Source organism: Bacillus cereus group sp. N14 (assembly GCF_016483555.1).
Lineage (GTDB): Bacteria > Bacillota > Bacilli > Bacillales > Bacillaceae_G > Bacillus_A > Bacillus_A wiedmannii.
Window position 1 is genome coordinate 57,672 of the sequence record NZ_JAEHBQ010000001.1, and the last position, 57,671, is coordinate 115,342.

Sequence of the window (57,671 nt, forward strand, 5' to 3'; positions counted from 1 at the left end):
CGAGATCATTCGACCGAGTCATGCTTGTTAAAAATTTAGGACTATACACTCATCAAGTATATGATTTAACACTACAAGTAAAAGCAGGATCACAAAAAGCACTTGCTGATAGTAGTAAATTACAAGAAACTGAAAACTACGTAAAGGCAAACCAAAGTGAGCCAAACCCTAACATGTTTGGTGCAGCGAAAGGAAAAAACGTAATTGTCGTTACTCTTGAATCCCTGCAAACCTTTTTAATAGGCGCATCAGTTAACGGTCAAGAAGTTACACCATTCTTGAATGAATTCATAAATGAAAGCTATTACTTTGATAACTTTTTCCACCAAACTGGGCAAGGAAAAACGTCCGATTCTGAATTTCTAATCGATACGTCGTTGTATCCATTAAATCGAGGAGCTGTATTTTTCACGCACGGTAACAATGATTATACTGCGACTCCAGAAATTTTACGTCAGCAAGGTTATTTCACTTCTGTATTCCATGCGAATAACGCAACATTTTGGAATCGTAACATTATGTACTCTGCTCTCGGTTATGATCGTTACTATAATGAACTTGATTACAAAATTACGCCCGAAACAAATTTAAATTGGGGATTAAAAGATATCGAATACTTTGATCAATCAGTAGATATATTAAAAACTGTTGACCAACCCTTTTATGCTCGTTTCCTTACTTTAACGAATCATTATCCATTTACGTATGATGAAGATACAAAATTTATTGAACCATACAACTCTGGTAATGGCGTATTTGATCGTTATATCGTAACAGCACGTTACTTAGACGAATCAATTAAAAAATTTATTGAGCGTTTAAAGGCCGAGGGAATGTATGATGATTCTATTATTGTGTTGTATGGTGATCATTATGGCATTTCTGAAAAACATAATCGCGCAATGGCACAGTTTTTAGAAAAAGATCAAATAACAGAATTTGATACTTTAAATTTACAACGCACACCTTTATATATTCATATGCCTGGACAAACAGAAGGTCAAACGATTTCAAAGCCTACGGGACAAATCGATATGAAACCTACTATTCTAAACTTACTTGGGATTGATACTACGAACGATATCCGTTTTGGTCATGATATGTTTTCAGATGAATATACCGGTTTTGTTGTTTTACGTGATGGTAGCTTTATTACAGACAAGTATGCATACACAAACAACACTTTCTATGACCGCATAACGGGTGAAATTGTAGATTTACCAAAAAAAGAAGCACAAGCACTCATTAATCGTGCACAAAATGAATTACGAATGTCTGACAAAATCATCGAAGGCGATTTATTACGTTTCTCAGAAAGTAATAAAATGAAAACTGGCGAAGTACAAACTAAAATTAAAGAGACTGAAAAATAATCTAAATAGTAAAAGGGAGCAACTGTAATAAGTTGCTCCCTTTTACTATCGTATAACATATGATGCAATGTCATATAAAAACCTCGTATATTTTACTTTTATTCTACGCTTGTTTCTAAAGTTACATCTGTATAGGTATGATCATCACCTATATTTAAAATTACTTCACATTGACGTAATCTCAATTCAAAGAGCATGATAGAATCATGATAAACTTCAGGTTGTGATTTCATCTTATGTAACATCTCTTGTTTTTCTTGTATTTCTAAATGAGTGTTTTCTACAGCTTGTTTCAAGGAGTTAAATGGATTTCTAAAGAATATGTTAATATCCCGCTCTTGCGTGTTTTCAAATAGCTCAAATTGCAAGAAAAATTTCTTCATAATAGAAGCCGTTACCTCGGTATAATCTTCATTTTCTACATACTGTTTGTATTTGTTATATAGCATAGCTTTGTTTTTAGGAAGAACTCCAAATAATTTACCGGCACTTTTCAGTAAAAATTGTGCTGGCGTAAAGCGACGTAAAATATTTACTTCATCCATTTGTATTCTAGTCGTCATTCTGTCAGTATCTCTGCGCCAGTCATCAAGCACTTTAAAATCACATTCTAACTGTATTCGATTTTCTCCAAATAAAGAATTAAGCCCTTCACTAAGTTCTTCTAGATACGATTGACTTTGAAGGAGCTCATTATTAGAAGTTGCAATCCAATTTTGCATAGAAAGAGCAAGATTAGGTAATACAGTTTGTTCTAAATATTTATGCACTCTTTCATTCATTGCTTTATTTAGTTCCGTATCAATGTTCCCGAAATCACTTTCTTCACTAATTAAATCCGAACAACTCTGTAATATCTTCGGAATATTTTCAGTAAGATCATTCGTAATTTCAGTTTTCATTGTACGATATGATTTTGTAATGAAATGAATTTTTTCCTTCTCAAAAGCAGTAAGATTATTAATGCTACCATTTAGTTTCACTAGCATATCTTCATTCCAATGAATAGAATCCACTAATTTATTTTCTTTCTCAACGCGTTTATCCAATAGATATTTAATTGTCTTTCGAATGAAAAACAATAGCTTTTCCGTACGTTCTGCATCGACATTTTTATGATTAAAGTTAAAATGAATAAACTCAGTTAAATCATTTAATTGTTGACTACTTGTATATAACGAAGAGTAAGGGAAAATTCTCGCCTGCGGGAAATATGTGTTTATTCTCGCTTGCGTATCATGTAATACTCTTTTCACTTCTGCATCACTGTAAATGTTATCGATTTTATTTAATAAGAAATGAATTTGTAAATTTGGTGTATGTTCTTGAATGCTTAATAGAATATCACGTTCTTTGTCAGTAAAAGGTGAATCCGCATTCAATACGAATAGTAATTCGTCTACAGAATTCAAATATTCGAATACTTCATCTCTAGTATCGTTATTCCTATTAAATCCAGGTGTAACTACAAATGTAAGTTTATTTTCACTTAAAAATCGGCATGGTAATTTAAATTCAACACATGCTCTATCTCTATATGTTTGATGGTGCTGAGACATCATATTATGGTAATCCGAGACATCTTCCGTTGTTGTAATTGCTAAGTCTGTTATGGCGTTAATTTCTGTATGCGCATCATTTTTTAAAACTACTACATTTGAAATTGATTTTTCTAATATATTTTCTCCTATTATAGAGTTAATAAATGTAGTTTTTCCGTTTCCTGAAGTTCCCGTTACTAAAATGCGATTTGTGCTTAAATCTGCGAGCTCGCCAACTAACCATCTAAATCGGTGACCCATTTCTATATTATGCTTTTGTGCCCACTCTGTAATAGATTCAAAAAGATGCAAACTATACTCTAAGCCGTTCACATGATTAATAGAATATAACAACAGGTTTTCAGCATGTTTTATATTTGCTGAATCTATTTCGGAAGGGAAAATCTCATCCCATGCCAATACAGCTGCTGATGGAAATACAGCATAAGATGGATTGACTACCTTTAACCAATTTGTTAACAAGCTTGGAATGATATCGTGCAATTTTTTAAGCATATATTGACCTTGAATTAATTCAAAGTACGTTCCTTCGTAAAGAGAAGAAATTTTGTCCCATATATCGGACGAATGTATTTCAATATGTAAGAAAAATTCATTTATTGTGTTAAGCCATAATAAGTAATTTTGTTCATTTTTATAACTATTCCAAAGTGATGAAACCATTTGCGTAAATTGTACTTGATCCACATTATTTAACGTAACTAATACTTCATAAAAATAATCTGGTGAAATATGTTTAGTAAATCCTTTATCAATATACCCTTTTAAAACTTCAAACCACGGATAAGATTCTGTTCGAATTAACTCATTCACAGCAAGCTCTACTGCACTATCAAAATCTTGCTGCTCCTCATAAAAGGAACGGGCAATTTTTGTGACATTTGGATAATCCGGATTTAAAGAAACTGCTTCTTTAATAACAGCGAAAGCAGAGTCAAAATTATTTTGCTCTATGTAAAGAGAAAGTAATTGTAATCTAATCTCCGTCATCAATATTATATTATCAGTAGTAATGGACGTATAAACATTTTCAGCAACTGGTAATTGATTAAGCTCGAAATAAGCATCGGCAATATTTTTTTGTGCCCATGGTGCTAATTCATTATTAACTTTTTCCCATTTAAAAATAGCTGCTTCAAAATCTTGATGGCGATAATAAAATTCACCTTGTGCAAAACGAATGTAAGATCCATCAGAAATCTCATTTCTTTCTTCGTTTACATAAGCTTCTCCAAGTACATCAATAGGTGGTTTTGTTTCATTCTCCATTAGGAATGTTTCATAATACATCTTTTTTATTAATTGTTTTTCTACTCTCATCTTTTCCCCCACTATATCTTGAAAATACATTTTTAAGATATGTCAATACTTTTTGTATGTATGCTTTTTATCTTAACAAAGAATATCTTTTGGAAAATTTCATTTTCCTTTCATTTTTCAAGTTAGATTGAATTTTTATGAGAAAAGTTTCAGTTTTTTTTCATTTTCCTTTCAGTTGTGAAACAGCATTAAATGTTTCTAATAACCTAATAACACTATAATCTCCCGCATTATATTATCAGGAAAAGTCTATATAAACCATATTATAAAAACAATTTATAACGAATATATATGCAATATTTCCTTCCCTAATAAATAAAAGAAGCATTATCATATATTTCTCACATTGTTTTCCTTTGAAATATTTCAGTAGTTACGTAATTTAATTCCATTAACCTATATAAATAACTAGTCCAAAAAAAATCTATATGCATATCATGTTATAGTAAAGAATTCAGGAAATCCTAAAAGGAGGCATTTTCATGTTTGAAGATAAATCTAAAATAAACTACCCATATGAATTTACTGAAACTACAACAATCCCGCTAAAAAACCCCATCAATAAAACTTTCAAAAACGGCTCTGGTACACATACTTTCCCAATTAAAAAACACTATAAAGAACAGGTGTTATATACGGAAAAAATTAATAATAATAAAAATAAATAAGCGTATAGATCCTTGTGACAATTAGCCAAATAAGGATCTATGTTAGACCTTGTATAGTTATATTTTTAGTAATATATAAATCTTTCTTATACAACCCACGTATTTTTTAAAAAGTGCTGATATACGGCGCTTTTTTATACATAGATAATGGAAGAACAAAAAAGGTATGGATATTTTCCATACCTTTTTGTTCTTTACTATTTATAAATAAAGTACTTCCATGTTTATTTTACTTAATGGTACTTTAATAGGCCTTCTAGAAGTTATTGGATTGAATTTATATCCCTTCCAATCCCTACTTTTTATAGGCCGTTATTGCTCTATTATATATATTTTTAAATTTACCAAACGCAGTTTCAAAGCAACTTAGTTTTCATAAAATATTTTTTGTTTCCGTTGGAACGGATAGACTTTAATCTCATCTGCATCTAAATTTTCATGAAATAAATGAATGGCTATAATTTGTCTACAATCGTAAGTATGATAATAATATGTTCCGGACTCCATACACATTACGCTTGTATAAATGGTATTATCTAATGCACCTTCTTCTGTTATTACTCCGCCTTTAGGAACCTCGCAATTTGATAAGATATGAAATAGGGCCGATACTCCCTCTTCTTCACTATCTATACCTTGAATGTTTTGTTTACCATATGCTGCTCGCACAAACCTTGATGGCGGAGTGAAGTCCCCTGGAAGTCCCATTGAACCTGAGCCCTGACCAAAAGCACTTAATGGTACATTACTCCACTCAGTTGGTGCGAATGGCTGCGATTTAAGGCCTATATATTGCCTTAAATTTTGCAAATGCCAATTAAACTCCGGACTATTCGTCATCACTCCTAGTGGGTTATCATACATTTTTAATCCTTCATTTGTTGGCTCCAGTACAATGCAATCTCCCCATTTATCCGCTAAAATCCAATGTAGTGGTGGCGTAAGCCCTAAATCCGGTAATTGTATATCCAAAAAGGTAAGGCTATCTACAGATTTCTTTAACTCTTTGACAGAATTGAATTGTGTCAAACTCCAAGTCACAAAATCAAATGGAGCCAAATTCGTATTGTTGTCATCTATGCTTTGACTATAAGTAGCGAATCCTGGAAAATAGAGTGTTGCACATGTCATACCTGCTTCATTTACTCCGTCCGCCATAATGATCCTTCCTTGATGATTAATTCCCATTCCGACCGTAGCATGTTTCGTATTAATGATTTCACCAGTTATATTATTCCACTGGTAATGTCGAGGAATGACTATTACTTCTTGATTCAAATCTAATGTGAAGTCCATCGTTCTTGCAAAAAGATGCTGACCGTTTTTTGTCTGTAATGTCAAACTAGTACACATAAAGAACACCCCGTTTTATGGTTTTATCTACACTTTACATAATTCTGATAAATCTGTAAATTAAAAACCTCTTTCCTTACAAAAATCGGTAAAGCACATATACATTACAAATAGGTTGAGGTTATCTCTAGTTTATAAATGAATTATATTAAAAAGGAGCGACTTGTTATAATCTGTACCCTCTCTACTACACTGATATTTCCAAAACAACTTTTGCACCGCGCAGCTTTTCCGAATTACTTAAGTAAAGGTTTCCACCGTGCTGCTTTGCAAAGTTTTTAGCAATGTATAAACCCATTCCATGATGATTTTTAGAGTTTCTACTTTTATCTCCTCTATAAAACTGCTCTGTAGCTGAATTTATTTCCTCTTCTGTAAATCCTCTTCCCGAGTCCTCTACAATAAATTGCAGTTTTTCACTAATCATTTCCACTGAAAACATCAAGTCACCATTTGTTGGAGAATATTCAATTGCATTCATCATTATATTCATAATAGCCCTTTTCAAAGCAGTCTCGTCAACATGAATCAAATTTGGTATATCCTGAACATTTTTAATTAGATTTAACTGTTTGTCCAAAACACAAATTGCACTTTCTTCTATAATATTACTAATAAATTTATGTAGATCTATTTGCTTAAATTGAAGTGAAGTGCCTTCCTCACATTTCGTAATGTCGAGTAAAGTTTTCATATACAGTTCCATCTCATCAACACTTTTCAAAATATGCTCATTACATTTCTTCTGATTTGAATCTAGCGTTGATTCATTTAGTAGCTCGGCATTCCCTCTCAGTATCGTTAATGGTGTCTTAATATCATGTGCCAAAGCAGCAATTTGCTCTCTTCTATTCGTTTCCATATCCCACTGTGTACGTAAGGAACTATTCAATTCATCTTTCATTTTTACTAAAGAATTTAATACTTCATTCACTTCTATTATTTTAGATTGTTCTACTCGAAAATCTAAATCTTCCTTTTGAATTTTATCCGTTACATTTCTCAAAATCAGCATTTCCTTTGACAATGATTTACCAAAATAGCGAGATAGAAATATCACTTCAGCAACAAATAATAGAATAAAAAGGACAATTTCACAAACTTCCGGACTCGGTAAATACTTCTGCAAAAAAGGGTTTTTAAAATTTGCATGTAAAGTATATAGAATGACACAAACATCTTTATCGCGTTCTATAATTGCATAGTAGTACTTACTATCGCCTTTTTCATCATTCTGCATGTTATTCCATATTTGCTCCGCATAATCTTTATTTATACTCCCTTGAATAGCGTTTCCTGAAAAATCATACACTGCATATTTATATTGTTTTAAAATTTGATCATCTTCCTGTTCAGCTTTAACTATGGCGTCTCTTTGCGACTCAATCTGTTTCTCATAATAATTTGCTGGAAGGATTATCTCTGTGTTAACTCCAATTTGGAATAGAATCATAAAAAAAGTAACTAATGCAATCGTCCCTATTGAAAATGCAAAGATATACCGGATTAATATTTTGCTAAGGTTGACTTGTTTTTTTACTTTCTCCATTTATAACCAATTCCCCATACTGTTTCTATTGGATTCATGTCATGCTTACATAATTTTTGACGAATATTTTTAATATGTTCTACAATTACTTGGTTATCACTTTCTCCCTCATATCCGAAAACATTTTCGTAAATCTTTTCTCTTGAAAATACTTGTCCATGATTCAAAGCTAAATATTCACAAATTCCGTACTCACTTTTCGTAAATGCGATAGATGTATCTTCATGCCATATTTCTTTACATGATAGATGAAATGTAAGACCTGATAGAAAAAATGCATTTTGCTTTTCTCTATGCTCACGCCTTACATGTGCAGACACCCTCGCACGCAGTTCTCCAATTCCAAAAGGTTTTGTAATATAGTCATCTCCGCCAAGGCTAAGCCCTGTAATCAGATCCTTCTCCATTGTTTTGGCAGTTAGAAACACAATTGGACTATCGACCAAATCTCGTATTTCCTTACACAGTGCAAATCCATCTATTTCTGGCATCATGACATCTAATAGAATTAAATCATAATGACAAAATTTATCCTTTGATATTGTAAGAGGATTACTAACGGCCGTTACCTCATGACCTTCTTTCTCTAAAGCACTTTTAATAATATAAAGGATACCGTCCTCATCATCAATTGCTAATATTCTTGCCATATAGAATCTCCCCCTCGTTTCCATTATAATACAAATGCATTTACATTTCTTTGCGTCCTTCATAAAAGGAAAACCACATAAGGGAAATAACAAATGCAATGATCGTGAAACAAACGCAAATCACCGCTCCCATTTTTGCCTCTACTTGTAAGACATGAATAGAATCGGGACTCAATTTGTGTTCCAAAAAATAATTGCATAATCTCACACTCCACGCACATGGCGTGTATTTCCAAATCACATCTCCCATCCCTGTAAGCATTAAAGCTGCCAGCAAGATTTCTATAATTCCAATCCCAATGGAAGTACCTTTACTAAAACGAAAATTTAAGAACAGATGCCATATATACATAAAGATTTGACAACCAAAAAGAATGAAGGAAATTTCAACATACAAAGCAAATGGAAAGTCATTTTGTCCTAACAGAAAATGACACCCTACCGCAAACCCAACGACTGCCAACATAGTTGAACAAAACCCACATATTAAAAGTAAACATACTTTACTAATAAATGCTTTACGCCTTCCGTATTCCGTTGATAAAAGTTCTTTAAAATTCGCTGCCACAGCCTCTTGTTCCACAACAGAAGAACACACAATGCTAATTAGCAACGGAAAAGATATCGATAATACTTGAATATATCCTGAAACCTTGTTTATAGAATCAACTTTTGAAATGGAAGAATAACTTAAAAAAAGAGCAATACCGATGATTGGCATCGCTATATGTATCCAGAAAAAAAACGTATGTTTCATTTTTATAAAATCGGCTCTTAATATTCTCGACCAGACTGTCATTTTATTTTGCCTCCTGCTTTTCAAACCATTTTGCCGTCATATAAGTGAACAAAATGAACAACACGACAGAAATTGCCACGCCTGGCAGAATTGCATCGTAGGAAAGGAGTTCTGGTTTGAACGTTACACTTCCGGTTTCTGCATATAAACCATTTGGTAGTATTTTTAAAATAGGAACCATAAGTCTACTTGGATATGTGTATGGACTAATCATCCAAATATTTTCTGTTGCTAATACAACCCCAAAAAGTCCATTTGCCCCTATATTCAATAAAAGTGTCGGAAATAGACCTAATTTATTACCTAAAAACAAACATATCGGAATTTGCCACATAAAAGTAACGATTAAAAGAACACTTCCTACTAGCGCATTTACTGTAGGAATGATTCGGAAATTCTCCTTATTTAATAGTAAACTAGATAACTGGATTCCACAGAAAAAAAGTATGCATGAAAAGCTCAAAATCCCTAAAATTAGTAATACTTTAGAAATCCATACTCGTTTTAATGAAACTGGTAACGATAAGATAGAACGATTATTCATTTTATTATCTTTCTCCGCAAGAAGTACACAACTTAAAGAAATCATTCCTGGAAGCATCGTAATGTACCACCAGTTGTAACTAGATAATTGAAAATAATCCGCCGATAATAAAAAAGCAATTAGTATTGTAGCAAATGGAACTAGCCATATAAGTTTGTTCAAAAAAGTATGTTTAATTTTAATTTTTTCAGATGCAATATATAGATTCATTTCTTATGCCTCCCTTCTGTACTTTCCAGCCACTTGTACAAATAAATCTTCTAGGTCATCATCCTTATTCAGTTTCCCCTGATACCCCAATACACCGCCTGAGATAATCCCAACATGATCTGCAATTTGACTTACTTCGCTTAAAATATGACTGGATAAAATGACAGTAATTCCTTTTGCGGGAAAGGAAAGGATTAGTTTTCTTAATTCCTGAATCCCAAAAGGATCTAGTCCATTCATCGGTTCATCTAATATTAAAAACTTCGGATGATTCAGCAATGCAATTGCAATTCCCAATCTTTGCTTCATCCCCATAGAAAATTCCCTCGCTTTTTTCCTATCTGTATTCTCTAGCTCCACAACATGCAATACTTCATCAATCCTTGATTTAGGCAAACCTAAAACAGTCGTACGAACCTGCAGATTTTCTCTTGCTGTTAAATTTTCATAAAGTGGCGGAGACTCAATTAAAGCACCAATAGAATGTAAATCTTGCCGCGTCCATTTATGACCATCAAAATAAATCTCACCAGAAGTAGGTATAAGCATACCTGTTATCATTTTTAAAGTTGTCGATTTCCCTGCCCCATTAGGACCTAACAATCCATAAATTGCATATTTCGGTACAGAAAGCGAAATATTTTGTACTACACTTTGCTTTCTAAATGTTTTACAAAGATTTTTTGTTTCTAACATAATCTCATTCATCCTAAACTTCCTCCTCGTATATTGTAATTCTAGAGTAAACGACAATTATAAGGATTCTATAAGGAAAAGAAAAAACATAGAGAGAAAAAGAAGTTTTTACATGCAACCTGCATAAAACTATGAATTCATATGATTTTTCTATACTTGGTTACGGATGAATAATTTATTAAACAAAAAATAGATTTTAAAATAAATACAAATAAAAAAAGAAGCGATTTATTTCATCGCTTCTTTTTTATTAAATCATATCCAAAATCACAGTATCCCTACATAACCCTCTTAAACATCTTCTCCAACTCATAAGTAGAATGATGCACAAGAATTGGTCTTCCGTGCGGGCATGTGTATGGGTTTGTTGTTGTACGTAGTTCTTCCAGTAAAGCAAATATTTGATCGTTCGTTAAATATTGATTTGCTTTAATGGATGCTTTACAGCTCATCATGATGGCTGCTTCTTCACGTAGTTTTTTAATGTCAACTTTTTTTAGTTTAACGACTTGTTCCATCATTTCGTCGATAATTTCTGTTTCTTGTCCTTTTGGGAACCACGTTGGATGCGAGCGGACGATAAAGGATTGATGACCGAATTGCTCCAAGAATAATCCAACTTTTTTCAGTTCTTCTAGTTGCTCTTCGACACGTAAAAATTCAGTAAGAGATAGGTCAATACGGTATGGTACAAGTAGTTCTTGTACTTCTTGCGCTACTCTTCCTACTTTATCACGGAAGTATTCATAATTAATACGTTCCTGCGCGGCATGTTGGTCAATCATATATAAGCCTTTATCATTTTGAGCGAAAATATATGTTCCGTGCATTTGTCCAATTGGATAAAGCGGTGGTAAATCATTACCGTTCATTTCAATCTCTTCTATTTCCTGAACTTCTTCTTCCAATTCCTCTAATTCAAAGTCTTCATCGTTACTGTTCCACGATTTCTCTTCTCGAATTGGTTCTTCCATTATCGGTTTAATAGATGGCTGCCAACTTTGTTCTTCTCTTACAAGCGACTGTGGTGGCTGCCATTCTTGCTTCGGTGGTTGCCACAGTTGTGCTGGCTGTTTCACAGCCAGTGGTTCTTCTCGTTTTTCATCCATGCCAGTCGGTAAAACGATGTCCGGCATAGATGGTTCTTTCGGCTTCGCATGCTCAAACTGAAACTGTTCTTGCACACTTTCATCTTTTTCTTTTTTCTTCGTTGTTACACCTGCATCTGGAATGAGCTGTATTTTTTTGAATGCCGATTGCAATGTTTCTTCGATAAGCTTTAGTAATTCTTGTTCTTTACTAAAACGAACTTCTAATTTCGCTGGATGTACGTTAACGTCAACAAGCATCGGATCCATTTCAATCGATAAGAAGCCGATTGGATATCGTCCGACTGGCAGTAACGTATGGTATCCTTGCTGAATGGCTTTCATTAATACGAAATTTCGAACGTAACGGCCATTTACGATCGTTGACATATAATTTCGAGATGCTCTCGTTACTTCTGGTAATGTTACATAGCCTTTAATTGTAAAATCTAAAGATTCAGCTTCAATTGGAACAAGCTTCTTCGCAACTTGAATGCTATAAATCGATGCAAGTACTTGTCTTACATCACCATTTCCTGATGTATGAAGCAATTTCTTTTCATTATGAAACAGCTTTAATGATACTTCTGGATGTGACATTGCAATACGATACACAATATCTGTAATATTCCCAAGCTCTGTATGAATGGTTTTCATATATTTAAGACGCGCTGGTGTATTAAAAAATAAGTTTTGTACTGTAATATCTGTTCCTTTTCGGCTCGCTGTTTTCTCCTGCTTTATAATGTCTCCACCTTTAATCATAAGGTGTGTACCAGGCGCATCACCTGTGCTAGTGATTAATTCTAATTCACTAACTGAGGCAATACTCGGCAATGCCTCACCGCGGAAACCGAGTGTTCTAATACGAAACAGATCGTTTTCATCTTTAATTTTGCTCGTCGCATGTCGTTCAAAAGCGACGATACAATCTTCTTCTGCAATGCCATCCCCATTATCAATGATGCGAATTTTTGATAAACCAGCTTCTTCTAAGTGGATTTCAATAGATGTACTATTCGCATCGATAGAATTTTCCACAAGTTCTTTTACGACTGAGGCAGGGCGCTCTACTACTTCCCCTGCCGCAATTAAGTTAGAGAGTTGATCATCGAGTTTGCGAATTTTCCCCATCTACTTACTCATCCTTTCTTTAACTTTTTCTGCAAGCGATACAGTTCGTTCATCGCCTCTAAAGGTGTCATATCAAGTAAATCAATTTTTTTAATTTGCGCAAGTACTGCCGTTTCTTTTGCATCTAGAACTGACTTGTCTTGTTTTTTCGAAGATTGTTCTCCACCAAAGAATGATAATTGCGATTCTTCCTCAGTCTCTACTTTCATCTCTTGTATTTCTGCTGGTTCTTCTTTTACAACAGCTGCTTCTGGAGCCACTTCTTGTACTTTCACTTCTGTACGCTTTGGAATAATAATTTCTTCTTGTCCTTCTAGTTGCGCTAACACTTCTTTCGCACGAGCGATTAAGCTATCTGGAAGCTCCGCAAGTTGCGCAACGTGAATTCCGTAACTTTTATCAGCTGCTCCATCTTGAATTTTATGAAGGAATACTACTTTTCCGTTCTCTTCAATAGCTGAAACGTGTACATTCTTCAATTGTCCTAAACTTTCTTCTAGCACCGTCAATTCATGATAATGCGTAGAGAATAACGTTTTCGCACCAATTTGGTCATGAATATGTTCAATGATTGCTTGTGCAAGTGCCATACCATCATACGTAGATGTACCGCGTCCAATTTCATCGAATAAAATTAAACTTCTTTCTGATGCATTTGCAATTGCATTTTTCGCTTCTAACATTTCGACCATAAATGTACTTTGACCCGAAATTAAATCATCCGCTGCACCAATTCTCGTAAAGATTTGATCGAATACAGGTAATACCGCTTCTGTTGCTGGTACGAAACAACCAATCTGTGACATAACAGTTACAAGTGCTAATTGTCTCATATACGTACTTTTACCAGACATGTTCGGTCCTGTAATTAAAAAGACATCCATCTTCTCCGGCATAATACAATCATTCGGTACATACAATTTCCCGTTCAATACTTTTTCAACGACAGGATGACGACCATCTTTAATAAAGATTTCGCGCTTAGTTGTTAAAACAGGTTTTACAAACTGTTCTTCTTCACTAACTGTCGCGAAACTTTGCAGTACGTCTAATTCACTAATTACTTTCGCTAAATGTTGTAATTTCGGAATAAATACTTTTACTTCTTCACGAAGCGCTGTAAATAAATCGTATTCTAATTGTACAATTTTTTCTTCTGCTTCTAAGATTAATGTTTCTTTTTCTTTCAATTCATCTGTAATGAAACGTTCCGCATTAGCAAGCGTTTGTTTACGCTCATAGCGGCCTTCTGGAAGTGCTGCAAGATTCGCCTTCGTCACTTCAATGTAGTAGCCGAAAATACGGTTGTACCCGATTTTTAACGATTTAACTCCTGTAATATCACGCTCTCGTTTTTCAAGCTCAGCGATCCACGTTTTCCCGTTTTTACTAACGTAACGATATTGATCAAGCTTGTCATTATAACCGTCTTTAATAATATCTCCATCTTTAATAGAAAGCGGTGGGTTTTCTTGAATACTTCTTCCTAGTAATTCAGTTAAGCTCTCACATGGATCCGCACCTTGAATTAACCTTGCTGCATAAGCATTATCTAACAGACTAATCGCTTCTAAAATAGCCGGTACTTGAAGTAAAGATCGTCTTAACTGTAATAAGTCCCGTGCATTCACATTACCAAATGCAACTTTCCCTGCTAAACGTTCTAAATCATATACTTCTTTTAATTTTTCTTTTAAATCTTCACGTAAGAAGTAATCATTTACAAATGTTTCAACCATTTCTAAACGCTCTTCTACTTTTTCTTTTTGGATCAGCGGACGTTCCATCCACTGTTTTAACATACGACCACCCATAGCTGTTTTCGTTTTATCTAATAGCCATAATAATGATCCTGTTTTTTCTTTCGTTCGGAGTGTTTCTGTCAGCTCTAAATTTCGCTTTGAATGCACATCAATTTTCATAAATTGATTCGTATAATAAATTTCCACTGGTTGTAAATGGTCTAACGAACGTTTTTGCGTTCTTATTACATAGTTAAATAAACGTCCAACTGCTTTAATTAACTTTGCTTGCGAAACGTTTTTCACAAGATGTTCTAACCCTTCCGGAATCGTTGTTGCATCTTCATACGAAATCGTCATTTTTAATGTTGCAGTTAATTTATTTAATTCATCTTTTGAAAATGTAGAATCTACAACAATTTCTTTTGAACCAGTTGCATACACTTCTAATAAAATATCTTCTACTGAACCTGTTAACAACGTTACTGTATTTTGTCCAGTCGTTAAATCATTACAAGCTAAAGCATACGATCCATCTTCAAAATGTGTTAATGCTGCTAAGAAGTTATTTTCTTTCTCATCAATAGTACGCCCTTCCATCATCGTTCCTGGCGTAATTAGTTGTACTACTTCACGGCGTACTACACCTTTAGCTGTTTTTGGATCTTCCACTTGCTCACAAACAGCTACTTTATATCCTTTTTCAACAAGTTGTTCAATATAATTTTTAGCTGCATGATGTGGTACACCGCACATCGGTATACGATCACTACTACCACCATCTCGGCTCGTTAATGTAATTTCAAGTTCATGAGCTGCTTTAACCGCATCTTCAAAGAACATTTCATAAAAATCACCTAATCGGAAAAATAAAAAGGCATCTTGATAGTCTGCCTTAACCTTTAAATATTGCTGTATCATAGGGGTATATTGAGTCATACTTTTCCTCCATAATTCTTACATAGTAATCAATTTTCATATATGTCACACTTCACGGACATCCATATCTCCTATTTCAGGAGTCTTTCCTCATTATAGCACATTTCATAAGGAATCATGTTCATTCAAGCATCACTTATGTAAAGTAAAAAGCTAGGAAGAACTTCTCCCTAGCTTTCTATTACTCTTCTTCTGCATCGACGATAAAGTTCGGATCTAATTCTTCAAACTCATCATCATCGACTTGGAAATCCTCGTCTGATTCTACGCAACCTTCAGGATTTACACTTACACAAATTTTCGTTTCCCCAACTACTTCTGTTACAAATTCACGTTCTACAGTTACAACAATTTTATTACCATTTGGTGATACAAGAGCTTCTAAACAATTTGGTGGCTGAATGACACGAGCAATAATTTCTAAATCATCACCAGAAAAGTTTTTATCACGATACCCAATACTCACTTCATCAGTGTAGTTCACACGTTCTGTTACAACTTCTGTCTTTGTATTACCATCAAATGAATACCAAGTGTTCACATCATAGAAACCTTCAATTTCCACATGCTTTCCATTCTTTCTTGCTTCGTACGAGTGGTTAATTACCCAGCACCCTAAAATACTTGTTGGCTCATTATTCGATTCACATGTATGCGTTGACTTTGTATACTTACGTCCTTTTCCAACCACTGCTTTTGTAATAATCTCTCTAAATTCGGACATTCGTAACCCTCCTCAATCACTATTCACTTAATCATATGCGTGACAATAGCGGAATGTGTCATTCTTTTTTCGAGAAGAACTTACGTTTAACCCATTAAAAAAAGAGATGTCAATTCGACATCTCTTTAACAACCACAATTTCCTTTTTTACTTTCTACCGCTGCGCCCGTTTCACCCTTCAATACATCGCCATTAGTTGAAATTAATATTTCATCTGTTACGTTGTTAGAAATCGTACTTGCAACTAGCTGTAGTAAGTCATTTACATATGTTTGTGAAGATTTAAATTCTTGCACAACTGGGATACTATCCAACTTATCTTGCAATGCATCAATGTCAGCTTCTACTTTTTTCAAAGCTTCCCATTTCCCGTAATGCTGCAAGTTTACTGCTTGTTTTTGCAGTGCTTTAATTTCATCAATTGCGCGCTTTACATTTTCATTTTTATGAATTTGCGCCTCTGCTTTCTTAAAGAAATCAACTTCTTCTGTTTCAGAAATCATTTTTGCTAATTCTTTCGCTTGTTCAACAATTTCATCTTTCGAATATGCTTTCATCTATTATTCCACCTCAATCGGCTCTTCAACTAATTCCCCGTTAAGAGACCAAGTTTTTGCTTCCGTTACTTTTACTTTCACAAGCTGACCAATTAAAGATTTTGAAGCGACGAAGTTTACAAGTTTATTCGTACGAGTATAACCTGCGAGTACTTCTGGATTATTTTTACTTTCCCCATCAACTAACACTTCTACAATTTGACCTTTGTAACGATTATTCTTTTCAATTGCCAACGTATTTACTAGTGTATTTAAGCGTTGAAGACGTTCTTTTTTCACTTCCATCGGTACATTATCTTTCATTTTTGCAGCTGGTGTACCTTCGCGCGGAGAATAAATAAAGGTAAAGGCAGTATCAAATCCTACTTCACGATATAACGACATCGTTTCTTCAAATTGCTCATCTGTTTCATTCGGGAAACCAACGATAATATCAGTTGTGAATACTGCATTTGGAATTGCTTCTTTAATTTTTCTTACAAGTTCTAAATAATGCTCACGTGAATATTTGCGCGCCATAATTTTTAACATATCTGTGCTTCCAGATTGAACTGGTAAGTGAATATGTTCTACTAAGTTTCCACCTTTTCCAAGCACTTCAATTAAGTGATCATCGAAATCACGTGGATGGCTCGTTGTAAAACGAATACGGGCAATATCAACTTTACGGAGTTCGTCCATTAAATCGCCAAGACCGTATTCAAAATCTTCAAAGTCTTTACCATATGCATTTACGTTCTGGCCAAGTAATGTAATTTCTTTATAACCATTCGCAGCTAAATGACGAATTTCTTGGATAATGTCTTCTGGACGTCTGCTTCTCTCTTTTCCACGTGTATACGGCACGATACAATATGTACAGAACTTATCACAGCCATACATAATATTTACCCAAGCTTTAATATCACCACGGCGTACTTTCGGAAGGTTTTCAATTACATCCCCTTCTTTTGACCAAACTTCAACTACCGTCTCCTTCGAGAACATCGCATCTTTTAGAATATACGGCAATCTATGAATATTATGCGTTCCAAACACCATATCTACATGCTGATTTTTTTGCATAATTTTATTTACAACAGATTCTTCTTGAGACATACAACCACATACACCAATTAAAAGGTCCGGATTTCTTCTTTTTAATGACTTTAAATGACCTAATTCACCGAAAACTTTATTTTCAGCATTTTCACGAATTGCACAAGTATTTAATAAAACTACATCTGCATCTTCAGTTGAAAAGGTTGGCTCATATCCAAGTGCGGTGAAAATACCCGCCATTACTTCCGTATCATGCTCATTCATTTGACAACCATATGTACGAATATAGAACTTTCTTCCTGTACCAAAATTGCGAAATTCTTCAGGTAAGCCAAAATCCCGTTCAATTTTAACTTCTTCTTTCCCTCGTTTTTTCGCATCTTTTAAGGAAGGTGGTTGGTATACACTTTCAAAGTATTTACTATAATCTTTCTCTTCTTTTTTCGTAGAGGAATTTGCTTGTCGACTTGCTAATCGTTGTTGCTCGTTCATTGGTAATCTCCTTTCACCCTTAACTATACACACTCTATAGTCCATTTTAATGCGCTTTGACTCACCTCAAAAATGGTTAGATAGCTTGAGAGATAACTTGTCCTTTGAAACTTGAGTAATCAATCTAATCATTCATAAGAATGAAGTCTTCCCCACACAAATAGACATTCCCTTTTCATACTTCTTTTTGTCCTATCCAAAAGCATATTGCTTTATCCCTATAAACATTACCATAGTATGAAGCGTTGCGCCAATTTTAACAAGAAAGAGGCTCTGTCTGATCTTACATTTCATCAGCAATGAACTCGCCATTTTCATACAACGATTTATATATTATTTTACCATTCTGAATTTTCTAAGTAAATAAGACTATCCTATATTTTTTACTCATAAAAAAAGGTTACCAAATGGCAACCTCCTCTTCTTACATTACATAAATTCAGCTACGAGTTCATCAAACATTTTCTGATCCATATTTAAATCAGCTTGCACTAAAGGCTTCTCACTATAGCCTTTTACAAGTTCTTGGTACGAAGGTTGCGCTGTATTTTGATATATTAAACCTGTTACTAATCCGTTATTTTCCATTAACGTTTGCATAGCCATCATGCGATTAGATGGATCATATCCCTCTACTGTACTTAGTTTTGTTAAATTCTCTTTAAACCAATCGTAAGTATTTACTTTATTGTAAGTAACACATGGGCTGTATACGTTAATTAATGAAAATCCTTTATGGTTAATACCAGCTTCAATAATTTGTGTTAGTTCTTTTAAATCACTTGAAAAGCTTTGCGCCACAAATGTAGCACCAGCTGTTAAAGCCATTTCCATAACATTTAGTGACGGTTCAATTGAACCTTGTGGTGTGCTTTTCGTTTTAAATCCAGCTTCACTACGCGGTGAAGTTTGCCCTTTTGTTAATCCGTAAATTTGGTTATCCATTACGATGTACGTAATGTCGATGTTACGACGAATAGAATGGATTGTATGTCCCATACCAATCGCAAATCCATCACCGTCACCACCTGATGCGATAACTGTTAAATCACGATTTGCCATTTTCACACCTTGTGCAATTGGAAGGGCACGACCATGAATACTATGCACACCATATGAATTAATATAACCTGAAATACGACCTGAACAGCCGATACCGGAGATAACAGCAAGTTCATCTGGATTTAAACCAACGTTAGCTGCCGCACGTTGAATTGCAGCTTGCACCGAGAAGTCTCCGCAACCTGGGCACCAGTTTGGTTTTACGCTGTTACGAAAGTCCTTAAATGTTGCCATTTAATACAACCCCTTTTTTGCATTCGTTGTAAATCTCTTTCGGCAAGAATGGGTTCCCATCATATTTTAAAAGACTAGAAATTTTCTCACCGTTACCAAGATTCATTTTCATAATGTTAGCAAGCTGACCTGTTGCGTTGTTTTCTACCACTACAACACGCTTCGCATTTTTCACAAGTGGATCGATTTCAGCTGTTGGGAACGGGTGAACTAAACGTACATGAGCATGGTTTACTTTCATACCCTCTTGTTCTAAGCGCTCCATTGCCTCTTCGATTGCACCACGAGTTGAGTTAAACCCAACAAGCAATACGTCCGCATCTTTATGCTTAACATTTTTATAGACAGGGGTGTTAAACTTCAAGTTCTCCATTTTACGGAAACGTTTGTCCATTTGATCTTTACGGTTTATTGCTGATTCAGATGGTTTACCAGTTTCATCATGTTCTACACCTGTAACATGGTGAACACCATTTTTCATACCAGGTAAAACACGTGGTGAAACGCCATCTTCGGTTACTTCATAACGCTTGAAGTATGCTTTATTTTCACGTTCTGGTAATTCCGCTTCTAAATCAAGCTTGCCGCGACGAATTTCCACTTTATCTAACGTAAGCGGTTCTACAGTTTGTTTTCCTAGAGAAAGCTGTAAATCCGTTAAGAAAATAACAGGTACTTGATATTCTTCAGCTAGGTTAAATGCTTCTACAATATCATAGAAAGCTTCTTCAACTGTACTTGGCGCCATTACGATTTTTGGAATCTCACCGTGCGTACCGTAAATCATCGCCATTAAATCCGACTGCTCTTGTTTCGTTGGTAATCCTGTACTTGGACCACCACGTTGTGTATCAACAATTACTAATGGTGTTTCTGTAATCCCCGCTAAACCAATCGCTTCCATCATTAAAGATAGACCTGGACCAGCAGATGCAGTTAATGTACGAACACCAGCATAGTTTGCACCGATTGCCATTGTACAAGCTGCAATTTCATCCTCAGTTTGGATTACTGTTCCGCCAACTTTTGGTAATTTTTTAATTAAGTATTCCATAATTTCAGATGCAGGTGTAATTGGATATGCAGACATAAAGCGAGCACCACCAGCTACCGCACCAAATGCGATTGCATCGTTTCCAATCATAAACATGCGTTTCTTACCATCAGCTTTTTCAAGCTGCATCATGTTAACTTTCTCACCTAGCAACTCTTTCATATATTGAGAGCCACGTTTAATTGCGTCCATATTCTTTTGAACGACTTGCTCTCCTTTACGACCAAAGATCTCTTCAACAACATTTAAATAAGCTGTTTCATCTAATCCTAATACCGCACTTGATGCCCCAACAGCAACCATGTTTTTCATTAATGATGTACCTAATTCTGAAGCAATATCTGTAAACGGTATCACATATAGATTTACATCTGTATTATCAGGTATTGTTGGATTAAATTTCGCATCCGCAACTACAATTCCACCTGGACGTAGTTCGTGGAAGTTAAAATCAATTGTTTCTTGATCAAAAGCAATTAAAATATCTAAATCATCTGAGATCGCGCGTACTTCTGTTGTACTTACACGAATTTTATTATTTGTATGGCCGCCTTTAATACGTGATGAGAAGTGGCGGTAACCGTATAGGTAATATCCTAATCGGTTTAATGCAATACAGAAGATTTCTCCTGTACTTTCAATTCCTTCACCTTGTTGGCCTCCAACTTTCCATGAAAGTTGACTAATCATCTCCTACACCCCTTTTGGCTGCATTCATTGTAGTGTATTTTTTTACAGTAATAGTTTAGCATTTTTTATACAAATAAACTACAACGGACGCAAATTATGCCTCTTCTGATTTCCCTGAATCTTTAGTATAAAGCTATTTTGTTTTTCATTCTAGTATTAGGTCTTAAAAAAAGCAATAATATCAAATGAATTAATTCTAATTTTTCTGGATTTTTAAAACGAAAATCTTAAAAGCTTATATGTTCAACAAAATTATCATATAAAAATCGCTCTACAGTAGATGCAGCATAGTGTTTACAAAGCTCATTAATTACATTTTCATATTCTCCATACGCTGATACATTTACAACTGTTTCTAATATCCCATCAAAATCCGAACCAAACCCTATATTGTTCTCTCCACCTAATGAACAAATATATTCGATATGTTTTACTATATCTGCTATATTCGCTTGTTTTTCACTTATTAGAAACTGTGGTACGAAAGTAACACCGATCATGCTATTTCGCTTTATAAGAGCTCTAAGTTGTTCATCGTTTAAATTACGTGGGTGCTGACAAAGTTTCGTACAATTTGAATGGGAGGCAATAGGATTTTTTGCAATTTCTATCACATCCCAAAAGCTTCTTTCATTCAGATGCGACACATCGGTCCATACATGTAACGTATTAAGTTCTTGTACAACATGTTTACCAAAGGTCGTTAAACCCGCCCCACGTGTCTCTAGCGCACCATCAGCTAATAAATTGGCATAATTCCATGTTAGTCCAAAAGAACGTACTCCTAGACGATAAAACAACCGTAATTTCATTGCATCTTTTCCAATTGCTTCGCATCCTTCTAGTGTTAATATCGCTCCAATCTCGTCCTGTTTTAACATGTTAATATCATCTTTTGTCTGAATAAACTTTACACCCGGTAATGATAAAATTTCATTATAAAAAATATCTACCATTTGTAATGCCACTTCAAATCGTTTTTCATATAGCACCGTTTCTGGCACATATATAGCAAAACATTGTATACTTCCTTTTCTTTTCTTTAACTGTTCAAATGTAATATGTAATTGCGGATCGTTTTTAAAATCCTTTTTCCCCTGTGCACTCCATAATCGAAAGAGTACATCACAATGAGCATCAAAAATTTTCATTTCCATTCCTCCATTATAAAAACAACCTGTTTGCATACTGCAAACAGGTTGTTTAAACTTAACGAGGTTCTACAATTAATTTTATTGCTGTACGCTCTTCCCCATCAATCATAATATCTGTGAACGCTGGGATACAAATCAGGTCTAAACCACTAGGCGCTACAAATCCTCTTGCAATTGCTACTGCCTTTACCGCTTGGTTCAATGCACCTGCACCAATAGCTTGAATTTCTGCTGTTCCGCGTTCGCGAATAACACCTGCAAGTGCACCAGCTACAGAATTAGGGACCGACGTTGCTTTAACTTTTAATATTTCCATTCCGCGTTTCCTCCTCGTTTCTATAAAAAGTATTAGCAATTATTTCACTTTAACTTATATTCACGAGGAATGACGCGTATTCCTGCTAAATTTCTGTAATTTTTCTAAAAAATTAAAAAATAATAACTTTTCTAAAATTTACCCAGGAATTACTCAAAAAATGGCTGATCATCATTAATTAAGATACGCTGGATTTTCTTAGCTTTTCCTGTATTAGGATCCACATCAACTAGCACTGCACTTAATTGTGTTCTACCACTTGTCACTTCAAATCGTACTGGTAAGTTTGTTAAAAACTTCTTCAATACCGCTTCTCGATCCATACCTAAAATCCCATCGTAAGGTCCTGTCATACCAACATCTGTGATATATGCGGTTCCGCTTGGTAAAATACGATTATCTGCTGTAGGAACATGTGTATGTGTACCTACTACCGCTGTAGCACGACCATCTACATACCAACCTAACGCTTGTTTTTCACTTGTCGTTTCCGCATGAAAATCAATAAAGATAATATTCGTACGTTTTTTTGCAATGTTAATTAATTCATCCACTTTACGGAATGGGCAATCAATCGGAGGAAGGAATGTACGTCCTTGTAAGTTAATAACTGCAACTTCTGTTCCATTACAGTTCACAAAGATAAGTCCTTTTCCTGGAGTTCCTTCTGGGAAGTTAGCTGGTCTTGCAAGATATTTTGCATCATCAATAAATTCAAATACTTCACGGTTATCCCAAGCGTGGTTTCCAAGTGTAACCGCTTGTGCCCCGCATTCTAAAAAGTTTCGATATATTTTTTCCGTAATCCCACGTCCACCTGCTGCATTTTCTCCATTAATAATGGTTACTGTAGGTGTATATTTCTTCTTTAATGCCGGTACGTATTGTTGAATCATATCTCTACCAGGAGATCCTACTACATCCCCAACAAATAATATTCTCATATGTCTTACCCTTCCTATGTACTACATTTTTTATTACTATAGCTTCAAGTAATTTCCTTACAATATATTTATTATAAGTTTGTTTCACTTGTATACTAATTCCCTTTATTTTAACCAATTCCAACACAAAAAAATAAAGTGGTGTTTCACCACTTTATTTTGCGTATTCCACTGCACGTGTTTCACGAATAACAGTTACTTTAATATGTCCTGGGTAATCCAGTTCATTTTCAATACGTTTTCGAATATCACGAGCTAAACGATGAGCTTCTAAATCATCAATTGTATCTGGTTTTACCAGAATACGAACTTCTCGTCCTGCTTGAATTGCGAAAGATTTTTCTACGCCTTCATAAGACTCTGAAATCTCTTCTAACTTTTCAAGACGACGAATATAGTTCTCAAGTGTTTCACTACGAGCTCCAGGTCTTGCAGCTGATAATGCATCTGCTGCTGCAACTAAAACTGCAATGATAGAAGTTGGTTCTGTGTCCCCATGGTGAGATGCAATACTGTTTATAACTACAGGATGCTCTTTATACTTCGTTGCGAGTTCGACACCAATTTCAACGTGGCTACCTTCTACTTCATGATCAATTGCTTTACCGATATCATGTAATAGACCAGCACGTCTTGCTAGTTTTTCATCCTCACCAAGCTCCGCTGCCATAAGTCCAGTTAAATATGCAACTTCCATAGAGTGTTTTAAGACGTTTTGTCCGTAACTTGTACGGTATTTTAAACGACCTAAAATCTTAATTAAATCTGGATGTAATCCGTGAACACCCACTTCAAACGTTGTTTGCTCTCCGACTTCGCGAATATACTCGTCCACTTCACGTCTTGATTTTTCGACCATCTCTTCAATACGCGCTGGGTGAATACGTCCGTCCTGTACTAGTTTATCAAGAGCGATACGAGCTGTTTCACGACGAATTGGGTCGAATCCAGAAAGGATAACCGCTTCTGGTGTATCATCGATAATAAGGTCAATACCTGTTAACGTTTCTAACGTACGAATATTTCGACCTTCACGTCCGATAATACGTCCCTTCATTTCGTCATTTGGAAGATTTACAACCGAAACGGTTGTTTCAGCAACATGATCAGCTGCACATCTTTGCATTGCAAGAGATAAGATTTCTTTTGCTTTCTTATCCGCTTCTTCTTTCGCACGAACTTCACTTTCTTTTACCATTACGGCAATTTCATGAGAAACTTCACTTTCTACTTTACCAAGAATAATTGCTTTCGCTTGTTCGCGTGTCAGATTGGAAATGCGCTCTAATTCTGTTTGTTGCTTTTGAACTAACTCTCCCACTTTGCTTTCCAACTCTTCAATCTGTTGTTGTCTCGCTACAAGAGAATCCTCTTTCTTTTCTAACTGTCGCTCGCGTTTATCGAGCGTTTCGTCTTTACGATCAAGGTTCTCTTCTTTTTGCATTAAACGATTTTCTTGTTTTTGTAATTCGCTTCTACGGTCACGAATTTCTAATTCAGCTTCTGTACGAAGTGTATGAATTTCATCCTTTGCTTCTAAAAGCGCTTCTTTCTTAAGTGCTTCAGCCTCACGATTCGCTTCGTCTATAATACGTTTCGCTTCATTAGCTGCACCATTAATCTTCGCTTCAGCAATAGACTTTCGAACAAAAAAGCCAACAACTGCACCGACTGTTGCAAGCAAAATGGAGATGAGTATCCAAACTGTAGTACTACTCATGATTTCACCTCCCCTTGCTATGAATGAAAAAAGACTGTCGGCATGTACATTGAATACCAACATACAGCAAAGACCGTCGCCCCACTTTTTTAAGGGACTTTCTTCATTTCACAATTAAAATGTCATATTATTATTTCGGCAAGATTTAAGTCTTACTCCGAATATTACTTCTCTTCTTGAGAAGAGTGTTTCGTATATAAGAAAAAATATACATTCTCATTGTATCTATCGCAATTTTCATTGTCAAGCGTTGTCTACTTTTACTTTCTTTACCTTCAGCCCTAATTCATATATGAATTTAAAAAGCAGACAGCATATTATCCTGGAAAACCTTAGTAAATTCCAGTTTATGCATACAAAACATGCATATATCCCTCTTTATACATAGCCTTTTAGTTAAATTAAATATTTTATTTCCAACGATATACAACGCTTTCATAATAATTAAAAATAAAAGACACGGGACCGTGTCTTTTATTTTTAATCTTGAAGATTTGAATCTTCCGTGTCTTCCACACCAGAGTCTTCACCAATTCCGTGATGATCACGAACAAAGAAGGCAATTTCCTCTCTTAAATCCGTATTCTCTTTTAAGAATTGCTTCGAATTTTCACGACCTTGTCCTAAACGCTCTTCATTATAAGAGTACCAAGCACCACTCTTTTGAACGATATCAAGTTCAGAAGCCATATCTAAGATTTCACCTTCTCTTGAAATACCTTCTCCGTACATAATATCAACTTCAGCAACACGGAATGGTGGTGCTACTTTATTTTTAACTACTTTTACTTTCGTTTTATTACCAACGATGTCGTTACCTTGCTTTAATTGCTCCGCACGACGCACTTCAAGACGAACTGTTGAATAGAATTTCAACGCACGACCACCTGGAGTTGTTTCTGGCACTATCTATAGATTTTCCATCTCTATAGTCCGGACTATCTCTTCATCTCTTTACAGAGAGCCTTGCACTTCCAGCAGTAGCCTATCATCTGCCGTACCCTACTCAGTTAACTAAAAGTCCTTTTCGGTAGTCTCTACACCTTCCCCATATAAATATGAAGCTTGGCACGGTATTACCCTAAATAATGGTGGGCTTCACCGTTAGCAACTATATAAATAGTTACACCCTTAGGCAATAAGGTTCACAAGGTTTTTTAACATGCTATCACTAGCAAGGGAAACCCATGGTAAACTCCTTAATCTTTTGTGCGACTTTTTCTTTATTTACTAACTCTTCTTCATGTATAACAAGATATTTATAGCAGCTCTCTTCCATAAATAAAAGTTTTCTTTTATCTAGTTCTTTTATTTTGTTGAGTGAGTGTGCCCATTTCCCATGGACATCTAAACAATATTTTCTACCTAAGTAGAAATCAATGGACCACTTATCGATTCTTTTTTGCTTAATGAACGCCAGATCTAAGCTTAATAATATCTGTTCGACCTGTTGTTCCAGTAAAGTATCATAATTTTTCTTTCTGACCTTTACATTAAGCTCTTTTCTCCTTTTAGCAACACATGTATCGGATACGCCATACTTAACGGCAATTTCAACATGTGATAAATATGGATTTTTTAACTCCTGTTCAACTTCTGCGGTTTTAGGTAAATAAATCTTCCTATGTCTGGTTCTTTTAATTCCGAGTAACTTTAATATTTCACCTACTCGCCTTTCATCCAGATTAATTTCTTTACCTATATCTTTTAATTTTCTCTCCGCATGTGTCGCGATAAAATCCACTTGCCATTGTTCTATGTTTCGATAAGTTCTATTTCCGATTGTCACTGCCACCTTAATCTCTCCTTATAAGAAATCCCTTATAAAGACTTAAATGAAGAAGACAAATAAAGATTCAAGTACTACGCTCTGATTAAGCAACTTGTGGTTGATTTCCGAACATAACCCCAACTTTTTCACGAATTTGGTTAATAAAGATTGCGATTGTTTTTGATTTATTGATTGCACCTGACAGCTTACGAAGTGCTTGAGACATTAAACGAGCTTGTAGACCTACGTGTGAGTCACCCATGTCTCCTTCAATCTCAGCTTTCGGTACAAGAGCTGCTACAGAGTCAATTACGATAATATCAACCGCGCCACTTCGTACAAGTGCTTCTGCGATTTCTAGTCCTTGCTCCCCTGTATCAGGTTGTGATAATAGTAATTCATCTATGTTAACGCCTAATTTTTGTGCATATACAGGATCCATTGCATGCTCCGCATCAATAAACGCTGCTTGTCCACCTTGACGCTGTACTTCCGCGATTGCGTGTAATGAAACTGTTGTTTTACCTGAACTTTCTGGTCCATAAATTTCGATAATACGACCACGTGGGTAGCCGCCTACTCCTAATGCCACATCAAGTGCTAAAGAACCACTTGAAATTGTAGAAATTCTACGCTCCGCTTGTTCTCCTAATTTCATAATTGAACCTTTACCGAATTGCTTCTCTATTTGTTTTAACGCCATATCTAACGCCGCTTGACGATCACTCATTCAAAATTCCTCCTTAACTGAATTGCTAATCTTATTATACCTATTTTCAATTCAATTTGCCAACAAAATCGAACATTTATTCGATTTTTTTATTTTCCATTAAATAAAAATGAGTTTAACCATAAAAAAAGCTAGAAGAAACTTATATCTCTTCTAGCTTTTTATATAAATGATAAAATCCATATTTCACCGAACGTTCCCTAATTTGTTGACGACTTCCACTTAAAATAAGAGGAAAGACTACAGTTGGTTTATCCTTAATCGCCAATCCAACGAATACTGTTCCCGGCTCTTTATGTTCTGAAGCATCCGGTCCTGCTACCCCAGTGAAACTAATTCCGATATCCGCTTTTAATAAGCCCTTAACATTTTCAGCAAGATAACGAGCACATTCTTTACTAACTGCACCATCAGTAGACAACACTTCCGCAGGTACATGTAAAACATGTTGCTTCACATCATTATGATAACAAATGACACCGCCTTTAAATACTGAAGACACACCAGCACTTTCTGTTACTTGATTGCCAAAGAGACCACCGGTTAAACTTTCTGCACACGCTAAAGTTAATCCTTTTTTCTTCAATAACTCTATCGCCTTATCATGCAGAAACTCTTGATCATACCCGTAGAAAAATTTTCCTACTCTTTCTAAAATCAAATCTTCCATATGCTGAATTCGTTTCGCAGCTTCATCAGCATTTTGATGTTTGGCAGTTAAACGTAGTGTCACTTCTCCATCATTCGCAAGGGGGGCGATTGTCGGGTTCGTTTGTCCATCAATTAAATCTTGAACTTTCACTTCTAATTGAGATTCCCCAATCCCGAAAAAGCGAAGCACACGAGAATAAATGTTTTCTCCTGTTGTAAAGTTACGTAAAAAAGGCTCTACATAACTTATATACATCGGCTTCATCTCTTTCGGTGGTCCTGGTAATAAAATATAAACTTTCCTGTTCTTATTTAGCCCCATACCAGGTGCCATGCCGTGATCATTCGCAAATACAGTTGCTCCATTCAAAACGAGCGCTTGCTTTTTATTATTCTCTGTGAACTCCCGACCTGTACGCTTAAAGTACTCGCTTATCGATGCTAATGCCTTTTCATCATATACAAGCTCTTCACCCAACCTAGAAGATATCGTTTCTTTCGTCAAATCATCTTTTGTCGGGCCTAATCCACCTGTGAAAATAAGTATGTCAGCACGTTCTTCCGCAACTTCAATCGCCTGCTGTAATCGCTTGTTATTATCTCCAACTACAGTATGGTAGTACACATTAATTCCGATTGAAGCTAACTTTTCAGATAAAAACTGGGCATTTGTATTTGCAATTTGTCCAAGTAATAATTCAGTTCCAACCGCAATAATTTCAGCATTCATCCCAATTCCCCCATAAACTTCTATTTTGAGTTTACAAAAGCAGCTCTATTTTTCCAGAAATAATCCCACCCTGAAATAACAGTAAAGATTAATGCAATCCATATGAAAATATCAGCAACTGGGATATGGATTAAATTTAAAGGTACATCGTGTAATAAATACGCCGCAATTGCAATAATTTGTGTCCACGTCTTAATTTTCCCTAACTGATTTGCTGCCACTACTTCTCCTGTTCCAGCAAGTACAAGGCGTAAACCAGTTACTGCAAACTCACGGCTGATAATTACAATAACGATCCAAGCAGGTACGTATTGCATCTCAACTAATGTAATAAGCGCTGCTGAAACAAGTAATTTATCAGCTAACGGGTCAAGAAACTTCCCTAAATTCGTTACAAGATTATACTTTCTTGCGTAATGTCCATCAATCCAATCTGTAGCCGAAGCAATAATAAAGATAAGTGCCCCTACTAAATGTTGAATTGGTAAATCAACATCACCAATTGTGTATGAACCCCATTCAAAGGGCGCTAACATAATTACCATAAAAATTGGAATTAAGAAGATTCTAGATATTGTAATTTTATTTGGTAAATTCACAGCTATTCCTCCATCATATCAAAAACATTTGTTCATTGAAAAAAGTCATCGAGGCGATGACTATTATTGTGCTGGTTGCCCTATCCCTTGGTTTTTTATCACCAATCTTTGGTGAAGTTCTTTTTCTGGATCCAATGGATAAGCGACCACTTGGCCATTCAGTTTAACTTCAACATTCGTTGCATTCCCAATATTAAGTCGCACTTCTTTTAATGTTGATACATCACGTTTTTCTATTTGGCCCTCTTGTACTGTAGCGTTTAGAATCACATTCCCCGCATCATCTTTAACATCTACATAGCTCGCACCTTTACCCGATATTTCCAGTTCTAATGTTTTATTGTTATGAATTTCCAAAGTAGATACTTTACCAGTTGTACCAACTACTTTTACTTCTTCTTGTCCCGTTGGTTGTGCTGGTTGTTCCTCTTTCTTTGGCTCTTCTTTCTTTGGTTCCTCTTTTTTCGGCTCTTCCGCTTTCACTTCATCTTTCTTCGTATCTAACGGAGAGTTTTCTGCTTTTTTAACTTCAATTTTCTCACTTTGAGCATTCGGAACTTTCTCATCACCTTTTCCAGTTAACGCTTGGAAAACAAACCAAATTACCACTCCAAATGCAATTACTAATAGCGCAACTAAAACTTTCGGCATATGATCTGCAATTGGCCATGATGAAGATTTTTGCATTGTTTCTTGTGTTTTCTGTCCTGTTGATACTTGTGGAACGTCGCGTTTTTCAGATTGTGGTATCGTACTCTGATATTCTACAAGCAGTTCCTCTCCATTTAACCCAACCGCATCTGCGTATTGTTTAATGAATGCACGCGCATAAAAAGCTCCTGGCAATACATCATAATTGCCTTCCTCAATCGCTACTAAATGGCGTTTTTGAATTTTTGTAATCTCATGCAGCTGATCCATAGACAAGCCCTTCGTTCCTCTTGCTTCTTTCAGCTTTTGTCCTAATTCTGTCACTACTAACACCTCAATATTTCTTTAAAAGTCAAACATAGAGAAATTATTTTGCGTACCTTGCTCAATTTCATCTACTAAATTATATTGAATTTCTTCATCATAATCGTTACGCAACTCGATAATATAATCAAAATCATCCAATGTGTATTCTGACTGACTCACAAATACGTCAGGATGTTCCACAACTTTCGTTGCAGGTAATCTCATAATTTCACGAACAAGCTGCCAATGCCTTTCGTTAGCACGCTTTGTTGACACGATCCCATCTAAGATAAAAATATTGTCGTCGCTATACTCATCTTCAATCAATTGACTACGAACAGTTTGCTTAATAAGAGTAGATGATACAAATAACCATCTTTTATTTGCACAAACACTTGCGGCAACAATGGATTCTGTTTTTCCGACACGAGGCATTCCTCGTATCCCGATTAGTTTATGACCTTCTTTTTTCATTATTTCAGCCATAAAGTCTACAAGTAACCCTAATTCATCACGTACAAATCGAAATGTCTTCTTATCATCTGCATCTCGTTGTATGTACCTACCATGTCTAACCGCTAGCTTATCTCTTAGCTTTGGCGGACGATATTTCGTTACCGTTATGTTATCCATCGTATTTAAAATTGATTCAAGTCTAGAGATTTGCTCTTGATTATCACACATAAGGAGTAATCCACGTCGTGCATTATCTACACCATTAATTGTGACAATATTAATGCCGAGCATACCGATTAACGAAGAAACGTCACCAAGCAAGCCAGGTCGGTTTTTATGTATTTCATATTCAAAATACCATTCAATCATCCAAGATCACTCCCCTTGCTTACTTTACACCTACGTACTATATTATATGATTTCACCTTAATAGGGAAGCTAAATGTATAATCTATCCCGTTCAATTATTATACAAAAAAAATAGAGAGGAGATTCTCCTCTCTATTTTTTACTTATGCTGTACAAACTTCACCATTAAGTTTGCGATTGTATGTTGCTCTTGTTCATCAGCAACTTTCCAAAGCTCAGACAATAATTTCTCTTGATCGTTGCGCGCTTCTACTTCATTTGCTAAATAATCTCCAACACGAAATGCCATATCTGATACAGCACCACCATCAAGACCTTTTCCTGATGCCTGTTCTAAACGTTCTCCTAAAAAGCTCTTCCATTGATCAAAATTATCTAAAACTGACATGTGTAAGCACCTCACTACTTAGTAATAGAATCATGCTTAATTTGTACAGTTTTTCATTTTTTATGTAAGAAATTTTTAGCAATGCCAACCACCATTTACTCCGATAATTTGTCCAGTTATGTAAGATGCTCCTGGTGATACGAGGAATGACACTGTTTTCGCTACCTCTTCTGGTAGTCCCAACCTACCTAACGGGATCTCTTCAGCAATTTCATTCTTATCCTCTTCTGAAAATACTTGTAACATTTCCGTTTCAATTGCACCTGGCGCCACCGCGTTAACCCTTAATCCACTTAATGAAACTTCTTTCGCTAAAGCTTTCACATATGAATTTTGTGCACCTTTTACCATCGAGTAAAGCACTTCACATGATGCGCCGATTTGGCCCCATATAGAAGAAACAAGTACAATATTACCACTTCTCCGCTGAATCATAGATGGCAGCGCCCTTGATAATAATTTATAGATACTCTTCACTTGAAGTTCTACCATATAATTCAATTCATCGTTCGTTACATCTGTTACGAGTCCAAAGATACTCTTCCCAGCTGCATATACGATAACATCAAGAGGATGTTCAATTTGTTCCCACAACTGCTCTGCCCCATCAGTAGAAGCTAAATTCGCTTGAACAGGAATCACTTCACCCCATTCTTTCTGCAACTCGTTCACTTTCTCTGCACTGTTATTATAATGAACATATACTGTATATCCATCTTGAATTAATTGTTTTGAAATAGCAGAGCCTATCCCTCCGCTTCCTCCAGTTACTAATGCATACTTTTTCATACAATTCCTCTCTTATCTCAACAAAATCTTTCTCCTATAAATAATACCCTCATCTTACAATTTATCAATGATAAGATGAGGGTATTATTATGAAACCTTTTATTTTTTCGGTAAAACTTGACAAACACTCATTTTCTCTTCTGATAATAATAATTTGGCTACTTCTTGTAAATCTTGAACAGTTAAACTTTCTAATACAGTCAATGCCTCAAACAGACTAGATTCATTAAACGCATATCGTGTAAATTGATTTGCAATATATTCCGGCGAATTCAACGAGCGTAAAAAGCCACCTATTTTCTTTTTCTTTACTCGTTCTAATGCCACCTCATCTAATTGATCATAATTTGTATTTAGTAAAATGCTTTTCAAACGCTCTTCCAGCTCATCAGGTTGCTTCGTATCGCCGCCAACCATTGCAAAACCGAAGTTATTTTCTTCCGTATAATCATACGAGAACGAATCATCAATAAGACCTTCATTATATAAAGATTCGTAATGAACGGAGCTTTTCCCAAATAAATAATCTAAAAGTAACGTAAGCGCAATTTCTTGTTTTAAAAGGGCTTTCCCTTTTTCTTTTAAATTTGTCGCTTTAATACCAACTAAACATTTCGGTGTTTGTACAGGCATGGAAATAATTTTCTTCTTTTCATTTACCTCATCTGGTTCTTCCTCAAATGAACGTACAATTTCTGGCTGGTTTTTATAATCTTTTTTCGCTTGATTTTCACGTACTAAATCCATTGTTTTCTCTGGATCAATTGCCCCCACAACGAACAATAACATATTGCTCGGATGATAAAATGTTTCATAGCATTCATATAATAAGTCTTTCGTAATTTTACTAATAGACTCGATTGTCCCTGCAATATCAATTTTAATTGGGTGCTTTACAAACAAGCTATCAATTAATCCAAAGTATAAGCGCCAATCTGGATTATCTTGATACATTTGAATTTCTTGCCCAATAATTCCCTTCTCTTTTTCAACTGTTTTTTCAGAGAAGTAAGGCTCTTGTACGAAGTTTAACAATGTATTTAAATTTTGTTCTACATTTGATGTACATGAAAACAGGTAAGCTGTTCTTGTGAAAGATGTGAAAGCATTTGCTGATGCCCCTTGTTTACTAAACAATTGGAAAGCATCGTGATCTTCTTTTTCAAATAATTTATGCTCAAGAAAATGAGCAATTCCATCAGGCACACGAATCATTTCTTCTTTACCTAGTGGTACGAATGTATTATCCATAGAACCATATTTTGTCGTAAACGTTGCAAATGTTTTATTAAATCCTTGCTTCGGTAAAATATATACATCTAATCCATTAGGAAGTTTTTCATAATAGAGTGTCTCTTTTAATTGCTCATAAACAATTTTCTCCATTTATTCTCCCTCCGTTCCATGTAAAAAGTAAATTGTATCTAGTTCAATATTTTTAGCAACTTTCACAATCTCTTCTTTCGTCACACTTTCAATACCTGAAAGCCATTCTTCAACCGGACGCGTACGGTCTGAAATAATACCATGATACAGCATTTCCACAAATCCGCGCGGTGTATCAATCGCTTCTAATATTTGATTTTGAATGACACTTTTCGTTTGATGCATCTCTTCTTCAGAAAAATCACCATTTTGCATCGCCAACATTTGTTCTTTAATAATCTCAACAGCTTTTTCATAATTTTTCGCTTCGATCCCTGACATGACAAACAATAAGCCTTTATGACTTTCAAAGCGGGATGCCGCATAGTACGCTAAACTATTTTTTTCACGAACGTTAACGAATAACTTCGAATGAGAAAATCCTCCAAACAATCCATTGAACAATTGTAGTGCAAAATAATCTTCGTCTTTATACGTAATAAACGTACGATAACCAATGTGTAATTTACTTTGTTTTAATTCTTGTTTTTCAACAACTTCTTTTTCTTCATTATTTCTCTTATGAAGAAGTACATTTCTCTCTCTCACAGGACGTGCTGAAATAGAAAAATACTTACTTACAAGATCCACTGCGTTTTCTGAAATATCACCAATAATATATAGATCCATTTCATCTTCCGCTAACACTTTTTGATAATATTGATATAAACTTTCATTTGTAATAGATGCAACACTCTCTTTTTTTCCATTTGCACTTAATCGATACGGTTCTACTTTGCACATTTCTTCAATTAAACGCTCGTTTGCATAGCGCATTTTATCATCATACGTAGCTTCAATTCGTTGCAAGAGCGCTCTCTTTTCACTTTCTACAATAGAAGGTAAAAAACCATCCCCCTCTGTTGCTGGATGTAAAACGATATCCGATAACATAGAAAGTGCTTTTTCAAATAGCGGTGGTGCATCATGTAAATATACTTCATTTGCAATGTCTACATAAATAGAGATAATATGGTCTTCTCCTTTTTTACTTACATCTACTGCCAAAGAAGATCCGTATAATTCTTCTAAATATTGACGAAGACGAATTACAGAAGGAAGCTTTTCTGTCGCACTTTGCAATACGTATGGCAATAGGGCACGCTCTGTCACCGTCTCTTCATTTAAAGGTGCTTTAAAACGAAATACAAAAGTATTTGTTTTATATTTATCAGTCGGGATAATATGTACTCGCAAACCACCTAACTCATGTAACTGTTGTTCCATTAGTTTCATTTATAGCCCTCCTTTACGTATATAGGAATATTCCTCTTCAATATACAGTTTTTAGAAATAAAAAATCAACTTTTCTTCCTCACTATACTTACATGAGGCTCTTTCTAAAAACTGTCATATGTAAGGAACATCGTAAAATTCCGTATTACATATAGTCTATGTAAAAAAGCCCGCACTAATGTGCGAGCTTTTTTATACTTATCGTTTTCCTTTTTCATACGGCGTTCCTAACGCTTTCGGAGCTTCAGAACGACCTACAAAACCAACAAGTGCTAATATTGTGAATACATACGGTAATATCGTTAAGAATACACTTGGAATTTCCTTTAGTACCGGAATCGTACCACCTGTTATTCCAAGTGATTGAGCAAATCCGAAGAACAGAGCCGCTCCAAGAGCACCGAGTGGATTCCATTTACCGAAAATCATAGCTGCTAGCGCTAAGAAACCTTGTCCAGTAATTGTAGCACCTGAGAAGTTACCAGAAATCGACATAGCGAAGACCGCTCCACCAACCCCTGCAAACATTCCAGATATAGCAACTGCAATATAACGCATTTTATATACATTAATACCCATCGTATCTGCTGCCATTGGATGTTCACCAACCGCACGAAGACGAAGACCGAACGGCGTTTTATAAATGACATACCAAACGACAAACGCTAAAATAATAGCAATATACGATGTTAACGGTACATTTGAGAAAAAGATTTTTCCGATTACCGGAATATCCGAAAGACCCGGAACATCGATTTTTTCAATACGATATTGAATGAAATCAGTTTGTCCTTTGCCAAAGATTTTCTTAATGGCAAATACCGTTAAACCAAGAGCTAAGAAATTAATCGCTACCCCGCTCACTACTTGATCCGCACGGAATGTAATGGATGCTACCGCATGAAGAAGTGCAAATAACCCACTACCAATTGCTGCAAATAATAGAGCTATCCAAGGAGTCATCGCTCCCCACGTATCACCCATTAATAACGTTGTAACGATACCAGTAAATGCACCAAATAACATTAAACCTTCTAACGCTATATTTACAACCCCAGAACGTTCACTAAACACTCCACCTAACGCCGTAAAAATAAGTGGCGCTGCCGTATATAACGTACCCGTCACAAGAATGGCTAAAATATCTAAAAAGCTCATTTATTTCCCCTCCTTGCTCATGCGTGTAAGTGCCCAGCGTAAAACATAACTGCACGCTACAAAGAAAATAATACATGCAATAATAACGTTAATTAACTCAGAAGGTACATCTGCTTCAAAATTCATTTGTGGGGCTGCACTTTTCAAACCACCGAACAGTAAAGCCGCTAATAATATACCAAACGGATTATTCCCCCCAAGTAGAGCTACCGCAATCCCATCAAATCCGATACCAGTAAACGAAGACATCGCTGTCATGTTTTGGAATGTACCAAGCCCTTCCATAGCACCACCAATCCCTGCAAATGCACCCGCAATCGTCATAGATAGTACAACATTTCGAGAAACTTTCATCCCCGCATACTGAGAAGCATGTTGATTAAATCCAACAGATTTCAATTCGTATCCCAATGTCGTTCTGTCCAATAAGAACCACATAATAATTGCTACTAATATCGCTACGACAATCCCCCAGTGCAAACGAGAACCATCTGTTAAAGAAGATAACCATTCAGAAGATAAAGAAGCACTAGATTTTATATCATATGACTTCTCATTCGCCTCATGTAAAAAGCGTTTAATTAAATCATACGTCACGTAAAGTGCAATATAATTCATCATAATCGTTACGATTACTTCATTTACTTTAAATTTCCCTTTCAAATATCCCGGGATAAATCCCCATAGCCCACCAGCTATTGCCGCTACTAAAATTGACAACGGAATATGTAAAATTGCCGGTAATGATACTGCATATCCAAACCAAATAGCAGCAAGCCACCCGACTAATAACTGTCCTTCTACTCCGATGTTAAAAAGGCCTGTACGGAATGCAAATGCTACAGAAAGTCCTGCTAATACAAGCGGAATCATCGTACGTAATGTTTCACCAATTGCTTGTGGATTTCCAACCATTCCTTCCCAAAGCGCTGCATACCCAACAATTGGATCATATCCACTAAATAACATTACAATGGCACCAACAAGTAAACCAAAAATAACGGATAATACAGGAACTAAAATATTAATTGTTCGCTCCGTTAAAAATTTTTTAGCCATTTGTATTCACCTTCTCTTTCTCCGTTCCGCCAGCCATCAACAAACCAAGCTGTTGTTCATTTGTTTCTTTCGCATCAACAATTGCTACAATTTCCCCTTCATATATAACAGCAACTCGATCACTTACATTTAAAATTTCATCCAGTTCTAGCGATAGAAGCAATACTGCTTTTCCCTTATCTCTTTGCTCGATTAATTTTTTATGAATAAATTCAATCGCACCTACATCTAAACCACGTGTTGGCTGTGCTGCAATTAATAAATCTGGATTACGATCCACTTCGCGTGCGATAATTGCCTTCTGCTGGTTTCCACCAGATAGTGCACGAGTTAATGTGTGTTCACCGGGTGTACGCACATCAAACTGTTCAATAAGCGCTTTTGCTTTTTGTGTGATTTGACTAAAGTTTAAAATCCCTTTCTTTGAGAATGGATTTTTATAGTACGTTTGTAAAACTATATTATCTCTAACAGAAAAATCAAGCACAAGACCGTGTTTATGACGATCTTCTGGAATATGACCAATTCCTTCCTCTGTAATTCTTCGAACAGGCCAATTTGTTATTTCTTTTCCTTTAATTGCAATAGAACCTGACTCAACTTTTCGTAAACCAGTAATTGCCTCTATTAATTCACTTTGTCCATTTCCATCAATCCCTGCAATACCAACGATTTCTCCTGCACGAACAGTTAAGTCAAGGCCTTTTACAGCAGGTAATTGGCGTGCATCATGAACGAAAATATTCGAAACAGATAGAACCTCTTCTTTCGGTTTAGCCTCTATTTTTTCTGTTTTAAAATTCACTTGACGTCCGACCATTAATTCTGCAAGTTTATGTTCATTCATTTCCGCAACGTCAACTGTACCAATTCCTTTACCTTTACGAATAATTGTGCAACGATCGCAAACTTCCATAATTTCTTTCAATTTATGTGTAATAAGAACGATAGATTTTCCTTCTTGCACAAGCTTTTTCATAATTTGAATCAACTCGTGAATTTCTTGAGGAGTTAACACCGCAGTTGGTTCATCGAATATTAAAATCTCCGCACCACGATAAAGCGTTTTTAATATTTCAACCCTTTGCTGCATCCCAACCGAAATATCTTCAATCTTTGCATTTGGATCAACTGCTAAACCGTACTGTTCAGATAATTGTTTAATTTCTTTCGCAGCCTCTTCAACAGCAATTCTTCCTTTTTTCTTCGGCTCATTTCCAAGAATAATATTCTCTGTAACTGTAAAATTATGAACAAGCATAAAATGCTGATGGACCATCCCAATACCAAGATCATTTGCTATATTCGGATTTGTAATTTTTACAGGTTTTCCTTTAATCTTAATTTCTCCCTGTTCTGGTTGATACAAACCGAACAGTACATTCATCAATGTTGATTTCCCTGCACCATTTTCTCCAAGTAAAGCGTGTATCTCTCCCTGTTTTACTTGCAGCGTAATATCATCATTCGCTACAATGCCTGGGAATACTTTTGTAATATTGTTCATCTCAATTACGTATTCCATTTTGTTCCTCCTTCTAGCAGGGAACACTCCCCAATTGCAGTCTATTAAAGGTATTTTTATATATACAAAGGTTAGTTCTAAGAACTAACCTTTGCTATTTCTCTATTATTATTTCTTTAGAGAAGCTTCATATGTTTTATATTCTTCGTCAGTTGCAGGTACTTTAATTTCACCGTCAGTGATTTTCTTCTCAAACTCTTCTACTTTTGTTAAGATTTCTGGATTTACTTTTTTCACATTGTCAGTAGTTTTTGCAATACCAATACCGTCATCTTTTAATCCGAACTCTTCTACTTTACCGCCTTTTAATTTACCATCTTTCGCTTCTTGTGCTACTTTTGCTACTGCAATATCAACACGTTTTACCATAGAAGTTAAAGTTACGTTTTCAGGCATACCTTCTTGATTTTGGTCACGGTCAACACCGATTACCCAAACGTTTTCACCTTTTTTCTTACGGTTTTTCGCTTCTGTGAATACACCGTTACCAGTTGCACCTGAAGCATGATAAATTACGTCAACTCCACCACCGTACATTGCTGAAGCTAATACAGATCCTTTTTCTGGTTTGTCAAATGCATCTGCATATTGCGCTACAATTTCGATATTTGGATTTACTGCTTTTGCACCAGCTTTGAAACCTGATTCAAACTTTGTAATTAATGGGCTCTTCACTCCACCAACAAATCCAACTTTATTTGATTTTGTCGTCATTGCTGCTACAGCACCAACTAGGAATGAACCTTCATGGTCTTTAAATGTAATACTTGTTACATTCGGCTCTTTTACAACAGTATCTACAATAGCAAATTGCTCTTTCGGATATTGTTTTGCAACCTTTTCAATCGAGTCTTGCATTAAAAATCCAATTCCGAATGTTGTGTTATAATGATCTTTCGCAAATTTTGTTAAGTTCGGAATATAGTCTGCATCTTTACTTGATTGAAGATAACGATATCCTTCATTTTTCTTTAAATCGTTGTCTTTACCAAATTTCGTTAAACCTTCCCAAGCTGATTGGTTAAATGATTTATCATCAACGCCCCCAACATCTGTAACCATACCAACTTTGAACTCTTTTTTGTCGCTACTCGCCTTATCCGAGTTACCACATGCACCTAAAATCGCGCTTGCTGCTAATGTTAATGATAATAAAAGACCTGTTTTTTTCTTCATACTAGAAACCCCTCCTAAAATTATATATATATCTTTATTCTTACGCTGCTGTCCCTAACTTCTTGCTGTCACCTCCCTAAAATGGAACTTACCTACTTCTTAATACGTGGAAGCTAAACTTATCAGCTCTAAAGTAATTGATAGAATATAAGATTGGCTCATCATTTTGATCATAGTGCATTTGTTTTAAAACTAGCAGTGCCGTTTCCGGTTCACATTCTAAAATCGGTGAGATTTTCGGATGATAGCCAATTGGCTCAATGTGAGCAACTGCGTATGTGATACGTTTGTGCGTATTGTTATGTATCACTGTAAGTAACGATTCTTCGTTGTATCCTGATAAATCTGGCAAGATTTCTTTTGCAAGTTTATCGATACAATATACAACAGGTTCCCCATCTGCTGTACGCACACGCTCAATCATTACCGCATTAAAACCGTCTTCACTATTAAACTTCTCTTTTTCCTCTTCTGTTAAACTTGTTGTAGATGATGATAAAAAGATAGTTCCTGGTGTTTTCCCCACACTAGAAATCATATCTGTAATACTAGAAAGTTGTTCAATCCCAGAAGAAAATAACGGCTTTGCATTTACAAATGTTCCTACACCATGTCTACGAATGACAACATTTTCTTCTTCTAAAATACGCAGCGCTTCCCTTAAAGTCGCCCTACTTACACCAAGTTCTTTCGCTAAATCAAACTCTGATGGTAACTTCTGTCTTTCTTTGTAAGCTCCATCTTTAATTTTTTCTTTGATGTGATCAATCACCCGTAAATATAGGTGACGACTATCGGATTTTACTGACATAAGACTCCCCCGCATTTCAATTATTCGACCTCTGATGTAAGACTTCTTTTCTCTTTTTTCAACTTACAACATAATAAAAATTGCTAAATACTAAAAATAAGCTTAATTGTCGAATAAATATTAATAATTTTTCAAGATGAAATTTTCACTCTTTACTGCATAAAAAAAACTTCGCACCATAAACATTCCTCATTTCGAGAAAAAGTTCGGCACAAAGATCTCTTACATCCTTTGTTACACACTTTTCCCCTCATAGTCCAGCAATTCATGGTTGCCGGGTAGAAACTTATGGACCTTATCTCCAAGATTATATGAGGCAGTGATTCTTTTCGAAGTAATCTTACCACTTGCTCCCATACGTGTCAACAAAATTTAACATTTTTCTACATTAAATATCGAACATTCATTAAAAACATAATCAAAGTATTCGTATTCTAAAGAATCGCTTTAGATGTAAGCCCTTTCTTTATCACTGAATATAGTATATAACAAAACTAGCATATAAAAAAGCCTAATTGTAAAAACAATTAGGCTTTTTTTATGAACTTTTTTCTTGTACATCATTAATGAGCACTTCTCGTGGTTTACTACCTTCATACGGACCTACTACACCATTCATTTCCATTGCATCAATTAAACGGGCAGCTCGCGTATAACCTACTCTAAACCTACGTTGCAACATAGAAACAGATGCTGTTTGCATTTCCACTACAAGCTGAACTGCTTCATCATATAATTCATCTTCTACTTCCTGCTTCGTATCAGGAACATCTTGTGGAATCATATCTTCTTGATATTGCGCTTTTTGCTGACCAATAACATACTCTACAACTCTCTCAACTTCATCATCGGATAAAAATGCACCTTGTACACGTACAGGCTTCGATGCACCAATTGGTATAAACAGCATATCTCCACGACCTAGCAGTTTCTCTGCACCACCACCGTCAAGAATTGTACGAGAGTCCGTTTGAGAAGATACCGCGAATGCAATACGTGATGGAATATTCGCTTTAATAACTCCCGTAATAACATCAACCGATGGACGCTGCGTCGCAATAATTAAATGAATACCAGCCGCACGAGCCATTTGTGCTAAACGCATAATCGCATCCTCTACATCTGATGAAGCAACCATCATTAAATCGGCTAACTCGTCCACTATTACTACAATATAAGGTAATTCCGGTTGTTTCGCTTCTGATTGACTATTATGTTCTTTAATATGATCATTATATCCTTCAATGTTACGCGTGCCACTATGAGCAAATAATTCATAACGTCGTTCCATTTCACTCACGACTTTTTTCAAAGCTTGTGATGCTTTTTTCGGATCAGTTACAACCGGTGTTAATAAATGCGGAACGCCGTTATATACATTTAACTCTACCATTTTCGGATCAATCATCATTAATTTTACTTCATGTGGTTTTGCACGCATTAAAATACTAACAATAATACCATTAATACACACACTTTTCCCGCTACCTGTCGCACCAGCTACTAGTAAATGGGGCATTTTATTTAAACGGGCTAATACAGCTTCACCTGTAATATCTCGTCCAAGACCAATTAACAACTTCTCTTCCGGATGATTATTAGCCTTAGAATCAAGAACTTCTCTTAGCGTTACCATAGATACTTCTGAGTTCGGAACTTCAATCCCTACAGCTGATTTCCCGGGAATAGGTGCTTCAATACGAATGTCTTTCGCAGCTAAAGCAAGTGCTAAATCATCACTTAAACTAACGATTTTGCTTACCTTTACTCCCATATCAGGATACACTTCATATTTTGTAACTGCAGGACCTCTATGTACTTTTGTTACTTTCGCTTTCACTCCAAAACTTTGGAATGTACGTTCTAATTTACGAGCATTCTCATAAATTTCTGCATTTTCATTTGTAACTTGCTTATTCTTAGGAAATTTCAATATATCAAGTGCAGGAAGCTTGTAATCTTTATTTTCTACATTTGAAAATTGCATTGGCGGGGCACTTGTTTCCGCCTCTAAAGATTCTACAATCTTTTCTCCACGCTTTTTCTTAGATTCTTCAACAGGCGGAGCCTCTTCAATAGACGGTGAAGTTATTAACTCTGCTTCCTGTTCTTCGCTAATTCGTTTATTCTCTTCTTCATTTACAGGATAATTCTCAGTGAAATTCGAAATAATTGGAGGATCAATTGAGATTTCTTCCATCGGCTCAATAATCTCTTCTTGTTCTGCAGCACGTTTGCTCCTTGTGCTTCTCGTTGTTTTTTTCTTTTCTGTTTGTTCAGCCGTCCTTTTGGATCTCCAATCTTTATAATCCCCTTGCATTACTTCAAATTGACTTCTAAGGATTCTTCCTACAGGGGCAAGTACTTCTCCAATATGCTTATTTGTTATACACAGTATGCCGAGAATCACTAAAATAATACCAATGATATAAGCTCCTACTTCGTCAAATAAAAAGTAACACGTCGCGAACATAAGCGCCCCAAACATACCACCGCCTAAATGAACGCTATCCGGCCCCTTTTTCATTTCAAGAAAGAAGTTATCTTTCGTACTCACAATAACAGAAGTATTTTGCACTGCTCCATCTTTCGTAAGAAGGTTAAATAATGTAATATGACTAAACATTAATATCGCCAATACTATTAAATAAAAACCAATTAACCGTTTATTTAAAAGGTTCGGCCATCCACGTTTGATAACAAACGAAACCGATAAAGCTATTACACCTAACACACCAATTATGTACCACTCACCAAAGAAGAAGCGAAAAAATAACACAAACGATTTCCCTACAACACCTAGCTGTAAAATCGTAATGATTGAAAGTGCAAAAAGAGTTAAACCTACGATTTCATAATACAAAGTTGGCTTTATCGTGCGTCTTGCTTTTGCCTTCGTCCCTCTTTGCTTTTGTTTTGCCATTTCTTCACCTCGTGTTCTACATGTAAGTAGGGCTTCCTTAAAAAAGCACTACTTATATGTCTGTTTTCTCTATTTTTTCAGGTCTTATATCTTCTATTTTTACACTTCTTGTAAATTGTTAAATAAACAGAAGAAAGCAGCCCTCTCATGGCTGCTCAACCGTCTTGTTTTTTATATTATACCATAGCTTCTAAACAAAATCCTGCTTTTTGCTAAAAGGTTATTTTCTGGCCGGGCTCAAACTCTAAGTAGTGTAGCGGATCTGTACTTAACACACGTACAATAGAGTAACACCCATGTTCTTCTTCAGAAACCATTAATTCAACACCGTTTATATTTACAACTTTTTGGCTTTCACATTGCGAATAATCAGCTGGATATACAAGTTGCTCTGGCATAATTGTGTATAAAATCATTGTAACATTGTCCCTTCTGCACTATCATCCATGCGAGCATCTATTAATTCATTCAGTTTTCGAATCGCATTCCCAATTCCACCGACATCATCTATAAGACCATATTTCACTGCATCGCCACCAATTACATTCGTCCCAATATCTCGCGTCAAATTCCCTTTCGCAAACATAAGTTCTTTAAAACGATCTTCGGTTACTTTCGAATGCTTCGTCACAAATCGAATGACTCTTTCTTGCATTTTATCTAAATACTCAAATGTTTGCGGCACACCTATAACAAGACCTGTTAGACGAATGGGATGAATTGTCATCGTCGCAGTTTCCGCAATAAATGAATAATCCGTAGAGACGGCGATTGGTACACCGATAGAATGCCCTCCGCCCAGAACAAGTGATACCGTTGGCTTTGAAAGCGAAGCTACCATCTCAGAAATTGCTAACCCTGCTTCAACGTCACCTCCGACCGTGTTTAATATTAAAAGCAAACCTTCAATTTTCGGATTTTGTTCTATCGCAACAATTTGCGGAATAATATGCTCATATTTTGTTGTTTTATTTTGCGGCGGCAACTGAACATGCCCTTCCACCTGTCCAATGATTGTTAAACAATGAATACTCGATTCATTCATTTGTGGTACATTCGTTTGCCCTAGCTGTTGAATTTTTTCCACTATCGAGGCTTCTTTCCCAGTTTCTTTCGGCTCAGCCTCTTTCCCTTCATTTGTATAACGATCACGTTCTGTCATATCGCATCCCCTTTCACTCGTATATAACTATTATTTCTTAAGTTATAAATTTCATTCGATAGAGTTTAAAAAGAAAAAAAGATCACCCGTAAAGGTGATCTTTTTTATACTTCCATAATAATCGGTAAAATCATAGGTTTTCTCTTTGTCTCTTCGTACAAGAACTGCCCTAATAATTCACGAATATTTTGTTTTAACATAGACCATTCAATTGAATACTCTTTAATCGATTGCTCAACAATCATACGTACAATCTCTGTAGAGCGGTCAATTAACGCTTCTGATTCACGAACATACACAAAACCACGTGAAATGATTTCTGGACCAGAGATAATTTTCTTTTCATCTTTACCAAGTGTTACAACAACTACTAATATTCCATCTTGAGATAACATTTTTCTATCTCGAAGAACGATATTACCAACGTCACCTACACCTAATCCATCAATTAACACATTACCAGCTTGTACTTTGCCAACTAAGTTTGCTTCATCTTCACCAAAAGCAATTACATCGCCTTTTTCTACGATAAAGATATTCTCTCTTGCAATACCTACATCTTCAGCTAAATATGCATGTGCTTTTTGCATACGGAACTCACCATGTACGGGTACAAAATACTTAGGTTTCATTAAATTTAACATTAATTTTAATTCTTCTTGGCTACCGTGACCTGAAACGTGAACTTTTCTTTCACCGTAATAAATAACATCAGCTCCAGCTCTAAATAACAAGTCAATAATTTTCGATACAGATATTTCATTACCCGGAATTGGAGAAGCCGCAATAATAACCGTATCGCCTTTACGAATTGAAATTTGTTTATGAGCTTGCTTCGCCATTCTAGAAAGGGCTGCCATCGGTTCACCTTGGCTACCTGTCGTTAAAATAGCTACCTTTTTCTCTGGGAAATTGTCTACTTCTTGTAGTGAAATAACCATACCTTCTGGAACATCTAAATAACCAAGACGTCTTGCGATATCTACCACTTTCACCATGCTACGACCTACAACCGCTACTTTTCGTCCTGTTTCAGCAGCTGCATCAAATACTTGTTGAATGCGATGTACATTCGATGCAAATGAAGCAACAATAATACGTCCTTCTGCGCCGTAGAACACTTTAGAAATTTCTACACCAACTTCTTTTTCAGAACCTGTATAGCCTGGACGCTCAGCATTTGTACTATCAGATAATAAGCACAGTACGCCTTCATTTCCGATTTGTGCCATTTTCCCAAGGTCTGCCCCACTATTTCCAATTGGAGTTTGATCGAATTTAAAGTCTCCCGTGTATACGATAGCACCTTTTGATGTATGGAAACAAACACCAACAGAATCTGGAATACTATGTGTCGTTCCAAAGAATGACACCGTTGTAGTATTAAACTCTACTGTTGAATTTGAATCGATCGTTTTTAAGTCTACACGGCCTAACATACCCGCTTCGCCAAGTTTTTCTTGTATAAGTCCTACCGTTAATTTCGTTGCATACACTGGAATAGATAATTTACGAAGTACGTAAACAATACCTCCAATATGATCTTCATGACCGTGAGTAATAAATAAACCTTTTACTCGCTCTTGATTTTCCACTAAATATGTAATATCAGGAATAACAATATCAATTCCAAACATTTCATCTCCTGGGAACATTAATCCTGCATCTACAATAAAGATTTCAGAATCAATTTCAACACAGTACATGTTTTTCCCGATTTCACCTACTCCACCAAGAGCAAATACTTTAACAGACTCATTCTCTTTTCTCTTCATGTTGTTGCCTGGTTTAAAAATCTTTCAAACACTGATTTCACTAAAATTGCAGAGACACCAGGGGAAACTCTACAACCACCATATATTCACCGTCCAAGACGAATGTCCTTACCGTTATGCGATATCATGTCCTTATTTATTTTTTAAACCAGGTTTCACCTCTCTTTCATTATATAAATCAAATATCTTATTCGATATGATATGAAAATGTAATCAAATTATAATTTTTACCAATTTTGCTAAGCATACCCGTACTAAGCTACTTAGCCATATTATACCTGATACAAGAAATAGAACACAAGTTAAATCGTGCGAAAGAGAAAGTAAAAGAACGGAATTACAACAAAAGTATCGAACGTATTTCCTTTATATTTGCTTCGATTTTGTACTCCATAATTTTTTGAAGAAATAGCCATAAATACACTAAATTTATTTCATAATATGGATTTTCATGACTTATTCTTCTAGAATCGAACAAAAAAACTTATAAAATAAAGCTTTTTTATGAATCACATCACATTTGAGGCAATTCCTCTGAAAAATAGAATCGATAGTTTATTACTTTTATACAAATGTTTATTCTATAATAACTATGTTTTTTTGATTCATTTAAAGGGGGTACAATTATTTTCTTGTATATGTTGCAATACATAATGAAAAAGCGATCAAACACATGGAGTAATATGGTAGGTAAAAAAGAGCGGCAAAGATTTTCATACCATAAAAAAATGACCTAGTTCTATACTAGGTCATTTTTTATTAACGAGGGATAGATTGCATAACAGATTGTAACGTTACTCTTTCTTCTTCTGTTAATGGAAGAAGTGGTAAACGTACAGAGCCTACATCTAATCCAACCATTTGTAACGCTGTTTTTACTGGCGTTGGGCTTGGCGCCATAAATAATGAATCCGTTACTCTTACAAGTAATTGATGTAATTTTTGCGCCTTTTTAAATTCTCCTGCTTGGAATGCTGCAATCATTTCTTGCATTTCATTTCCGATAACATGAGATGCTACAGAAACGATACCTTTCGCTCCAACTGCCATAGCTGGTAACGTTAAACCATCATCACCGCTGTATACCGCAAAGTCGTCCGCTGTTTTTTCAATGATTTCTGTCATTGTTAACACATCGCCGCCTGCATCTTTAATCGCAACAATGTTTTCTATTTCTGATAAACGAACAACTGTATCAACGGAGATTTGTACAATAGATCGTCCTGGAACGTTATATAGCATAACCGGAAGCGGCGTGCTTTCAGCAATTGCTTTAAAATGCTGATACATTCCTTCTTGACTCGGTTTGTTATAATACGGTGCTACTAGCATTACTGCATCAACACCAACCTCTGTTGCCTTTTTAGTTAAGTCAATAGAAGCATGCGTATTATTACTACCTGTTCCAGCGATTACGGGCACCCTTTTATCGACAACAGATACGACATGGCGATATAACGCTACTTTTTCTTCTGAAGTTAATGTAGGAGATTCTCCTGTCGTTCCTCCTACCACGATTGCTGTTGTACCGTTATCTATTAAATAATTTACCAATTTCGTTGTCTTCGCAAAATCGATATTTCCGTTTTTATCAAACGGAGTTACCATCGCGGTTGCAATTGTCCCAAAATCTATCATGGTCTCACTCCTTATTGTTCCAGTTGCTTTTCTTTTGAAAGCTCAAACGCACTATGTAATGCATTTACAGCCTCCACTAAATCAGTTTCTTTTACAAGAACCCAAATTGTTGTATGGCTATCTGCCGATTGCAGAATTTGAATACCTTTTTCCGCTAAAGCTGTAACGATTTTCGCAGTAACCCCTGGGTATCCTGCCATTCCAGCTCCTACAATAGATACTTTTGCACAATGTTCTGTCACAATTGGCTCATATCCAAGGTTTTTTAATAATTCAACTGCACGACTTGATACACTATCACTCACCGTATAAGCTACCCCGGTAGGTGAAATATTAATTAAATCGACACTGATTCCTTCATTCGCCATTTCTTTAAACACCTGCTGTTGCAAATCATATGCTGTTTCTTTTGCAAGCACTTTAATTTGCGTCACATTTGACACATGAGCGATACCTGTAACAGGCCGTTCTTCTACATCACGGCCTTTTGTAGCACCGTCCGATGCTGAAATAAGCGTACCTTCACTATCAGAATACGTAGAACGTACACGAAGTGGTACTTTTGCATGCATCGCAATTTCCACTGCACGTGGATGAACAACTTTTGCACCTTGATATGCCATGTTACAAATTTCATTGTACGTTACCGTTTGAAGATGACGTGCATCTTTTACAATGCGAGGATCCGCAGTCATAACACCTTCTACATCTGTGAAGATATCGATGTATTCAGCATGAAGCGCAACACCTAACGCTGAAGCTGAAGTATCGCTACCTCCGCGTCCAAGTGTTGTCGTATCACCTTTTTTCGTTTGTCCTTGGAATCCTGTAACTACGATTACCTCTACATTTTCTAATTCTTCATGTACACGATCGCAATTCATTTCAATAATCTTAGCATTCGTAAAATCCTCATTTGTTACAAAACCAGCTTGTGCACCATTTAATGCCGCTGCTTTTATACCGTTCTCATTTAACATGTTAGAGAAGACGATTGCTGAGATTAATTCTCCGCATGATAATAATAAATCTTGCTCACGATTAGAAATGCGAGATTCCTCTTGATTTACAAGACTTAACAAAGTATCAGTTGCATATGGTTCACCTTTACGGCCCATAGCAGATACGACAGTAACTACTTTATAACCCGCATCTAGCGATTTTTTTATATGATGAAGCGCATGCTTACGTCCATTTTCATCACGTACGGATGTGCCACCAAATTTTTGAACAATAATTTTCATATTTTGCACCTTCTCTTAGCCGTTTACACTAATTGTAATTTTACTAAGCGCTCTGCAATTTGAACAGAATTCCATGCAGCGCCTTTTAATAAGTTATCAGATACGACCCAAAGATGGAATCCTTTATCGTTATTTAAATCTTTACGGATTCTTCCAACGAATACTTCGTTTTTACCTACTGCAGTAGCTGGCATTGGATATAACTGCTCTTCTGGATTATCTTGCAGAACGATACCTTCCGCATTTGCAAGTAAGCTCTTGAATTCTTCTACTGTTACACCTTCTTTTTCTACTTCGATGTAAACAGACTCAGAGTGACCTGATACAACTGGTAAACGTACACATGTTGCCGCTACTTCTAATTCAGGCATATGCATAATTTTTTTCGTTTCATTAATCATTTTCATTTCTTCAAACGTAAATCCATTATCTTGGAATTTATCAATCTGTGGAATCGCGTTGAAAGCAATTTGGAAATGTTTCTTATCACCTGATACAGGTAAAACATTCGCCTTCACTTCTTCACCATTTAAGATTGCTTGTGATTGTTCATGAAGTTCTTCAATCGCTGCCGCACCAGCACCTGATACAGCTTGATATGTGGAAACGATTACTCGTTTTAAACCATATTGCTGACGAACTGGCTCAAGAGCTACTACCATTTGAATTGTAGAACAGTTTGGATTTGCAATAATACCATTATGTTCTTTTAAGTCGTTTTCATTTACTTCAGGTACAACAAGTGGCACGTTTTCTGTCATACGGAATGCACTTGTATTATCAACAACAATCGCACCGCGCTTTGCTGCTTCTGGCGCTAATTGTTTTGATACAGATCCACCAGCACTAAATAGTGCGATATCTACTCCTTCAAAACTTTCAGGAGTTGCCTCTTGAACTGTAAATTCTTCGCCTTTAAATACAAGTTTCTTACCTGCAGATCGTTTAGATGAAAGTAACGTTAACTTCCCAATTGGAAATTCTCGTTTCTCTAAAGTATTTAACATTTGTTCACCAACTGCGCCGGTTGCTCCAACTACAGCGACATGAAAAGTTTTTTGCTTTTCCATCACTATGCCCCTTTCTAGATACCAATCCTTCTATAACTTAGAATTAGAAGGAGTATACAATACCCCTTCTAATCTTAATAACGTTAATTTTATCATATTCTACAGTAAGAATGATGGTTTCATCAAAAATTGTCCGTTTTTTTTCGTTTTTTAATTCATATATCTGAATTTTTCTACGACAACCGGTTGCAATTGCTTCCCTTGTAGCGCTTCTAATACTGTATCTTCAAGCAGCTCCATGCGAGCTACCATTGAGTTCGGTTTTTTCTCTGGTGCATCTTGGCCGAATGGGACGAAATAGATGTTTTTTGTTGCCATTAGGCGCATGAGGTTGACACCAACAGGGTAATGACGTTATAAATATTTATTTTCCTTCTATTATATAATCATTTCACAGGCTGTAAATTTATTTCGTATACCATATTCTTCACAGGTACCCATAAACGAATTCGACGGTACTGTAGTAATTAAATGGAAAAGTTCTACTTTGATATTGAGTTTATTGAAGTATAATATTTACATATATATCCTTTAATTGGTATGATTTACTTGTTCAAATAAAGGGGGGAGATTTTTGAGTCTAAACATGTATTTAGGGGAAGTACATGCCCAAACACAAAGTATGAATGCTGTATGTACGACTACCATTCAAAGTATGGAACAAGCAATTCAGTCGATTGACGCTTTTGCAATGGATACTGTGTTACAAGGACAAACATATAGCAGTGCAAAAACATATCTTGTCCAAACATTCCGACCTTTGGCGCAAGGAATTATATACTTATGTGAAGAATTAATTCGTCAAAATGATGCGTTTCCAAATGATTTTCAAGCAAAAGTTGCTTCGACAGATGTTATCGAACAAGAAATAAGAGAACAAATCCAAGAAATCAATCAAACAATTGCAAGTATAGAAGCAATAGAGGTACTTACACCCATGCCTGGAGTAGACGCAATTGTAGCTGTTTTAGTTGAGATGAGAAAAAAACTTGAAGAAAAACTAGAGCATCTATATGAATTCAATTATACATCCAGTAATAACTACAGCACTGCTCTTCAATTAGCAGCTAGTATCACAGCCGGACTCGCTGAAGTGCAAAGTGGAAAAGGATTTAGTCCCGCAAGTGGGACGTTTAACACACAAGGGTTAAATATGGATTGGATAGCCTCTATTCAAGCGATTACAGAAGATAGGAAGCGTCCAGCAAATAATTCAATTGAAGAAGGTGCAATGTGTGGTCCATTAAATAGTGAGAAAAAAGATGAATCTTTACTGGATAAGTTTAAACATGGTGTTGAAGATTTTTATAGGGAATTTAGTAAAATAAAAGATGTCACCGATGATAAAATTGCAGCTGCGTTTGAAAAAGCCGGATTAGGTGTGCCCTATCATATAAAAAAAGGAGTGGGCAACGCTTTAGGTGATGAATTATTAGGAATTGCAAATGCAGCTCTCCATCCAATAAATACATTTAATGACACGGTTGAAGCTTTTTCTGATCCAGCTGGAACATTCAATGCGATAAAACAAGCCCTTTCCGATTCTTGGAATCGTGATGTTATTAATGGAGACTGGAATAGTCGTGCTGAATGGTATGGAAACGCAATGGGTCATGGTATGTTCGCTGTTGCCGGAACAAAAGGTGTAGATAAAATTTCAAAAGCAGGTGAGGTAGCTGCTTTGACAGGCCTTACTAAAGGGCAATCCCTTATAACTAATTCCTCAGCATACAGAAATGCGCTACATATACTAAATAACTATGAAGTCAAATCTGGAAATCATCTTTCATATGCAGGAGTTGGTAGCACTCAACAGTACTTGCAGAAGGCAGCGAAATATACTTATGAAGGTGCAAACGGCCCTAAGACTATCAGTCTTAGAAAAGGTGAATTAGCTGGAGATAAGCATCCTGTTACTGGAATTCCCTATGACTTAGATGGATTCCCAATTTTTGATGCCATAACTGAAGTCAAATTAAAAGAAGCTGATTTCAAAAAAACAAGACCTACTCATGATAGAATATGTAATAAACTATTATACGAGCAAATTTTAAAAGATCCCAAATTGGCTGCAAAATTTACAGAGAAGGAAATTGAGTTATTTAAACATGGTGAAAAACCTAAGACGTATACATGGCATCATCATCAAGATACAGGAAGAATGCAGCTTGTAGATGCATTCCTGCATGAGAAAACTGGTCATACAGGCGGTTATAATATCTGGGGTAAAAAAGGAGAAAAATAAGGAGGATTACCCATGAGTAATATTACATGGATTGGTGCAAGTGATAAGGAAGTTACGGATAATGAGATTAAACAAGTAGAACAATATTTTAACATTAAATTCCCTAATGATTTTATTGAATGTGTAAAGAAATATGATGGTGGCTATCCACGGCCGAAAGTGTTCGATATACAAGGACTAGACGAAAGTACATTTAATGATCTATTAACTCTACATATTGATGATAAATATTCGATAGTTCAAAGATATGAGAATATAAAAGATAGATTAACGGATGGAGTTTATCCTTTCGCAAGTGATTCTTTTGGCAATTTCATATGTTTTGATTATCGACGCAACCCCGAATCACCAACAATCGTATTTTGGGATCACGAGGAGGAAGAGATACAAGATTCAATCTACCCTGTTTGCTCAACATTCACAGAATTACTTGATAGTCTACATGATTTTGAAGATGAATAATATAAGAATAAAAGAAGAGCACCTTGAAGTGAGGATAAATGTTCTTCTTTTTTTGGTTTATTAAAAGTAAATTCTAATTTCATAGAAATAAAAGGAGAATTTTATATGTGGAAAAATCTAGTTTTAGAAATTGGAGATATACTGAAAAGTGTTAACTTTAATTTGAACACATCAGCAAAAGATACTGAAGTTCATAGATTAAGAAAACACGTGAAAGAGAAATTTAATGTTGACTTACCGAGTGAATATGAGGAGTTTCTTAAAACTGTAAATGGATTAGATTTTAACGGGCTAGTACTTTATGGAGTTGACTCTTATTTGTTAGATACAGAAAGGGACGAATCAATTTGCGGGCTTATAGAAACCAATGAGGTTTGGTATGAAAATGAATTTCAAAAAGAGTACCTTTTCCTTGGAGATTCAGATATTGCATGGTTTTGTAAAAAACTATCTGAAGGTACTTACTTAGAACTTGATAAACCATCTGGTACAGTGATGGAAACATATAATGATTTCAATACAATGCTTGAGGAAGCATTGAAAACAGCCCTTCTTTAATAGGGGGTATTAAAATGAATCATGTTACTGGGATTGGGGTAAATAAAAAGAAATTACAGATGAACATATTCAACAAGTAGAACAATATTTGGGTGTTAAATTTGAAAATGATGACCCAAAAGGTAAAGTATTAAATTTCGTTGAAGCTAAATACGAAGTTAAAGAAAAGAAATAATACATACTTGATATATCATTTGATTTAGGGGGCTTCTCCATGAAGGTTGTGCGCTCTATATTTAAAACTTTTCGTTTAGTAGGTTTAATTGTAAAGCCAGTACTTAAAGCATTATCTAAAACTAAATTTTAAATCTCATAAAAATAAAAATCCCCTTCTGCATATGAGTGCACAAGGGGATTTTTCACTTATTCTATTTATTCTACAGACAACGAATATAAATATGAAAATAAGAAACGGTGTATATTTACACTAACATTTATAAATGCAAAAATCAATATATAATTATCTACCTATAGAATCAGATAATAATTTTTGTTCATAAAACTATTCTTTTGAAAAATATCATTATAATTTAAAATATTAACATCAATTTATTACTTTCTCCTTAGTGTTTTACCTCTACGTTATACTACATTACCTATTGAGAACTATAACAAACACATATGTTGTAAAATACATTTTTTTGAGGAAAATTTAACCATTTATTGTTATAATTACATCTGCAATATTTTCCCAGGAGAGGTCCTATAAAGAACAATAGGATAATGGACATACATATTAGGCACTCCCCTTCTTTAATACGTTCATAGAAATATAGAAAGGGTTTATACGATGGGACAATTTCAAAGTAATTTTCAATCGGCACAACAAATCGCTACGCAGATGAGAGCAGCGTCGGATACCATCCAAAGTGCAACAAATCGTTCTATAACAAAAGCGACGCGTACTACGCTATCTGTTAATTCCAAAGCACAACAGGCGAACCAACAAGCTTTCGATTTAACGAAACAATTTTCCGCGGCCTTTCAACAAGCGGTCGATAATATTCATTCGGTAGCCAAAGAGTTTGAGAGAATGGATCACGAGCTTCACAACACTTTTCACTAATGTGACCACCTTCGTAAAGATAAAACGGTAGGAGGAAAAAGATGGATCGAGATATCGAAAACCAAATCAAACAGTTAAATCAAAAGTTACGAAATGTATTTGAAGAACAGGACCGAAATCAATCCGCGATTCAAACTCAGGAACAAGGGGAAGCAGATTTTCACGAGTGGAAAGGTCGAAGTAATCGCTTATTTAACCGTATTTTAGAAACTTGGCACAACGATAGGGAATTATCTCATTTTTTTATGAATATCCGTCAAGAAGCACAACACATTGAGCGAAAACTTACATTCGAATTGGAAAATCAAAAAGAAACATTGCTTAAAGAAAGACGAGACCTTAGTAATTTAGAAAACGACCGTTCCTATCAGCAACAACAATTAGCAAGGGAGGTCAATGCACGAGTTTAAATATGTATTTGGGAGAAGTACAGAATCAGACTCAAAGCATGAACGCTATATGTACCGCTACCATTCAAGGTATGGAACAAGCCATTCAGTCGATTGACGCTTTTGCAATTGATACTGTTTTACAAGGACAAACATATAGCAGTGCAAAATCATTTTTTGTACAAACTTTTCGGCCTCTAGCGCAAGGGATTATTTACTTATGTGAAGAACTAATTCGTCAGAATGATGCTTTTCCAAGTCAATTTCAATCACAAGTCGCTTCTACAGATGTTATTGAACAAGAAATAAGAGAACAAATACAGGAAATCAATCAATCGATTGCAAGTATAGAAATGATGAATGCCGTTACACCAATGCCTGGAATAGATGCACTTGTGGCTGTTTTAGTTGAGATGAGAAAAAAACTTGAAGAAAAACTAGAGCATTTATATGAATTCAATTATACATCCAGTAATAACTACAGCACAGCCCTTCAACTAGCAGCTAGTATTGCTACTGGTCTTACCGAAGTTCAAAGTGGAAAAGGATTTAGTCCTGCAAGTGGTACATTTAGTACACAAGGATTAAATATGGAATGGTCGGGGCCTATTCAAGCAATTACAGAAAGTAAAGCTCGTAAAGCACAAATTGAAAAAGCAATTGCTTTACGAGAACAAGAAGCCAATAGACCATGGTATGAAAAAACAGCTATCAGTACTTGGGAATTTATGAAAGAATTTTTTCAAGGCGCTGGCAGTGCAGCTTTCGAAAGCGTTATTGGAATCGAATCACCTGATAATGATGAATTAGAAAGCAAGTTAACTTATCAAGCGGGAAGGTTCACGGGAAATGTTATAGCAGGAGCGGCATCCATTATAGAAATTCTAGAAGGTCTTACCGTCATAGGCGGCTCTAATTTTTTAACTCTAGTCGCAACAGTAGGAACTGGTGGATTAGCATCACCAATTGCTATTACATTTGATGCAGCTGCTACAGCGGCTGGAGTTAGTCTTGTTGGACATGGTGTATTTGTTGGGCGTAATGCAATTCAAAATGGTAAGGATACTCTTCAAAAATTCCAGTCTTCTCCGTCTTCTGGTGGACCTGTTAATAAAGCTAAAGAGAATGGTAAGCTTGATAAAGAAGGAAATACTACTAAGGGGATGGATAATACTAGCAAGAAAGCCAGCGAACTTAATTTTGGTAGCACAGAAAAATTAGACGGCCATTTTGGAAAGCATGGTGGAGAATTTGGAGGTGCATATTCTAATATGAATGAATATCTGGCTGGTGCTAATGATGTGATTAAGAATGGAACCAAGGTACAATATAATTACAAATTAAAAGATGGAACAATAGAATTGAGAACTGGCTATGTAAAGTTTATGAAAAACAGTAGTTTAACTAACCCTAAGGGTGTTCCAATAAAAAGTTATGCTAAATTTGAGTTTGTAGGAACTAATAATTTGGGGGAAATTACAACATACCATGTAGAAAGTGGGAAAACTTTCTGGAAAATGATGAATAATGGTAACAATATTCCTGTTATCAATCCAGTAGAATAGAGGTTATAAAATGAAAAATAAGATATTGATATGTAGAATTGATCCAATTATTGAAGAAGAAATAGATTTTTTGATAAATAAGCAAAAAGTAACAGGTTTTAATACTTCACCTCAAGAAGTTATTGTAAA

General features: G+C 35.6%; 48 protein-coding genes, 3 pseudogenes and 1 riboswitch (2 of these 52 cut by a window edge). Of the genes and pseudogenes, 9 read left to right on the forward strand and 42 right to left on the reverse strand.

Translation table 11 applies throughout. The features are described 5' to 3' along the window. Nucleotides 1–1,373, forward strand: partial view of an LTA synthase family protein gene (locus JDS82_RS00285; RefSeq protein ID WP_199712497.1) — the 3' portion only. It extends 547 nt beyond the left edge of the window; 1,373 of the gene's 1,920 nt are visible here — the last part of the coding sequence; its start codon lies off the left edge, out of view; the stop codon is at nucleotides 1,371–1,373. A 98-nt stretch (nucleotides 1,374–1,471) separates the two neighbouring features. Here the strand turns inward: JDS82_RS00285 and JDS82_RS00290 are convergent, their stop codons facing one another. After that, entirely contained in the window at nucleotides 1,472–4,255 is a 2,784-nt protein-coding gene (locus tag JDS82_RS00290) for a dynamin family protein (RefSeq protein WP_199712498.1), read from the reverse strand. A gap of 482 nt (nucleotides 4,256–4,737) precedes the next feature. Here JDS82_RS00290 and JDS82_RS00295 point away from each other — a divergent pair, with 482 nt between their 5' ends. Then, nucleotides 4,738–4,923, forward strand: coding sequence for a hypothetical protein (locus JDS82_RS00295; RefSeq protein WP_000461129.1), 186 nt, complete (start codon nucleotides 4,738–4,740; stop codon nucleotides 4,921–4,923). A 366-nt stretch (nucleotides 4,924–5,289) separates the two neighbouring features. On the opposite strand, the gene JDS82_RS00300 is transcribed toward JDS82_RS00295, so the two are convergent. The 41 genes and pseudogenes from JDS82_RS00300 to spoVFB all read right to left on the reverse strand — a co-directional run. Further along, on the reverse strand, nucleotides 5,290–6,276 hold the full coding sequence (locus JDS82_RS00300) for a choloylglycine hydrolase family protein (protein WP_199712499.1): 987 nt from the start codon (nucleotides 6,274–6,276) through the stop codon (nucleotides 5,290–5,292). Nucleotides 6,277–6,463: 187 nt separating this feature from the next. Next, nucleotides 6,464–7,825 (reverse strand): sensor histidine kinase, encoded by a 1,362-nt coding sequence (locus JDS82_RS00305; RefSeq protein ID WP_199712500.1) that lies wholly within the window; start codon nucleotides 7,823–7,825, stop codon nucleotides 6,464–6,466. After that, nucleotides 7,813–8,475, reverse strand: coding sequence for a response regulator transcription factor (locus JDS82_RS00310; RefSeq protein ID WP_016135224.1), 663 nt, complete (start codon nucleotides 8,473–8,475; stop codon nucleotides 7,813–7,815). Before JDS82_RS00310 ends, JDS82_RS00305 begins: the two co-directional genes overlap by 13 nt. 40 nt (nucleotides 8,476–8,515) lie before the next feature. After that, entirely contained in the window at nucleotides 8,516–9,274 is a 759-nt protein-coding gene (locus JDS82_RS00315) for a lantibiotic immunity ABC transporter MutG family permease subunit (protein ID WP_016135225.1), read from the reverse strand. A 1-nt stretch (nucleotide 9,275) separates the two neighbouring features. Next, nucleotides 9,276–10,028, reverse strand: a complete 753-nt coding sequence (locus JDS82_RS00320; protein WP_016135226.1) for a lantibiotic immunity ABC transporter MutE/EpiE family permease subunit — start codon at nucleotides 10,026–10,028, stop codon at nucleotides 9,276–9,278. A 3-nt stretch (nucleotides 10,029–10,031) separates the two neighbouring features. Continuing rightward, a complete protein-coding gene (locus tag JDS82_RS00325; protein ID WP_016135227.1) occupies nucleotides 10,032–10,736 on the reverse strand; it encodes a lantibiotic protection ABC transporter ATP-binding protein in 705 nt (234 codons plus the stop codon). 266 nt (nucleotides 10,737–11,002) lie between these two features. Next, on the reverse strand, nucleotides 11,003–12,946 hold the full coding sequence (mutL, locus tag JDS82_RS00330; RefSeq protein ID WP_199712501.1) for a DNA mismatch repair endonuclease MutL: 1,944 nt from the start codon (nucleotides 12,944–12,946) through the stop codon (nucleotides 11,003–11,005). A gap of 8 nt (nucleotides 12,947–12,954) precedes the next feature. After that, nucleotides 12,955–15,627: a DNA mismatch repair protein MutS gene (gene mutS / locus JDS82_RS00335; RefSeq protein ID WP_199712502.1), complete on the reverse strand. Its 2,673-nt coding sequence runs from the start codon at nucleotides 15,625–15,627 to the stop codon at nucleotides 12,955–12,957. A gap of 181 nt (nucleotides 15,628–15,808) precedes the next feature. Next, complete coding sequence (gene cotE / locus JDS82_RS00340) at nucleotides 15,809–16,351, reverse strand: outer spore coat protein CotE (protein ID WP_001288802.1); 543 nt, start codon at nucleotides 16,349–16,351, stop codon at nucleotides 15,809–15,811. A gap of 125 nt (nucleotides 16,352–16,476) precedes the next feature. Beyond that, the gene (locus JDS82_RS00345) at nucleotides 16,477–16,908 is read right to left on the reverse strand and encodes a YlbF/YmcA family competence regulator (protein ID WP_000649386.1); all 432 of its coding nucleotides are present in this window, start codon (nucleotides 16,906–16,908) and stop codon (nucleotides 16,477–16,479) included. A 3-nt stretch (nucleotides 16,909–16,911) separates the two neighbouring features. Next, nucleotides 16,912–18,441 (reverse strand): tRNA (N6-isopentenyl adenosine(37)-C2)-methylthiotransferase MiaB, encoded by a 1,530-nt coding sequence (gene miaB, locus JDS82_RS00350; protein ID WP_001005405.1) that lies wholly within the window; start codon nucleotides 18,439–18,441, stop codon nucleotides 16,912–16,914. Nucleotides 18,442–18,870: 429 nt separating this feature from the next. After that, entirely contained in the window at nucleotides 18,871–19,737 is an 867-nt protein-coding gene (locus tag JDS82_RS00355; RefSeq protein WP_000190158.1) for a 2-oxoacid:ferredoxin oxidoreductase subunit beta, read from the reverse strand. Further along, nucleotides 19,724–21,481 (reverse strand): 2-oxoacid:acceptor oxidoreductase subunit alpha, encoded by a 1,758-nt coding sequence (locus tag JDS82_RS00360; protein WP_000625433.1) that lies wholly within the window; start codon nucleotides 21,479–21,481, stop codon nucleotides 19,724–19,726. The genes JDS82_RS00355 and JDS82_RS00360 overlap by 14 nt, the downstream gene beginning before the upstream one ends. A 227-nt stretch (nucleotides 21,482–21,708) precedes the next feature. After that, complete coding sequence (locus JDS82_RS00365; RefSeq protein WP_000688022.1) at nucleotides 21,709–22,632, reverse strand: dipeptidase; 924 nt, start codon at nucleotides 22,630–22,632, stop codon at nucleotides 21,709–21,711. A 58-nt stretch (nucleotides 22,633–22,690) separates the two neighbouring features. Beyond that, nucleotides 22,691–22,951, reverse strand: a complete 261-nt coding sequence (gene spoVS / locus JDS82_RS00370; protein WP_000404341.1) for a stage V sporulation protein SpoVS — start codon at nucleotides 22,949–22,951, stop codon at nucleotides 22,691–22,693. 149 nt (nucleotides 22,952–23,100) lie between these two features. Then, nucleotides 23,101–23,895, reverse strand: coding sequence for a TIGR00282 family metallophosphoesterase (locus tag JDS82_RS00375; protein WP_076539639.1), 795 nt, complete (start codon nucleotides 23,893–23,895; stop codon nucleotides 23,101–23,103). Between the two features lie 154 nt (nucleotides 23,896–24,049). Next, entirely contained in the window at nucleotides 24,050–25,615 is a 1,566-nt protein-coding gene (gene rny, locus JDS82_RS00380; RefSeq protein ID WP_000099731.1) for a ribonuclease Y, read from the reverse strand. A 480-nt stretch (nucleotides 25,616–26,095) separates the two neighbouring features. Then, nucleotides 26,096–26,518, reverse strand: a pseudogene (locus JDS82_RS00385) (recombinase RecA family protein); the annotation flags it as partial. A 268-nt stretch (nucleotides 26,519–26,786) separates the two neighbouring features. Beyond that, a complete protein-coding gene (locus JDS82_RS00390) occupies nucleotides 26,787–27,410 on the reverse strand; it encodes a PDDEXK family nuclease (RefSeq protein WP_199712503.1) in 624 nt (207 codons plus the stop codon). Nucleotides 27,411–27,507: 97 nt separating this feature from the next. Next, nucleotides 27,508–28,116 (reverse strand): annotated as a pseudogene (gene recA, locus JDS82_RS00395) (recombinase RecA); the annotation flags it as partial. Between the two features lie 142 nt (nucleotides 28,117–28,258). Then, nucleotides 28,259–29,497 carry a competence/damage-inducible protein CinA gene (gene cinA / locus JDS82_RS00400; RefSeq protein WP_048565642.1) on the reverse strand — a complete coding sequence of 413 codons (1,239 nt, stop codon included), beginning with the start codon at nucleotides 29,495–29,497 and terminating at the stop codon, nucleotides 28,259–28,261. A 20-nt stretch (nucleotides 29,498–29,517) separates the two neighbouring features. After that, nucleotides 29,518–30,096 (reverse strand): CDP-diacylglycerol--glycerol-3-phosphate 3-phosphatidyltransferase, encoded by a 579-nt coding sequence (pgsA, locus tag JDS82_RS00405; protein WP_001052976.1) that lies wholly within the window; start codon nucleotides 30,094–30,096, stop codon nucleotides 29,518–29,520. Between the two features lie 63 nt (nucleotides 30,097–30,159). Continuing rightward, on the reverse strand, nucleotides 30,160–31,071 hold the full coding sequence (locus JDS82_RS00410) for a helix-turn-helix domain-containing protein (protein WP_000137490.1): 912 nt from the start codon (nucleotides 31,069–31,071) through the stop codon (nucleotides 30,160–30,162). A gap of 21 nt (nucleotides 31,072–31,092) precedes the next feature. Further along, nucleotides 31,093–31,878 (reverse strand): DUF3388 domain-containing protein, encoded by a 786-nt coding sequence (locus JDS82_RS00415; RefSeq protein WP_000574107.1) that lies wholly within the window; start codon nucleotides 31,876–31,878, stop codon nucleotides 31,093–31,095. Nucleotides 31,879–32,017: 139 nt separating this feature from the next. Next, nucleotides 32,018–32,266: a DUF3243 domain-containing protein gene (locus JDS82_RS00420; RefSeq protein ID WP_000114455.1), complete on the reverse strand. Its 249-nt coding sequence runs from the start codon at nucleotides 32,264–32,266 to the stop codon at nucleotides 32,018–32,020. 75 nt (nucleotides 32,267–32,341) lie between these two features. Further along, nucleotides 32,342–33,055: an elongation factor P 5-aminopentanone reductase gene (gene ymfI, locus JDS82_RS00425; protein WP_000759596.1), complete on the reverse strand. Its 714-nt coding sequence runs from the start codon at nucleotides 33,053–33,055 to the stop codon at nucleotides 32,342–32,344. A 99-nt stretch (nucleotides 33,056–33,154) separates the two neighbouring features. Next, on the reverse strand, nucleotides 33,155–34,441 hold the full coding sequence (gene yfmH / locus JDS82_RS00430) for an EF-P 5-aminopentanol modification-associated protein YfmH (protein WP_000411935.1): 1,287 nt from the start codon (nucleotides 34,439–34,441) through the stop codon (nucleotides 33,155–33,157). Then, a complete protein-coding gene (gene yfmF, locus JDS82_RS00435; protein ID WP_199712504.1) occupies nucleotides 34,442–35,716 on the reverse strand; it encodes an EF-P 5-aminopentanol modification-associated protein YfmF in 1,275 nt (424 codons plus the stop codon). Between the two features lie 198 nt (nucleotides 35,717–35,914). Beyond that, entirely contained in the window at nucleotides 35,915–36,874 is a 960-nt protein-coding gene (locus JDS82_RS00440) for an ABC transporter permease (RefSeq protein WP_000008847.1), read from the reverse strand. After that, entirely contained in the window at nucleotides 36,875–37,933 is a 1,059-nt protein-coding gene (locus JDS82_RS00445; RefSeq protein WP_199712505.1) for an ABC transporter permease, read from the reverse strand. It lies immediately after the preceding gene. Further along, nucleotides 37,926–39,458, reverse strand: coding sequence for an ABC transporter ATP-binding protein (locus JDS82_RS00450; RefSeq protein ID WP_000456916.1), 1,533 nt, complete (start codon nucleotides 39,456–39,458; stop codon nucleotides 37,926–37,928). The genes JDS82_RS00445 and JDS82_RS00450 overlap by 8 nt, the downstream gene beginning before the upstream one ends. Before the next feature lie 108 nt (nucleotides 39,459–39,566). Then, on the reverse strand, nucleotides 39,567–40,634 hold the full coding sequence (locus JDS82_RS00455; RefSeq protein ID WP_000730589.1) for a BMP family lipoprotein: 1,068 nt from the start codon (nucleotides 40,632–40,634) through the stop codon (nucleotides 39,567–39,569). Nucleotides 40,635–40,722: 88 nt separating this feature from the next. Then, nucleotides 40,723–41,445, reverse strand: coding sequence for a GntR family transcriptional regulator (locus JDS82_RS00460; protein ID WP_000114177.1), 723 nt, complete (start codon nucleotides 41,443–41,445; stop codon nucleotides 40,723–40,725). Nucleotides 41,446–41,678: 233 nt separating this feature from the next. Further along, nucleotides 41,679–41,780, reverse strand: a riboswitch (purine riboswitch). A gap of 203 nt (nucleotides 41,781–41,983) precedes the next feature. Next, entirely contained in the window at nucleotides 41,984–44,368 is a 2,385-nt protein-coding gene (locus JDS82_RS00465; protein WP_001118773.1) for a DNA translocase FtsK, read from the reverse strand. A 212-nt stretch (nucleotides 44,369–44,580) separates the two neighbouring features. Beyond that, nucleotides 44,581–44,784, reverse strand: coding sequence for a YlzJ-like family protein (locus JDS82_RS00470; protein ID WP_000605020.1), 204 nt, complete (start codon nucleotides 44,782–44,784; stop codon nucleotides 44,581–44,583). Next, nucleotides 44,781–45,530: a translocation-enhancing protein TepA gene (gene tepA, locus JDS82_RS00475; RefSeq protein ID WP_000139828.1), complete on the reverse strand. Its 750-nt coding sequence runs from the start codon at nucleotides 45,528–45,530 to the stop codon at nucleotides 44,781–44,783. Before tepA ends, JDS82_RS00470 begins: the two co-directional genes overlap by 4 nt. A gap of 104 nt (nucleotides 45,531–45,634) precedes the next feature. Next, nucleotides 45,635–47,305 carry a ribonuclease J gene (locus JDS82_RS00480; protein WP_000823081.1) on the reverse strand — a complete coding sequence of 557 codons (1,671 nt, stop codon included), beginning with the start codon at nucleotides 47,303–47,305 and terminating at the stop codon, nucleotides 45,635–45,637. Between the two features lie 759 nt (nucleotides 47,306–48,064). Next, nucleotides 48,065–48,943, reverse strand: coding sequence for a 4-hydroxy-tetrahydrodipicolinate synthase (gene dapA, locus JDS82_RS00485; protein ID WP_000564777.1), 879 nt, complete (start codon nucleotides 48,941–48,943; stop codon nucleotides 48,065–48,067). Nucleotides 48,944–48,954: 11 nt separating this feature from the next. Continuing rightward, a complete protein-coding gene (gene dapG / locus JDS82_RS00490; protein ID WP_199712506.1) occupies nucleotides 48,955–50,187 on the reverse strand; it encodes an aspartate kinase in 1,233 nt (410 codons plus the stop codon). Between the two features lie 23 nt (nucleotides 50,188–50,210). Beyond that, complete coding sequence (gene asd, locus JDS82_RS00495) at nucleotides 50,211–51,257, reverse strand: aspartate-semialdehyde dehydrogenase (RefSeq protein ID WP_000414854.1); 1,047 nt, start codon at nucleotides 51,255–51,257, stop codon at nucleotides 50,211–50,213. 150 nt (nucleotides 51,258–51,407) lie between these two features. Then, nucleotides 51,408–51,596 (reverse strand): annotated as a pseudogene (gene spoVFB / locus JDS82_RS00500) (dipicolinate synthase subunit B); the annotation flags it as partial. Nucleotides 51,597–51,831: 235 nt separating this feature from the next. On the opposite strand from spoVFB, the gene JDS82_RS00505 reads away from it, so the two are divergent. The 7 genes from JDS82_RS00505 to JDS82_RS00535 all read left to right on the forward strand — a co-directional run. Continuing rightward, nucleotides 51,832–53,502: an HNH endonuclease gene (locus JDS82_RS00505; protein WP_199712507.1), complete on the forward strand. Its 1,671-nt coding sequence runs from the start codon at nucleotides 51,832–51,834 to the stop codon at nucleotides 53,500–53,502. A 12-nt stretch (nucleotides 53,503–53,514) separates the two neighbouring features. After that, nucleotides 53,515–53,964 (forward strand): SMI1/KNR4 family protein, encoded by a 450-nt coding sequence (locus JDS82_RS00510; RefSeq protein ID WP_098720666.1) that lies wholly within the window; start codon nucleotides 53,515–53,517, stop codon nucleotides 53,962–53,964. Nucleotides 53,965–54,069: 105 nt separating this feature from the next. Beyond that, nucleotides 54,070–54,522, forward strand: coding sequence for a YrhA family protein (locus JDS82_RS00515; RefSeq protein WP_199712508.1), 453 nt, complete (start codon nucleotides 54,070–54,072; stop codon nucleotides 54,520–54,522). Nucleotides 54,523–55,312: 790 nt separating this feature from the next. Continuing rightward, nucleotides 55,313–55,588: a TIGR04197 family type VII secretion effector gene (locus JDS82_RS00520; protein ID WP_199712509.1), complete on the forward strand. Its 276-nt coding sequence runs from the start codon at nucleotides 55,313–55,315 to the stop codon at nucleotides 55,586–55,588. A gap of 41 nt (nucleotides 55,589–55,629) precedes the next feature. Then, nucleotides 55,630–55,998, forward strand: a complete 369-nt coding sequence (locus JDS82_RS00525; RefSeq protein ID WP_199712510.1) for a DUF3958 family protein — start codon at nucleotides 55,630–55,632, stop codon at nucleotides 55,996–55,998. Between the two features lie 2 nt (nucleotides 55,999–56,000). Further along, nucleotides 56,001–57,542 carry a T7SS effector LXG polymorphic toxin gene (locus tag JDS82_RS30015; RefSeq protein WP_199712511.1) on the forward strand — a complete coding sequence of 514 codons (1,542 nt, stop codon included), beginning with the start codon at nucleotides 56,001–56,003 and terminating at the stop codon, nucleotides 57,540–57,542. 10 nt (nucleotides 57,543–57,552) lie between these two features. After that, nucleotides 57,553–57,671, forward strand: partial view of a hypothetical protein gene (locus tag JDS82_RS00535; protein WP_016135238.1) — the 5' end (the start) only. The gene runs 250 nt beyond the window's last position; 119 of the gene's 369 nt are visible here — the first part of the coding sequence; its start codon is at nucleotides 57,553–57,555; its stop codon lies off the right edge, out of view.

What these genes read in the sequence shown, in the direction of transcription:
- JDS82_RS00345 (WP_000649386.1), bottom strand. Translation starts at nt 16,908, where the DNA reads ATGAAAGCATATTCGAAAGATGAAATTGTTGAACAAGCGAAAGAATTA.
- JDS82_RS00365 (WP_000688022.1), bottom strand. Translation starts at nt 22,632, where the DNA reads ATGAAAATTTTTGATGCTCATTGTGATGTACTCTTTCGATTATGGAGT.
- JDS82_RS00420 (WP_000114455.1), bottom strand. Translation starts at nt 32,266, where the DNA reads ATGTCAGTTTTAGATAATTTTGATCAATGGAAGAGCTTTTTAGGAGAA.
- JDS82_RS00480 (WP_000823081.1), bottom strand. Translation starts at nt 47,305, where the DNA reads ATGAAGAGAAAAGAGAATGAGTCTGTTAAAGTATTTGCTCTTGGTGGA.
- mutS (WP_199712502.1), bottom strand. Translation starts at nt 15,627, where the DNA reads ATGACTCAATATACCCCTATGATACAGCAATATTTAAAGGTTAAGGCA.
- JDS82_RS00305 (WP_199712500.1), bottom strand. Translation starts at nt 7,825, where the DNA reads ATGGAGAAAGTAAAAAAACAAGTCAACCTTAGCAAAATATTAATCCGG.
- JDS82_RS00300 (WP_199712499.1), bottom strand. Translation starts at nt 6,276, where the DNA reads ATGTGTACTAGTTTGACATTACAGACAAAAAACGGTCAGCATCTTTTT.
- JDS82_RS00470 (WP_000605020.1), bottom strand. Translation starts at nt 44,784, where the DNA reads ATGATTTTATACACAATTATGCCAGAGCAACTTGTATATCCAGCTGAT.
- dapA (WP_000564777.1), bottom strand. Translation starts at nt 48,943, where the DNA reads ATGATAGATTTTGGGACAATTGCAACCGCGATGGTAACTCCGTTTGAT.
- JDS82_RS00375 (WP_076539639.1), bottom strand. Translation starts at nt 23,895, where the DNA reads ATGAGAATATTATTTGTTGGGGATGTAGTAGGATCTCCTGGTAGAGAT.
- JDS82_RS00355 (WP_000190158.1), bottom strand. Translation starts at nt 19,737, where the DNA reads ATGGCAACATTTAAGGACTTTCGTAACAGCGTAAAACCAAACTGGTGC.
- miaB (WP_001005405.1), bottom strand. Translation starts at nt 18,441, where the DNA reads ATGAACGAGCAACAACGATTAGCAAGTCGACAAGCAAATTCCTCTACG.
- cotE (WP_001288802.1), bottom strand. Translation starts at nt 16,351, where the DNA reads ATGTCCGAATTTAGAGAGATTATTACAAAAGCAGTGGTTGGAAAAGGA.
- yfmF (WP_199712504.1), bottom strand. Translation starts at nt 35,716, where the DNA reads ATGAAACTAATGGAACAACAGTTACATGAGTTAGGTGGTTTGCGAGTA.
- JDS82_RS00415 (WP_000574107.1), bottom strand. Translation starts at nt 31,878, where the DNA reads ATGATTGAATGGTATTTTGAATATGAAATACATAAAAACCGACCTGGC.
- JDS82_RS00525 (WP_199712510.1), top strand. Translation starts at nt 55,630, where the DNA reads ATGGATCGAGATATCGAAAACCAAATCAAACAGTTAAATCAAAAGTTA.
- JDS82_RS00295 (WP_000461129.1), top strand. Translation starts at nt 4,738, where the DNA reads ATGTTTGAAGATAAATCTAAAATAAACTACCCATATGAATTTACTGAA.
- JDS82_RS00460 (WP_000114177.1), bottom strand. Translation starts at nt 41,445, where the DNA reads ATGTCAGTAAAATCCGATAGTCGTCACCTATATTTACGGGTGATTGAT.
- JDS82_RS00310 (WP_016135224.1), bottom strand. Translation starts at nt 8,475, where the DNA reads ATGGCAAGAATATTAGCAATTGATGATGAGGACGGTATCCTTTATATT.
- JDS82_RS00320 (WP_016135226.1), bottom strand. Translation starts at nt 10,028, where the DNA reads ATGAATCTATATATTGCATCTGAAAAAATTAAAATTAAACATACTTTT.
- JDS82_RS00515 (WP_199712508.1), top strand. Translation starts at nt 54,070, where the DNA reads ATGTGGAAAAATCTAGTTTTAGAAATTGGAGATATACTGAAAAGTGTT.
- JDS82_RS00360 (WP_000625433.1), bottom strand. Translation starts at nt 21,481, where the DNA reads ATGATTAGTCAACTTTCATGGAAAGTTGGAGGCCAACAAGGTGAAGGA.
- JDS82_RS30015 (WP_199712511.1), top strand. Translation starts at nt 56,001, where the DNA reads ATGTATTTGGGAGAAGTACAGAATCAGACTCAAAGCATGAACGCTATA.
- JDS82_RS00315 (WP_016135225.1), bottom strand. Translation starts at nt 9,274, where the DNA reads ATGACAGTCTGGTCGAGAATATTAAGAGCCGATTTTATAAAAATGAAA.
- JDS82_RS00290 (WP_199712498.1), bottom strand. Translation starts at nt 4,255, where the DNA reads ATGAGAGTAGAAAAACAATTAATAAAAAAGATGTATTATGAAACATTC.
- JDS82_RS00325 (WP_016135227.1), bottom strand. Translation starts at nt 10,736, where the DNA reads ATGAATGAGATTATGTTAGAAACAAAAAATCTTTGTAAAACATTTAGA.
- cinA (WP_048565642.1), bottom strand. Translation starts at nt 29,497, where the DNA reads ATGAATGCTGAAATTATTGCGGTTGGAACTGAATTATTACTTGGACAA.
- asd (WP_000414854.1), bottom strand. Translation starts at nt 51,257, where the DNA reads ATGGAAAAGCAAAAAACTTTTCATGTCGCTGTAGTTGGAGCAACCGGC.
- JDS82_RS00450 (WP_000456916.1), bottom strand. Translation starts at nt 39,458, where the DNA reads ATGGAATACGTAATTGAGATGAACAATATTACAAAAGTATTCCCAGGC.
- JDS82_RS00445 (WP_199712505.1), bottom strand. Translation starts at nt 37,933, where the DNA reads ATGGCTAAAAAATTTTTAACGGAGCGAACAATTAATATTTTAGTTCCT.
- ymfI (WP_000759596.1), bottom strand. Translation starts at nt 33,055, where the DNA reads ATGAAAAAGTATGCATTAGTAACTGGAGGAAGCGGAGGGATAGGCTCT.
- dapG (WP_199712506.1), bottom strand. Translation starts at nt 50,187, where the DNA reads ATGAAAATTATTGTTCAAAAATTTGGTGGCACATCCGTACGTGATGAA.
- JDS82_RS00440 (WP_000008847.1), bottom strand. Translation starts at nt 36,874, where the DNA reads ATGAGCTTTTTAGATATTTTAGCCATTCTTGTGACGGGTACGTTATAT.
- JDS82_RS00455 (WP_000730589.1), bottom strand. Translation starts at nt 40,634, where the DNA reads ATGAAGAAAAAAACAGGTCTTTTATTATCATTAACATTAGCAGCAAGC.
- JDS82_RS00465 (WP_001118773.1), bottom strand. Translation starts at nt 44,368, where the DNA reads ATGGCAAAACAAAAGCAAAGAGGGACGAAGGCAAAAGCAAGACGCACG.
- yfmH (WP_000411935.1), bottom strand. Translation starts at nt 34,441, where the DNA reads ATGGAGAAAATTGTTTATGAGCAATTAAAAGAGACACTCTATTATGAA.
- tepA (WP_000139828.1), bottom strand. Translation starts at nt 45,530, where the DNA reads ATGACAGAACGTGATCGTTATACAAATGAAGGGAAAGAGGCTGAGCCG.
- rny (WP_000099731.1), bottom strand. Translation starts at nt 25,615, where the DNA reads ATGAGTAGTACTACAGTTTGGATACTCATCTCCATTTTGCTTGCAACA.
- JDS82_RS00520 (WP_199712509.1), top strand. Translation starts at nt 55,313, where the DNA reads ATGGGACAATTTCAAAGTAATTTTCAATCGGCACAACAAATCGCTACG.
- JDS82_RS00510 (WP_098720666.1), top strand. Translation starts at nt 53,515, where the DNA reads ATGAGTAATATTACATGGATTGGTGCAAGTGATAAGGAAGTTACGGAT.
- spoVS (WP_000404341.1), bottom strand. Translation starts at nt 22,951, where the DNA reads ATGGAAATATTAAAAGTTAAAGCAACGTCGGTCCCTAATTCTGTAGCT.
- mutL (WP_199712501.1), bottom strand. Translation starts at nt 12,946, where the DNA reads ATGGGGAAAATTCGCAAACTCGATGATCAACTCTCTAACTTAATTGCG.